Here is a 57671-nt window from a genome sequence, read left to right as displayed (position 1 = left end):
CGGTGTCGCGATCACTGCCGTATGACCTTGCAGCAGCGGCATCCACAGCTCCCAGACGACCATGTCCCAGGCGTACGGCGAATGCATCAGCATCCGTGCGTATTCCGGGCCGGCGGCGATCCGGTCGACGGCGCGGGTGACGATCGCGCGGTGAGTGACCTGCACGCCTTTCGGATCGCCGGTGGAGCCGGAGGTGAACATCAGCCAAGCGACGGCATCGGCGGGGACGGGCGCTCCAGCAGTCGGCCGGGTGGAATCCGCCGTCCGAACCGCCTCGATGTCGTCGAGGACCAGCTCGGTTCCGGTTAGCCGGAGCATCCATTCGACGCGTTCGTCCGGATCCTGTTCGTGCAGCGGGACGCAGATCGCGCCGAGCTGCATGAGCGCGAGCAGCGCGATGACCAGCTCCGGCGAGCGGGGCAGGCGCACGGCGACCGGCGTGCCCAGGTGGACGTTGTGGTGGTCGGCAAGGTGGCGCGCGTATCCGGATGCCCGGCTGTCGAGTTCGCGGTAGGTGAGGTGTTCGCCCTCGTACCAGAGGGCGGCGCGGTCGGGGAAGTCACGAGCGATGTCGGCGAAAGCTGCTGCGACACTGCGGTTGGTGACACCGTTCGGGTCTTCGTGGGGCGCACGGTCGACCGGCGGGGTGATCTCGGAGAGCTTGGCGATCGGAGTCGCGTCCGAGGCCGCGGCTACTTCGTTCATCGCGGCCAGGAACCGATCGTGCAGCCGGGCCAGCGATTCGGGATCACACCGCTCGGCGGAGGTGTCGAAGTCGATCCGCGGTGGGCCGCCATCGGCGTAGACGCCGATCCCGAAAGCCTCTGTGCCTCCAGTCGATACCGGTGTCAGGGTGGCGGGTACGTCACCGAATCCGAGCTCAGGAGGAATCGGCAAGATATTGAGCATCGGTCCGGTGACGCGGTGTTCGCCACCGGGGGAAGTGCCGTCGGCGAGCAGGTCGAATCGGCGGTAATGCTGGTGGCGCAACAGCTTCCGGAACTCGGACTGGGCTTGCCGGGCCAGCGCACCGATCGGGGCCGCGGGGTCGACGGTCAGGCGCAGGCCGACGACGTTCGAGGTCATGCCCAGGGCGCGCCAGGAGCGTTTGGCGGGTACCGAAACTCCGAGCACCACGGTGCGTGCGCCGGTGTCGGCGTGCAGCATCAGTGCGATCGTCGCGGCCAGCAGGGCAGGCCAGTCGACATCGAAAGACTGTGCGGTGAACTGGAATTCCGCCCAGCTCTCCGGTTCGGGCCGCCCGGAATGGCGGATCGGGCCCGCTGCGCCTTGCGGTACCGGTGGGTGCGCGAACATCGGGGCGTCGGGCAGGCCGGCCAGGCGTTCGGCCCAGAACGCACGGTCGTCGGTGAACCGGCGCGAGGCGCGGTACCGCTGGTCGGCTTCGAGGAAACCCCCGACGGTGTCGGTGATTTCGGTCGGTGCGGGTCGCCCGGCGAGCAGGTCGGTGTAGACGCGGGCCACCTGGCGAATCAGCGCCAGCGAGGTGCCGCCGTCGAAGATCAGATGGTGCGCTTTGATGCCCCACAGGTACCCGGCGGCGCCGAGGTCGATCAGATAGTGATCGAACAGTGGTGCCGTGGTCAGGTCGTAGGGTCGGGCGAATTCGGGATCCAGGTAGGTCAGGGCTGCGGCCAGCGGGTCGGGTTCGGTGCTGAAATCGTTTTTGTGCAGCGGGAACTCGGCGCAGTCGGTAAGTACCTGTCGCGGTTCGGGCCCGGTGTGATCCAGCCGCACCCGCAGGGTTTCGCTGCTCGCGGTCACGCTGCGCAATGCCCGCTCGAACAGCTCCGGATCGATGCGGCCGCGCAGCTGAACGTAGCCGCTGATGAGATATCGGCGGTCTGCGTCGAACAGCGTCGTGTAGGCCCAAATCTCCTGCTGGGCAACGGTGAGCGGCCAGCTGCGGTTATCCATCACAGTCCGTTCCGGGTCGAGAGGGCGTCGAGGAGTTCGGTGAGCCGCGCGATGATCTGTCGCATGTGGTTGTCGTCGAGCAGGTCTCGGTGCCAGTTCAACGCGATCTGCGTTTCGTCGCGTGGCCACACCGTGACGACAAGTGGGAAGAGAGTCATCTCCCGTGATTCGAGCTCGGTGAGGGTGAGCTCGCCGAGGGTGACCGGGATCGTCGCGCCGTCCACCGGGTAGGACTCGAAAACTAGGGCAGTATCGAAGAACTCGCGCACCGGCAGTTGCGCCGCCGCCGCGACCTCGTCGAGTCCGAGGTAGTGGTGATCCACCACCGCCGACTGGGCGGCCTGGACCGCGCGCAGGCGGACATCGATATCGCCGTCGAGGGCCAGGCGCACCCGGACCGGGACCGTGTTGATGAACGATCCGACCATCGACGCGATGCCGGGCAGCGCGGGCGGCCGACCGGAAACGACTGTGCCGAACAGGATGTCGCCCCGGCCGGTCACCGCGCCGAGGACGTGGGCCCAGGCGTATTGGAAGACGGTGTTGAGGGTGACACCGGCCGCGGCGGCCAGCTGCGACAAGCCGCTGGTCTGCGCCGCCGACAGCGTCAGCCGTCGCTCGGCGGCCGACCGCGCGGGGTCGCTAGGCACAGCTCCGGGCGCGGCGACCAGGGTGGGTCCGTCCAAATCGTGCAAGGCCGCGTGCCAGGCGGCCAGGGCGGAGCTGCGATCCTGCGCGGCGCGCCAGCGCAAGAAAGTGCCGAAGCCATCGTCGATTTCGGTTTGCTCCGGGATGCCGAGGGCGTAGACCGCCAGTAGTTCGCGCAGCAGGATGGGGGCGGACCAGCCGTCGAGCAGCAGGCGGTGGTTGGTCAGCGCCAGCATCCACCGATCGTCGGCGGTCCGGACCAGCAGGAACCGGATGAGTGGCGGCGCGGTGAGGTCGAAGGGCCGTAGTTGTTCCGCGACGAGCAGGTCCTCGAGTCCGGACGGGTCCGGCCGCAGATCGATTTCCCGGAAGGGTATCGGCCCACCCGCCGTGATGAGCTGACACCAGTGACTGCCCGAGGCGTCGCGGAGGAAGGCGGCGCGGAGTGCGGCATGCCGGTCGACGAGGTACTGGACGGCGGCGTGCAGCCGTGTTCGGTCCGGCGTGCCCGTGCAGGTCAGGATCACCTGCATGGTGTGCGCCTCGAGCGCCTCCGGGTCGGCGGGCGCCAAGGCGGCGAACTTCTCCTGGATCGGTGTGAGCGACCAGATGTCGTGCAGCCCGGGGTAGGTCTTTTCCCAGACGTCCACATCGGATTGCCGCAGTGGCACAGCGAAATCCGACGGCGTGCGACCGCCCGCGGCCGGATCCTCGGCATGGCGGGCCAGAGCCGCGAGCGCGTCCAGCCAGAGGTCCGCCAGTTCCCGCACCTGGTCGCGCTCCAGCAGCGTCTGCGGGTACGCGAAACCAGCGGTGAGTCTGCCGTCGGCCACCAGTGCGTCGATGGAGATGGCCGCGCCGGCGGGCAGACCCGAATCATGGAGCGGCTGCGGGGTTTCGGCGGACGCGAAGTCGGCGGCGGGCAGCCACGGGCCGCCTGCGGCAGGCGCGCCGGAGAACGCACCCAGATACGTGAATGCCAGTTGGGTGGTTTCGGCGGGCAGCTGCGGTGCGGTGTCGGCGTTGAGGTAGCGCAGCAACCCGTAGCCGATTCCGGATCCGGGCACCGAAAGCAATTGCTCTTTCACCGTTTTCACCGCTGCGGCGAGGTCGGTACCCACGGCGTCGGCATCGAGATCAGCGAGGTCGAGACGGCATGGGAACGCTGCCGTGAACCAGCCGACGGTGTGCGACAGATCGGCGCCGGGCGCCAGGTCCGGCTCCCTGCCGTGCCCTTCGAGCCGGATCGAGGTGGCGGCATGGTCCAGGCCGCGACGGCGGTGCCACGCGGCCACGGCCAAGGCGACGGCGGTGAGCAGCACGGTGTTCGCGTCGGTGCGGTAGAGCGACGGCAGCGTGGTCAGCACCGCGGTGGTGGCCGCTTCGTCGAGTCCCACCGGGATCCGCCGCACCGTGGCCGCGGTATCGATACGCGGGTCGAGCGGGCGGTCGGTGAACAGTGGATCCGGCCCCGCGAATTGCTGCCACCGGCCCACTTCGGCGACCCGCTCCGGGCGGTGCGCTTCCGCCCGCAGGCTGTGCGCCCAACGGCGCATCGAGGTGCCGCCACCGGGAAGCTCCGGCCGCCGGCCCGCGCTCACCTGCGCCCACGCGGCCAGGAGGTCGGGGATCAGAATGCGCCACGAGACGCCATCGATGGCGATGTGGTGGACCACCACGATCAGTCGGCCGGCGCGGTCGCCGCGTTCGAGCCAGACACACTGCACGACAGTGCCGTTCGCCGGATCGAGACGCCCGATGGCAGCCCCGACCGCCGCTCCGAGGGCGGCGGGGTCGTCGGTGCATTCGAGCCGGGTGAGGACGGTGTCGAGGTCGACGGAGTCGGCGGGATCGGCGAACATGCGCCAGCCGCCGCTGGCGTCGCGATAGAGGCGAGCGCGGAGCATGTCGTGGCGGGCGAGGACGGCGCCGAGGACGGTGCGCAGCGGGAGTTCGGTGATACCGGGCGGGAGCTCGAGGATCATGTGCTGGGCGTAGCGGTCGAACTGTGCGCCGCCGCCTTCGGCGAGCTCGAGGAGCGCGAGAACCGCGGGGGTGGGCGGCAATTCGCCGACGCCGCCGCCGGGGAGTTCGGCGAGGACGTCCGGTGTCTGGTTGCCGGTGCCGGCGATCGCGGCCAGACCCGCGACGGTGCGCTCTTCGAACACCTGCTGGGCGGTGAAGCGGATGCCGCGTGACTTGGCGCGGGAGACCAGCAGGATCGACATCACGCTGTCGCCGCCGAGGGCGAAGAAGGAGTCGTCCACGCTGACCCGATCGCGGCCGAGGACCTGGGCGAAGACCTCGGCCAGGGTGTGTTCGACCTCGGTGCGGGGCGCGCGGAAGGGGGCCTGCGGTGCGGCGGGAGCGGGCAGTGCCGCGCGGTCGAGCTTGCCCGCCGCGTTGTGCGGGAAGGCGTCGAGCACGAGGATCTCGTCGGGGACCAGCGCGGACGGCAGGGTGCGCGAAAGTTCTTTTCGCAGTGCGTCTTCGGTGCAGATCGCGCCGTTCACCGGAATCGCATAGCCGATCAGCCTGCCCTCGGGACGCAGGACGGCGGCGGCTTGGGCGACCGGTGCGCAGGCCGACAACGCGGCTTCGATCTCGCCGAGTTCGATGCGGACGCCGTGCCGTTTGACCTGAAGGTCGGCGCGGCCCTGGTAGTCGAGCAGGCCGGTGCCGCTGTTCCAGCGGACGATGTCGCCGGTGCGGTACAGTCTGCCCCCGAGTTCGAAGGGGTTGGCGACGAATCGTTCGGCGGTGCGTGCCGGGTCACCGAAGTAGCAGCGCGCCAGCTGGATTCCGGAGAGGTAGAGCTCGCCGGGGGTGTCGTCGGGGACGGGCCGGAGGCAGGAATCCAGCACGTAGGCGCCGATGTTCCAGCCGGGTGCGCCGATCGGAATTCGCTCCGAATCCCTGGTGCTGACCGGGTATCCGGTGACCGCGCCGGTCGCCTCGGTGGGTCCGTAGAGATTGTGCAGACGCGCCGGGGTGGCGGCGGCGAACCGGCGGGCCAGTGCCGGGCTGAGGGTTTCCCCGATCAGCAGGACGCGTCGCACACAGGCGGGGAAGTCCGGGGCCACGTTGAGTTGGCTGGTCAGCGTCGAGGGGACGAATTGGACGGTGGTGACGGAGTGCTGTGCGAGCAAGCGGGACAGCGCGGCGGGGTCGCTGTCGGCGGCGGGTGGCGCGATGGCCAGCCGGGCACCGATCTGCAACGGCCACAGCAATTCCCAGATAGCGACATCGAAGGTCACCGGCGTCTTCTGCAACACCGTGTCGGTGTGGTCGAGGCCGAGGTGAGCGGTCATCCAGTGCAGATGATTCACCACGGCGGCATGAGAGACCGCGACGCCCTTGGGCATTCCGGTCGAGCCGGAGGTGAACATCAGGTACGCCAGATGTTCCGGGCGCGGATTCACAGGATGTGCTGTCGCGGTGTGGGGTTGAGCGGGATCAATATCCTCGACGTGGCAGACGGGTACTGCCGCACCAGCGAATCCGGCACTGCGGGTGCTCAAAACGAGTAGGGGCTGGGCGATTCGGAGGATGCGGTCGAGTCGCTCGGCCGGATGCCCGGGATCCAGCGGCAGGAAGGCGCCACCGGCTCGCAGTACCGCGTACACCGCGACAGTGGCGTCGATCGAACGCGGGAGCGCGACCGCCACCACGGTATCCGGGCGCACTCCGCGGCCGATCAACCAGTCCGCCAGGCTGTTCACGCGTGCGTCGAGCTCGCGATAGGTGACTGTTTCGGTGTCGTACACCAACGCTGGGGCATCTGGTGTGCGGCGCACGGCGCGCGTGAAACCGGTCAGCGCGGTCTCGGCGGGGTCCCGGTCGCGCACGGTGCCGACACGTTGCGGGAGTTGCTCGAGCTCGATGTCCGAGGCCAGATCGAAGCGGCCGATCGGCGCGGTCGGTAATGCGACCAGATCGCTGAAAAAGGTTGTGAAGGTTAGTAGTTCAGTGCCGGGAAGTTCGATCTGCCATCCGTCGGCATGCTGAGCCGCCGTCGGAAGTCCGGCCTGGGCAGCGCCGGGGCGCGCTTGCCGTAGTCGCGCGCCGACCTGTGCGGTGACAGCTCGGAAATCCTGGTACGGCGTCACATCGACTTGAATCGTTGTCACGGACGCACCGGCCCTTTGTCCCACAACGACTTCCGTAGAACCGGACCGCCGATGGACATAAACCGCCAACCCGGCCAGCACCACCGCCGCCGCTCCGCCGCCACTGCGCCGGGCCAACCGGCCCAGCCCGGCGGTGTGTTCGAGCACCATGCTCGCCTCACGGATATTCATGAAAACCCTTGCCCGTCTTGCGACCCAGATGACCGGCCGCCACCAACTCCGCCAATGCCTCCGGTACCCGGTAGCGCCCGTCACCGGTGGTCTCCCGCAGCACCACGAGGGTGTCGGCCACGTTGTCGAGGCCGATCAGGTCGGCGGTGCGCAACGGGCCCATACGGTGGCCGAGGCAGCCCTCGAACAGGTCGTCGATGGTGGCGGCGTCAGTGCCGGTCTCGGTGATCGCGGCGGCCTCGGCGATACCCAGCATCAGGACGCGGTTGATCACGAAGCCGGGGCCGTCGCCGACCACGATGCCCTTCTTGCCCAGGGCGTCGAGCAGGGCGAGGGCCCGGTTCAGCGCATCGGGGGAGGTCCGGTCGGTGGTGATGACCTCCACCGTCTCGGTGAGCGGCGCCGGGTTCATGAAGTGCAGGCCGAGGACGCGTTCCGGACGCCCGGTGGCGGCGGCCAGGCCGGCGATGGGTATCGCGGAGGTGCCCGAGGCGAAGACCGCCGACGGCGGGCAATGCCGGTCCAGTTCGGCGAAGAGGGCCCGCTTGAGATCGATGCGCTCGGTGACGGACTCGATGACGAAGGTGGTGTCGCGGAGGTGTTCCACGCGGTCGGTCCAGGTGATGCGCGTGGTGATATCCGGGATGTCGGCCGCTTTGGGCCCGCGGCCCAGCAGCACGCTCAAACGCAATGCGGACTTCAGCTCCCGACGGGCGCGTTCGATTGCCGCGGCATCGGTTTCGACGACGGTCACCGGAATCCCGGCCTGGGCGACACATTGGGCGATCCCCGCGCCCATCACGCCCGCGCCGATGACGCCGACTCGGTGTTCGACGGTCATGGGTGTACCTCCGTTTCGTACTCGAAGTCCGCGCTCGCGGTGTCGTAGACGCACTCGTCCGGTCGGGTGAGGGCGGCTTCCAGGAGCCGGGACAGATCGGCGAGCAGGTCTTCGGCCGAGGCGCGATCGAAGAGCTCGGTTGCGTAATTCAGTTGCAGCGCAGGGGGTTGCGGGGTCCAGAAGAGTTCGAGCTCCGCGGTGGGGGTGGGCAGCGAGTCGGTGTCGGTGATCAAGCCGTGGTAGCGCACGGGGGAGTCACTGGTATCGCCGACAACGGGGCCGCGGTCGCGCAAGGTGCGCCACGTTGCGTCCTGGGGCAGCTCGGCGGTGGCGTAGCGAGGTTGTCCCGCAGGCGAATCCGGTAGCCGGATCGGTACTCGGCTCTGGCCGGAGTACCAGGCCAGCAGGACGGAGTATGCGTCGAACAGGGCGGCGTCGAATGTTGCCGGCGTGTCCAGTGCGTGGAATTCGAGGGGGTGTGAGGCGAGTTCGTGGTCGAATGTGCGCTCGCCGGTGCGGGGGCGGTCGGTGGGGATCAGGAGCGGGGATGCGGTGGGGGCGGGGCCTGCGATGAGTGTGTCGATGGTCGGGGGTGCGGGGGCGATGATGGCGGTGAGGATTTCCAGGAATTCGGCGGCGATGGCGGCGACTGTCTGGCGGGTGAACAATTCGGTGCTGAATTCCAGGCAGGCGCTGATGTCGCGAGGGATGGTGTCGGTGTATTCGAAGGTGACGAGGGTCAGGTCGAATTTGGCTGTGCCGGTGGGTAGTCCACCGAATTCGTTGCCCGCCGAGTGTTCGAGGTCGAACAGTTCCGCGCCTGCCTCGTCGCCGCGTTCCATGCGCGGGGTGACCTGGTGGATGTAGAGCACGTCGAAGAGCGGCGTGCGGGACAGATCGCGTTGTTCGACAAGGGCGTTCACGACCCGGTCGAAGGGGATCTCCTGGTGTTCGAGTGCGCCCAGGACGTTCGACCGGACCCGGGTCAGCAGTTCGGACAGGGCCCGGTCCGTGCCGAAGTCGGTGCGCAGGGCGACCGTGCTGTTGAAATAGCCGATCAGATCCTGGAATTCGCGCCGGCCACGTCCGGTGGTCGGGGTGCCGATGACGATGTCGCGCTGCCCGCTGCGCCGGGCCAGCGTGAGGTAGAACGCGCTGAGCAGCACCACGAACAGGGAAACCGATTCGCGTTGCGCCAGCGTGCGCAATTCGGTGATCAGATCCGCGGGGAGGGTGAACGGGTGCAGGTCGCCGACATATGTTTTGCGAGGCGGGCGGGGAAAATCGGTGGGCAGCGCCAGGATCGGCGCACCGGTCAGCTCGGTGCGCCAGTACTCGAGTTCGTGGTCGAGAGCCGAACTCTGGAGCAGCCTGCGATGCCAGGCGGCGTAGTCGCGATACCGGATGGGCAGCGGCGGCAGTCCGTGCGGACGCCCCTCCGCGCGAGCGGCATACAGTTCCGGCAGTTCCCGGGCCAGGATCACCGGCGTCGCGCCGTCGGTCACCGCGTGATGGCAGACCAATTGCAGGACATGGGCTTCCGGCTCCAGCGTGACGACCAGCACCCGCAGCAGTGGCTCCGCACCGAGATCGAAGGGCGTCTGCGCGGCGGTGTGTACCAGCGCACGCGCGGCGGCCGTGGGGTCGGCTTCGGCCGAGACGTCGACCACGCGGAAGTAGCCTTCGAGCCGGTCCCGGATCCGCAGCACCGGCAGGCCGTCGACCTCGGCGAAGTTGTAGCGCAGTGTCTCGTGGCGCTCGATCAGGTCATCGAATGTCCCCTGCAGGGCAACGGTATCGATTGGTCCCCGGAGCAACTGCACGACCGGGTAGTTGTACAGCGTGGTGTCGGGATCGAACTGGTGGTGGAACCACATCCGCTCCTGCCCGGACGACATGACCGGCTCGTCGTGCGCCACCAGCGCCGGAATCGGCGCGCGCTGAGGAGTTTTCGCTTCCGCGACAGTGAGGAGTCTCGCGAAGTCGGCCAGGCGCGGGCGCTCGTAGATGTCGAGCAGTTTCGGGCGGAATCCGAAGGTCTCCTCGATCCGGTCCACCAGTTGGATGGCGATCAGCGAATTGCCGCCGAGGGCGAAGTAGTTCGCGTCCTCGTCCATGTCCTCGTGGGTGCCGAGCAACTCGGCCAAGGTCTCCCGCAACCACAGCTGGGGATCGGCGACCGCGTGACCCCGGGTGGCCACGCGGGAGGACAGGACGTTCTGAGCGTGCGGTAGGTCGACCCAGCACCGTTCTTCCTGCATCGGGTGACCGGGCAGGCGCACCCGGTGCGCATCCGCGGGCGCCAGTGCATTCCAGTCCACGTCGACGCCGTACTCGTACAGTCGGCCGATCAATTCATCGAGATCGGTGGAATCCGCGGCAGCGGTGACGATCTCGGCGTCCGGATCCGACTCGGCGATCAGCGCGCCCAGGCGACCTCCGGGGCTCGGCTCGACGAATACCACCGGTCCGTCGGCGCGCAGCGCGTGCACGGCGGCCAGCAGCCGATCGGTGTCGACCGTGGGTGCGGCATCGGCGAGTTCTCGCGCGTCGACCGGGCCGCGGGAGCCGAGCAGATAGCGCGAGAGATAGCGCGAGGAACCGGCACTGAGCAGAGCGGCGAATTCGATTCCGCACTCTTGTAGTCGTGCGTGCACCGCGATCTGCCCGGCCAGGACACGCGCGGTGTCGCCGGTCGCCGGAAGGTGTTCCGGCAGTGAACTATCCGGCATGGCACCCGTCGGGACGGCATCCGGAGACAGCAGCAAGACCACCCGCGGCTTGCTCGGCTCCGGGTGCGTGATGACCGCCGCCTCGTCCAGCACATCGGCGAGTTCTGCTGTGCTCGAGGCGGTTACAGCGACCCGGAAATCGTAGTGTGCCCGTCCGAGTGCGAGTGTCGCGGCGACCTCGTCGAGGTCAGCGGAGGACTGGCGCAGTGCGCCCCCCAGCTGGATGCACAGTTCGGTGAGGGCCTGCGGGCTGCGCGCGGAGACGCCGATCAGGCGCATCCGTCCCGAGGACGGCGGGACCGAAACCGAAGGTGCTTGCGCCACCACGCAATGCGCGACACTCCCACCCAGGCTGAACGAGCTGACACCGGCGACCCGGGGTTTGTCATCCGCCCATGGCCGGGCCGCGGTGAGCACCTCGATACCCGCGCCCTCCAGGTCGAACCCGCCGGTGGCCCGGGTGAAGTGCAGCGACGGATACAACTCACCCTCGGAAACGCTCAGCACCGCCTTGACCAGCCCGGCGATCGCCGAAGCATGATCGAGATGCCCGATATTCGTCTTCACCGAACCGATCGGCAGCACCCGCCCGGAGCCCCCGAACACCGCACTGATGCCTTCCAACTCCACCGCGTCGCCCAGCCGGGTACCTGAGCCGTGCGTCTCCAAATAGCCGGCCGTCAGCGGATCGAGTCCCGCATCAGCCCAAGCTTTTTCGATCACCGTGGCCTGACCTGTCGCACTCGGCGTACTGATCGTCGCGGCCGCCGCCCCGTTGTGCCGCGTCGAACTCCCGCGTATCACCGCGTAGATCGGCACCCGATCCGCTTGCGCGCGCGCCACGGTGGTCAGCAGCAACACCGCGCCACCCTCGCCGTTCACCGTCCCATCGGCCTCGGCATCGAACGCCCGGCACACCCCGCTGGGCGACATGATTTCGCTGAAACCCCCACCGCCCCAGGAGGGTGTCCCATGCACCCGCACCGCGACACCACCGGCCAACGCGTAATCCGCATCCCCGCAAGCCAGCTCACGACACACTTGATGCACGGCAACCAGCGCGCTGTTGCAACCACTGTCCACCCCGAAGCAGGCCCCGGTCAGCCCGAACCGATGCGCGATCCGCGCCGGCCCCGCGAACGCCGCATTCCCGAGCAGACTCAACGGACCCGGATCCACCGCCAGAGAGTGATAACTGGACTGCCCCGCGCTCAGCGCCACAGCTGTGACAGACCGCGCCAACGACGCCGTCGCATACCCCGCATCTTCGATCGCCCGATGCGCCAGCAGCAGCGCCAGCCGCTGCTGCGGATCCATCACCGCCGCCTCCCGGCGCGACAACCCGAAGAACCGGTAATCGAACTGCTCGATATCGCTCAAATGCCCCATCGGCAGATACGTCACCGAGGGATTCAACCCGGTCGCCGCAATCCGCCCCGGCGGCATCGGCCCTACCGAATCTCGCCCAGCGGCCAGGTTTCTCCGGAACTCGGCCAGATCGGCCGCATGCGGAAAGCGCGCCCCGATACCGACGATCGCGATATCGGTCGGACGGGCGGTGTCACTGTCAGTCAAGGCTTGCTCCTGCGTATTCACAGTTCGAAGGCCATGGTCGGGGCCGCGGCGGGTTTCGCGCTCTCGTCTGTGCCGGGGGTTGTGGCTGCGGTCAGGGCGGTCTCCAGCGCTTCGGCATGGGCGCCGATGGTGCGTAGATCGAACAGCTGGCCCACCCGGATCGCGCCTGGCCAGCGTTGTTCCATTTGCAGGTGCAGGAAGACGACGCGGTGGGAGTTGCCGCCCACCTCGAAGAAGGAGTCCGCCAGATCGAAGTCGTCGTGTTCGAGGGCGACGGACCACAATTCGGCGATTTCGAGCTCCCGATCGGTCCAGCCGTGGCGCGCCGGTCCCGGGAGTGCCGGGCCGTCGGCGGCCGCGCGCAGGACAGCCTCGTCGAGTTTTCCGGCGGCTGCGATCGGGATGGTGTCGATCCGGACGAAACGGCTGGGCACCTCCATCGGCTGGAGCTGCTCCAGGCAGTGGCGGGCGAGGGCGCGGCGCTCCGGCGGAGTGGCGAGGTCGGCGGGAACGATGAAGGCCACCAATTCGGCTACCGCGTCCCGGTTTTCGAGCACGAGTGTGACCGCATGCGCGACGCCGGGATGGTTCTCCAGCACCGCCTCGACGGCATGCCGTTCCACGCGTGCACCTCGGACCTGCACCTGTCCGTCTCGACGGCCGAGGAACTCGATCGCGCCGGAGTCGTTGCGGCGGGCCAGATCTCCGGTGCGGTACATGCGGGCACCGGGGTCGGCGAGATCGGCGACGAACCTGGTCGCGGTGAGTCCGGCGCGACCGGCATAACCGAGGGCGATTTGGTCGCCGCCGAGATACAACTCGCCGGTTTCGCCGGTGGGCACGGATCGGAGATCCGGTCCGAGCACAGTCGCCGAGTTGCCCGGCATCGCGGTCCCGATCGGGATGATCGCCGGCGTCGGGTCGGCGGCGACGGTGTGCCACACGCAGGTCACCGTGGCTTCGGTGGGTCCATACTCGTTGAGTAACAACGTATTCGGCAGCAGCTGATGGTGCCGGACGGCGAGTGCGGAGGGGACTTGCTCACCTGCCAGTGCGACAACCTGCGGTGGGGTCTCGGCCAGTGCGTCGAGCAGGAGCCGGTAGTAGGACGGAGTCGCGATCAGGTGGCTGACGCCCACGCGGCGAGCGAGAGCGGCCACGGCCGCGCCGTCGGGCAGTTCGCGGTGCGTAGGAACCACGACCGTGCCGCCGACGGTGAATGCCCACGGCGCGAACAACAGTGACGCGTCGGCGGTGAGCGGACAGGTGGACAGGGTCACCAATTCCCCGTCGGTGTACGGGTAGGCGCGGCCCGCGATCATCGCGGCAAGATTGGCGCGGCTGACAAGCACCGCCTTGGGAATGCCGGTGGATCCTGAGGTGGTGATCACGTACGCGGGCGTGCTCGCCGAGGGGGGTGCGGGGAGCGGGCCCAGCATCGACGGTTCCCCGACCGGCAGTAATGCGAGGGGTCGCGGCGACGAGGCGAACAGTGCTGCCACCTCCGCTTCGCGGTCGGCCACCTCGTCCTGTCGGCGGACGCCGCGGTCCGAGTAGTCAGCCGGGTCGAATATGACGGCAGTGCAATAGATCTGGGACAGCAGTGTCGCGATCTGGGCGGCGGGCCGGTCGGGCTCCAGCAGGCACCAGGCCGCGCCGGCACGCAAGGCCGCGAGCATGGCGATCACGGCATCGGGGCCTTGGCGCAGGTGACACAGCACCACATCGCCCGGGCGGACGCCCGCGCCGACCAGTCGACCAGCGAGTTCAGCTGTGCGGGAGTCCAGTTCGCGATAGCTCAGGCGGTGGTCACCGGAGATCAGTGCGATGCGGTCGGGGACGCGCGCGACTTGACGCATCAGCCCGGTCACCAGGTCGCCCGGCGGCACTGGAGCGTCGGGTGCGCGCAGGAGTACGTGGCCGGTGTTGGGCACGGCGCCCGAGCCGTCGTGCCCAAGCAGCACCCGCTCCTCGTCCTGTTCCAGCACCGCGAACCCGGCGAAGCGCAGCGTCACCAACATCACTCGATTCACCGGTGTCGGAACGAATTCCGCGACAGCACGCTGTCCGCGCGCGGCGGCCCGGTCGATCAGATGCGCCAGCAGTGCACCGCCGACCCCGCGCGACATCACGCGGCACGACATGAGCAACAGCAGGATCGCCGCATCGCCGCCGCGAAACTCGGTGACCGCCAACCCGATTGCGCCGTACTCGCCGAACCGGTCGCGCAGCTCGGCGATCAGCACCTCGTGATCAGGTGACGCACTCAGCTCCCGCAGCTCGTCGATGTCGAAGGTGCGCCCGGTGGTGTTGAGCTGATTGGTGCGCACCGTGAGTTCGTGTGCCCGGCCGAGATCCGCTTCGCCGGCTCGGCGCACGGTCATCACCAGGCCGAGCCCGGCGAGGAATTCGGTGTCCGATCCTTCGAACGACGCGGCACTGTCGCGCCGGATCTGTTCGGCCCGATAGCGTTTCCTGCGGTCGCGGGCATCCGGGGTGATCACGGCGGGGTTGAATTCGGACAGCTCGGGCAGCCGCGCCAGATCCTCGGCGGCATAGCAGCGGACCTGGGGGAGCGCGGCTGCGACCTCGGCGCGTTCCACCGGATCGTTGTCCACGAACGCGATGGCGTCCAGCCCGATGTTCAGGTGTTCGGCGATCTGGCGTACCGCCGCGGACTTCGCTCCCCAGCCGATCTGCAACGAGCAGAACATCTCCGAGAGCCCGTGCGCATCGAGATGCGCTGTGGCGAGCGCTGGTTCGCTACGACTGGCGACCGCGTGCACGATGCCGCGTTCGTCGAGCAGCCGCAGTACCCGCCAGGCTTCCGGGTGCGGTGCGGCCGCGTCGCTTTCCAGCACGACCCCGTCCCACAGGGTGTCGTCGAGATCCCAGACCAGGCATTTCACGACGGCGTTCACAGCTCGATTCCTCCGTATTCCCGATCGGGTAGTCGCCGCAGCAGGGTGGAACTCCAGGCCGCGACGGGGCTGCTGTTGAGCAGCAGGGTGTAGTCACCCGGTGCGCGGGCCGGGGCCGCCGCCTCCAGGTTGACCAGTACATCCAGCGATCCGAGGTGCCCGTATGCGGCGAGGTTGTGGTGGCAGGCCTTGTCGATGCGGGTGTCCAGCGCTTCCTCCCAGAACGAGAACGCGCCGGTGGACAGGTTCTGCATCAGCACCGGACCTAGATCCTGGAGTCGTAAACCGTTGCGGCCCAGCACTTCCTCATTCATGGCGGCGAGGCGTTTGCGGCTCTCCACGGCCAAACGGAAGCTGTAGGTGGCCTCGTCGGCGCACACCTCCCGCCAATCCCGCTGCGGCAGATCGCGATAGTCGATCCGGAACAGGTCCGCGTACTTGCCGTCGCTGCGCACCATGTGGTCGACCAGCTGGTAGCGGCCGGTTTTCGCGGTGCTCAGCAGCACCGCCCCGGCGCCATCGCCCAGCAGCGTCATCGGCGCGCGATACCGGAACCGGGTCGGCGCGGTGGCCGCCGCCACGATCAGCACGGTGCCGCAGTGCGGGTCGCCGCGCAGCAGCCCGGCGGCCAGGGTGAACGCGGCGGAGATCGACGCGCAGCCGAGCTCGCCCACCCCGGCGACGAACGCCCGCTCCGCACCGAGCCGATGCTGCAGCCGGGTGGCCTCGGAGGCCATCAGATACCGCGGCGCCCGCCCGCCCACCACCAGCAGTGCGTCGAGCTGGTCCGCGGCGAGTCCCGCCCGGGCCAGCGCCTGCTCGGCAGCGGCGGCGGCGAGATCATCGGCACCGTCCTCAGCGCACCGCACGGTGTCGATGCCCAACGCCAGCGCATGCGCCCGTCGGCCGGCCGGCAATTCGGCCAGTTCGGCGAGTTCGGTTACCGCGAGGGAGGTTTCGGGGAAGACCGCCGACACGGGTCCGAGCGTGATCACTGCCCCACCAGCGCGGTCCGGAGCACGAATTCACCGATGTCCTGCTCGGCCACTTCGCGCGCGCCTTCGATGATCTGCATGATCTTCGCGTCGCGGAAGAAGCGCCCGGCCCGGCTGTCCGGCGCACACCCGGCGGCGCCGAGGATCTGCACCGCGCGCTCACTCACCGACCCGGCGGCTGCCGCGGCGGCGTACTTCGCGGCGATAGTCCCCAGCAGTGCACCGGGATCCCGGTCGATCCGCTGGTCGGCCGCTCGCGCGCACAGAGCCCGCGCGCTTTCGATCTCCACCCAGCTCCGTCCGAGCATGGCCCGCACCGCTTGGTGATCGCCCAGCCGCGCACCGCCCTGCACCCGGTCTCGTGCGTGCGCCGCGGCATCGGCCAGGCAGGCCCGCGCCATCCCTGCGCATCCCCACGCGATCGTGTAGCGCCCGTGGTCCAGCGCGGTCCCGACGACATGCGAAACACCGAATCCTGGTCGCGCCAGCACATTCTCGGCGGGCACCCGCGCCGCGTCGAAACTCACGTGCGCGATCCGCGCCCCGCGCATCCCGAGCTGATCGGTGACCGGTTCGGCGAGCACTCCGGGCTGATCGGTCGAAACCAGCGCGGCCACCGGACCGCCCTCGGACTGTCCTGCCACCAGCAGCACGTCCGCCAGCGCACCGAACGTCACCCACATTTTGCGCCCGGTCAACGACAACTCCGCCGACCCGGTGAACCGCGCCCGCATTCCCGACAAATCGCTTCCGGCATCGGCCTCGGTCACCGCCAGCCCGGCGATCAACGCACCGGAAGTCAAGGCGGGCAACCACTGTGCGCGCTGGTCGTCGGTACCCCACCGGTCGACGGTGGCGGCCACCATCCCCTGCACCGTGAACAGCGAGCGCAGCGACGTGCATACCGCGCCCAATTCATTTGCTACGAGTCCGATCTCGTGCGCGTCGGCCCCTTGCCCGCCGTAGCGCTTGGGCCGGTCGATCCCCAGCAGCGCGGCGCGCGCCAGGGTCAGCGCGGCGGTCCGCGGCAGCCCGGCCCGATCCCACCCGGCCGCCGCCACCGTGGCGTCGGCGAGCACCGATTCCAGGTCGCTCACCCGGCGGCACCCGTCCCCACCGCGGCCGCGCACTTGCGGGTGACGAAGGCGGCGGCGCGGTGCACGGTCCGGAAGTTGTCCAGGTCGAGATCGTCGATCTCCACCTCGAATTCGAAGGTGCGCTCCAGGTAGGCGACGATCTCCAGCGCCCGCAGCGAATTCACCAGGCCCATCGCGAAATAGTCGTCATCGGGCCCGAATTCGGCTCCCGTGATCACACTGAAGTCCCGCAGCAGCTGCTGCACCAACTCCGGCCGTTGTGTACCCGCGTCGCTCATCTATTGGAAATTACCGCGCGACAAGCGTGCGCGAATGCCCCCAATTCGTGTGCCCCCAAAAGGTTCTCAGACCAGGAACTGGGCGAGCTGCGGTACCGCTTCGACGGGGTGCTTGGCGGGCAGGTTCACGCCGATTTCCTGATACACCCAGCCCTGCACGGTGCGGACCAGCTTGCCCATCACGAAACCCGTTGCGCCGCGCCCGCCGTCGAGGTTGTAGCGGGCGAATTCGAGGTCGGCCATGCCGTCCACCAGGCGGCAGAACGCATTGTCGATCTGCCCGAAGGGCTGGCCCGAGTAGGAGGTGACGATGAAGAAGATCGTCGTCAGATGTTCGGGCAGCCGGGTCAGGTCGACGGTGATGACCTCGAGGTCGCCCTCGCCTTCGCCGGTGGTGTTGTCGCCCAGCAGCCGTACCGACCCGTCCTGCGACATCAACTGCTCGTGATAGACCACATCGGCGATCGCGTCCCCGGAGAACATCATCGCCGCCGCGTTCAAATCGATGTCGGGCCGTCCCCCTTCCAGCCAGCGCCCGTGCGCCGGATCCCAACCCAGCGCCATGGTGACGAAGCTGAGTCCTTGGCTGGTTTCCGCTGTGGACACTTGGGGCACCTCTTTCCGACCGGAACGGCGCAACCGAGCTCGCGCCGTCTCTTTCACCCTAGGTGCTAACCAGTTTCCGTACCTCGAAACGGCCTTGGGCACCTGCGGAAACACGAACGCCGGGTGCGAGCTCCGCTCCTGTTCAAGAGCGAATTCGCACCCGGCGCCCGGGTTTCAGCTATCGGCTAGCTGGTCGGCTCGAAGGCCTCGGCGATGATCTCCGCCTGCTCCACCGCGTGCACCTTCGACGAACCCGAGGACGGGGCCGACATGGCGCGACGCGAGATGCGGCGCAGCTTGCCCAGACGATCGGGCAGGATCTCCGGCAGGTTCAGGCCGAAGAACGGCCACGCACCCTGGTTGGCCGGCTCCTCCTGCACCCAGGCGATATCGGTCGCGTTCGGGTACCCGTCGAGCGCCTCGTTGAGCCGGAACTTCGGCAGCGGGTAGAGCTGCTCGATCCGCACGATGGCGACGTCTTCGCGCTTCTGCTTTGCCTTCTCCGCGGCCAGCTCGTAGTAGAGCTTGCCGGAGGTCATCAGCACCCGCTTGACCTTGCTGCGGTCGCCGACGCCCGTCTCGTAGGTCGGCTCGTCGAACACCGAGTGGAACTTCGACTCGGTGAAGTCCTTCAGATCCGAGACCACGGCCTTGTTGCGCAGCATCGACTTCGGGGTGAAGACGATCAACGGGCGGCGGATGCCGTCCAGGTTGTGCCGGCGCAGCAGGTGGAAGTAGTTCGCCGGGGTGGACGGCACGGACACCGTCATCGAGCCCTCGGCGCACAGCTGCAGGAAGCGCTCGATGCGGCCGGAGGTGTGGTCCGGGCCCTGGCCCTCGTGACCGTGCGGCAGCAGCAGCACGACATCGGAGAGCTGGCCCCACTTGGCCTCACCGGAGGAGATGAACTCGTCGATGATGGTCTGCGCGCCGTTGACGAAGTCACCGAACTGCGCTTCCCACAACACCAGTGCGTCCGGGTTGCCCAGCGAGTACCCGTATTCGAAACCGACCGCGGCGTACTCCGACAGCATCGAATCGTGCACCGCGAACCAGCCGGGGCTGTCGCTGCCGATGTTGTGCAGCGGGGTGTACTCGGCGCCGGTCTTGCGATCGATGATCACCGAGTGCCGCTGGGTGAAGGTGCCGCGGCGCGAGTCCTGACCGGTCAGGCGCACCGCGACGCCCTCATCGATCAGCGTGCCGAAGGCCAGCAGCTCGGCGAAGGCCCAGTCGACCTTGCCCTCGTAGGCCATCTCGCGGCGCTTCTCCAGCACCGGCTTGACGCGCGGATGCACGCTGAAGCCGTCCGGAACGTTCAGGAAGGCGTCGCCGATGCGCTGCAGCACCGACTTGTCCACCGCCGTCTGCACGGTGGAGGGCACCTTCTGCTCGTCCTCGACCGACTCCGAGGGCTCCGGCGGGTACTTCTCCAGTTCGCGGACCTCGTTGAACACGCGCTCCAGCTGGCCCTGGTAGTCGCGCAGCGCGTCCTCGGCCTCCTTCATGGAGATGTCACCACGGCCGATCAGCGATTCGGTGTAAGCCTTGCGGACCGAACGCTTGGTGTCGATGACGTCGTACATGTACGGCTGGGTCATCGACGGGTCGTCGCCCTCGTTGTGGCCGCGACGGCGGTAGCAGATCATGTCGATGACGACGTCCTTGCGGAACTTCTGCCGGAAGTCGACCGCGATCCGGGCCACCCAGTCGCAGGCTTCCGGGTCGTCACCGTTGACATGGAAGATCGGCGAGCCGATGAACTTCGCGATGTCGGTGGAGTATTCGGTGGAGCGGCTGTTCTCCGGCGCGGTGGTGAAGCCGATCTGGTTGTTCACCACGATGTGGATGGTGCCGCCGACCCGGTAACCGCGCAGCTCGGACAGGTTCAGCGTCTCCGCGACCACACCCTGACCCGCGAAGGCGGCGTCACCGTGCAGCATCAGCGGCACGACGGAGAAGCCCTCCGGGCCGTCGCCCTTGTCCAGCAGGTCCTGCTTGGCGCGCGCCAGACCCTCGAGCACCGGGTCGACCGCCTCCAGGTGCGAGGGGTTGGCGGTCAGCGAGACCTCGATCTCGTTGTCGCCGAACATCTGCAGGTAGGTGCCGCGCGCGCCGAGGTGGTACTTCACGTCGCCGGAGCCGTGCGTGGCCGCCGGGTTCATGTTGCCCTCGAACTCGGTGAAGATCCGCGAGTACGGCTTACCGACGATGTTGGCCAGCACGTTCAGCCGGCCGCGGTGCGGCATGCCGATGATGACCTCGTCGAGGCTGTACTCGGCGCACTGGTCGATGACCGCGTCCATCATCGGGATGACGGTCTCGGCGCCTTCCAGCGAGAAGCGCTTCTGGCCGACGTACTTGGTCTGCAGGAAGGTCTCGAAGGCCTCCGCCGCGTTCAGCCGGTTCAGGATGTACTTCTGCTGCGCGACAGTCGCTTTGACGTGCTTCTGCTCGACCCGCTCCTGGATCCACTGCCGCTGCTCGGCGTCGAGGATGTGGGTGTACTCGACACCGATGTGGCGGCAGTAGGCATCACGCAGGATGGACAGCACGTCGCGCAGCTTCATGCGCTCCTGGCCGTGGAAGCCCGCGACATTGAATTCGCGGTCCAGGTCCCACAGGGTCAGGCCGTGCTGGGTGACATCGAGGTCCGGGTGGCTGCGGAACTTGTCCTTGACCAGCCGCAGCGGATCGGTGTCGGCCATCAGGTGACCGCGGTCGCGGTAGGCCTGGATCAGCTCCATGACGCGCGAGCTCTTGTCGACGCCGCGTTCGCGGATGTCCTTGCGCCAGCGCACCGGCTCGTACGGCACACCCAGGCCGTGGAAGATCTCGTCGTAGAACTCGTCGGAGATCAGCAGGGTGTGGATGGTGCGCAGGAAATCACCGGACTCCGCGCCCTGGATGATGCGGTGATCGTAGGTGGAGGTGAGCGTCATCAACTTGCCGACACCGATGTCGTTGATGCGCTCGTCGCTCATGCCCTGGAACTCGGCCGGGTACTCCATGGCGCCCGCGCCGATGATCGCGCCCTGGCCCGGCATGAGGCGGGGCACCGAGTGCACGGTGCCGATGGTGCCGGGGTTGGTGAGCGAGATGGTGACGCCGCTGAAGTCGTCGGCGGTGAGCTTGCCCTCGCGGGCCCGGCGCACGATGTCCTCGTAGGCGCTGTGGAACTGCCCGAAGGTGAACGCCTCACAACCCTTGATGGCGGCGACGACGAGCGAACGGCTGCCGTCCTTGCCCGCCAGGTCGATAGCCAGACCCAGGTTGGTGTGCGCGGGGGTGACCGAGTGCGGCTTGCCGTCGATCTCGGCGAAGTGCCGGTTCAGGTTCGGGAACTTCTTGACCGCCTGCACGATGGCGTAGCCGAGCAGGTGGGTGAAGGAGATCTTGCCACCGCGGGTCCGGGCCAGGTGATTGTTGATGACGAGGCGATTGTCGATCATCAGCTTGGCCGGGATGGCGCGCACGCTGGTGGCGGTGGGGATGCTCAGCGAGGCGTTCATGTTCTTGGCGACCGCGGCGGCGGCGCCACGCAGCACCTTCGACTCTTCCTTGGCCTCGGCGACCGGGGCGCCGGAGGTGGGCGCCGCGTTGGAGGCCGGCGCCGGAGTGGTCTGCGGCTTGCGCGCGGCCGACGCCGGAGCGGGCGCGGGCGCCTTGGGCTGCGCGGCCGGCTTCGTCTCGGCGGGCTTCGCGGCTGCGGCGGGCTTGGCCGGTTCGGGCTTCGGCGCGGCAGTTTGCTTCGGGGCGGCCGGAGCTTGCTTCGGGGCAGGGGCCGGGGTGGACTCCTGCTCGGCGGGCTGGCCGTCGGCGGTGGCCTCAGGGTTGTAGTCGGCGAGGAACTCGTGCCAACTCTCATCGACCGAGGATGGATCCTGTTTGTACTTCTGATACATCTCGTCGACTAGCCACTGGTTCTGGCCGAACTGGGAAGTTGAGCTGCTCACAGCAGGTGTTCGCCTCATTTCGTTCTTCGCGCTGCGACGTTTGTGACGTGCCCGGCACGGGGATCGGGGTTGGTGCTCCGATGCGCCCCAATTGAGGATATGCCCAGCCGCAAAGGGGTGGTGTTACCCACCACCGGGACAGACCCAAACTCGAGTGTCGAACTCGTCTGATACCGACTTTATGCCTCTCTGTTATCCCAGTGTCGCCCAGCGCCCGGTTTACGCGCCGGTGAACATCGCGACCTGCGGTGGGATGCCGGATATTTGCCACATCTTGATAAAGCTGACGGGCCCGGAACCGCGGAGGTGAGCTCGCGGATCTACAGATCGCGGGTCCGCACTGCCCACCAACCGGCGCCCGCGACGCCGACCGTCCACAGCAGGAGCACGATCATCGCGGCGGGTGTCGGAGCCAGGAAATCGCTGTCCGGGAAGGATCCGGCGGCGACCGCGGCGATGGTGGCCGAGCCCGGAAGCAGGGTGACGAAGCCCTTCAACCCCAGTGCGCCGGCGACCAGCCAGACGAACGGTTCGGCCAGCACCAGCCAGCCCAGGACGACTGCGATCGCCACGGTCGACTTGCGCAGGATCAGCCCCAGCCCAGCGGCGATCAGCGACCAGCACACGACGGCCAGCAGGCCGCCGCCGAGCACGGTCACCAGGCGCAACCCGAATTCGGTCTTGCCCCGGCCGAACCCGAACAGCGCGGCGGTCGCGACCAGTTCCACCACGACCGCCGCCGCCAGCGCGAAAGCCCCGATGACCAGGAATTTCGCGGCGACCAGGCGGTCTCGGTCCATGGTGAACGACGCCGTCACCGGCATGGTCTGATAGCGGTATTCGGATCCGGTGGCCGTCGCGCCGAAGTAGGCGGCGCCGACGAGCGCGGCGATGATGCCGAGGTACAGCCCGACCGACGCGCCGCCGGTGACCGGGTTCGCCTTGGGGTTCGCGGGCCCGGCCACGAGCGCGGTGACCGTGCTCGCCACCAGCGCGACGGCGGGCAGCGCCGTCGCCAGCACGAGGTTGGGGCGCAGCGTAGTGGCCTTGCGGACCTCGGAGTTCAGCGGCGGGACGAGTTCGGCGGGGACGGTGATCATCGTGGAATCCCGGGATGCTGTTGGGGCGCCTGCATGCCGCCGGGCAACGGCGGCTGCACGCGGTTCGGCGGGGGCACGTACATGGTCGAGGAGGCGGGGCGGACCGGTCTGGTCAGCGAGGCGAGCACCCGGTCGGGGTGGATCAGGTCGGCGGTGATGCCGTCGATGCGCACCTTCGCGGCCTGCGCCGCGTCCCGGATCTGTCCTTCGGTCGCCTCGGCCACCGCGAGTTTGCCGTCGGGGCGCATCACGGCGTCGGTGTATCCGCGCGCGGCCAGCACGGTCGCGAGCGCGACCGGAGTCGAGGCGGCCACCACCAGCCGATCGGGATGGCTGCGGCGCAGTTTCGCGGGTGTGCCCTGATAGACGAGCGCGCCCTCGTTCAGCACGATCACGGTGTCGGCCATCGATACCACCGCGGCCAGGCTGCGGCTGGAGAGCAGGGCGGTGCCGCCGCGTTTGGTGTGCCGCTTCAGGAAGTCCTGCAGCCAGCCGCGTTCGGCCGGGTCGAGTCCTGCCACCGGGTCGTCCAGGATCAGCAGCGGCGGATCGCCGAGCAGTGCCGTCGCCAGCGCCAGCCTGGTCTGCTGGCCGGGGCTCGTCAGGCCCGCCTGGGTGTTCGCGAAATCGGCGAGGCCGACCAGCTCGAGCACCTCGTCGGCGCGCTCGTCGGAGACACCGGCGGCCGCCGCGTACACCCGTAGGTGGTCGCGGGCCGTGCGGGCCGGGTGCAGGCCGCGCGGGACGAGCACGCCGCCGACCGGGCCGCCCACCGACACGGTGCCGGAGGTCGGGGGCACCAGGCCGAGCAGGATGCGCAGGATGGTCGACTTGCCCGCGCCCGCGGGGCCGACCAGTGCCGCGGCGGTCCCGGCGGCGACGGTGAAGCTGACGTGCTCGACCGCGGCCCGCTCGCCCACCGCGCCCGGCTCGAAATGTTTGCTCAGCCCCCGTACAGCGAAAGCGGTTGTGGTTGTTGTCATTCCGGCTTCGCGGTGGTCTTGCGCGCGTCCAGCGCGGTCAGCGGATCGGCGTCGACGATCATGTGCCGATCCGGTGGCCAGGTGACCGGCGCCGCCCCGAACGCCTGGTGCGCGTTCTTGATCGTGGTCTTGCCGAGGGTCCGGTTGCCGAAGCCGCCGATGGCCGCGCCGATGCCCATCGGCAGGATCTTGCCCGCCATCAGCGCCATCCGCTTGGTCAGGAAGCGGATGATGAAGCGCTTCATCAGCGAGTCGTTCATGGCGGACAGGCCCGGAACCTTGTTGGCCAGCAGCGTGCCCCAGTTCTTGGCCGAATGCCCGACCGTCCGCTCCACGATGTCCATGCCCTCGCCGCCGAGCACCACGGCCAGTACCAGCGCGCGGCGCTGCTCCTTGGCTTCGGGGGCGACACCGTGCACCGCGGCGACGGCCAGCGCGTAGAGCGCGGAGGCCTCCAGGAAGAACGCGGTCTCCGCGGTGATGGTCGCCAGCGAGGCGATGGTGCCGACGCCGGGCACGGCCGCGGTCGCACCGGCCGCGGTGCCGCTGCCGGTCACCGCGAGCAGATACTGCTTCTCCAGCCGCGCGATGATCTGCGCGGGCGTCTCGGCGGGATGCGAACGGCGGACCCGGTCGACGTATTTGGCCACCGCGGGCGCCTGCAGCTTGGACCCGTTTTCGAGTAGGGACACCACGGTCTTCTCGAACGCGCCATGCCTCATGGCAACACCCCTTCAGTCATCGGCCAGTCGCAGCAATCCGCTGGCAGAACTCTATGGCACCGGCGCCGCGCCGGCCCAACACAGCAACGAACCGCAACGTTCCTACGGTTCCCCGTGCCCGGTCGGTATACCCGTCTCGACGCGGCTTATCGCTTGTCGATCTCGGGCACCCGTTCCAGCTTCGGTGGCGGCGGGGGTGGCGCGCCGTCGCCGAACGGTGTGCCACCCAGCGCTTCCCGGCCGTGCGGGGACAGCCAGTTCGACAGGTCCGGGCCTTTCGGCACGATCCGGGTCGGATTGATGTCGGTGTGCACGACGTAGTAGTGGGTCTTGATCTGCTCGAAATCGATGGTGTCGCCGAATCCGGGAGTCTGGAACAGATCTCGTGCGTAGGCCCACAGCACCGGCATCTCGCTGAGCTTGCTCCGATTGGTCTTGAAATGGCCGTGATAGACCGGATCGAAGCGGACCAGCGTGGTGAACAGGCGCACGTCGGCCTCGGTGATGGTGTCGCCGACCAGGAAGCGCTGCTTCTCGAGGCGTTGCGAGAGCCAGTCCAGGCGGGCGAAGAGCCGGTCGTAGGCGGCCTCGTAGGCGTCCTGGTCACCGGCGAAACCGCAGCGGTACACGCCGTTGTTGACGTCTTTGAACACCGCGAGATTGACCTCGTCGATCTCGGCGCGCAGGTCCTCCGGATACAGCTGCGGCGCGCCCGCGCGGTGGTAGGCGGTCCATTCGGTGGAGAAATCCAGGGTCATCTGCGCGTAGTCGTTGGTGACGACCTGTCCGGTCGGCACGTCCACGATCGCGGGCACGGTGATGCCGCGCGGATAGTCCGGGAACCGGGCCAGGTAGGCATCGCGCAGCCGGGGGATGCCGAGCACCGGGTCGACACCGCCCGGGTCGAGATCGAAGGTCCAGCTCAGCTTGTCGTGGGTGGGGCCGCAAAGGCCAAGGGAGAGCACCTTTTCCAGGCCGAGCAGGCGGCGCACGATGAGCGTGCGATTGGCCCACGGGCAGGCCCGGGCGGCGACCAGGCGATAGCGGCCCGGTGTCACCGGATAGCCGTCGTGGCCGTCCCGGGTGATGCGGGTGGTGATGTAGTTCGTATCCCGTTTGAACTCGCCGGGTTCTACGTAGGAACCGCTTTCGGAAGCTGTCTCGGTCACTTGGCCAGTCTTCCAGACGGAGGCTCTAGTCTGGCCGAATGAGTGATTTGAAGGCCACCCGGCTAGAGCGCGAGACCACCGGCAGCGGGGCGGAGATCGCCGTGCTCACCTTGGCCAATCCGCCGCTGAACCTCTTCGACCAGGCGATGCTGGACGCGCTGATCGCCGATCTGGCCGAGCTGACCGCCAACCCGCCGCGCGCGGTGCTGATCCGTGCGGAGGGCAAGCTCGTCTCCGGCGGAGTGGACGTGCACGTTTTCGACGGGTTGAGCGTCGAGCAGGGCGCCGAGCTGTGGCGCAGCCTGTTCGCTCGGATCATTCATCCGCTGGAGGCGCTGCCGTGCCCGGTGGTGTTCGCCGCGCACGGGCTCACCCTGACCGCGGCCTTCGAGATGGCGGTGGCGTGCGACATCATCCTGGCCGCGCCGAAGGCGAAGTTCGGTCTGGTGGAGACGGTGGTCGGCCTGACCCCGTCGATGGGCGGCCCGCAGCGGCTGGCCGAGCGCGCCGGCTCCGGCCGGGCCCGGGAATTCGTCATGACCGGCGACCTCTATGACGCTGCGACCATGGCGGATTGGGGTGTGGTCAACGCCGTGCACGACGACGTCGAAACCGCCGCAAGGCAACTGGTACACCGGCTGGCCCAGGGGCCGACCAAGGCGCACGTGGCGACCAAGGAGATCATCGGCGCTTGGCGTTCCGGCGGTGTGGCACATGCGGATTCGGTGACGCCCGAGGTCTCGGGCGCCTTGTTCGCCACCGAAGATCTGAAGGGCGCGGTGCGCAGCTTCCTCGAAGTCGGGCCGGGTAAGGCGACTTACACGGGTCGCTGACGTCAAATCCGCCCGCGGCTGTGATCGAAGTCATATAGTCGCCTTCGGGGCTGGCAGCCGGCGGCAGCCGGCGGGGCGGGTAGGGCATGCCTGCTGAACCGAGGCACCGCGGAGGACGAAATGTCGCAGCAGTTGTTGATCGAGTACCCACTGAAACCGCCTGCTGCCAGTGACAACCCGCTAGCGCGCGGCGCCGACGGCGTCCTGCGCTACGGGAACCTCACGCCCGCCCTCACCGAGCTGCTGGACCTGCAGGTCCACGCCTTCTCCAACCGGGAGGCGGTGGTCGAGATCGGCGGGCCCCGCCTCAGCTACCGGGAACTGTGGCATTCCGCGTCCCGGGTGGCGGGCGGCCTGCAGGAACACGGCATCGGTTACGGCGATCGCGTCGCGATCCACCTGCCCGCGGGCGCCCGCTGGGTGCAGGCGTTCCTGGGCGCGCTGCTCAGCGGCGCGGTCCCGGTGCTGGTCCCCGACGGCCTGCCGCCGGCCGCGGCGCAGCGCGTGATCGATGACAGCTGTGCGGATTTCGTGCTCCGCGGTGACCTGCCCGACGGCGCCGCGTTCATCGATGACGGTGCGGCGCTGAGTGATCTGGCGCTGCTGTGCTACCCCTCCGGCACCGCCCATCCCAGGGGCGTCGAGCTGACCAACGAAAACCTGCTGTCGGCAATACGTTCGGTGGTCGGTGCGCTGGATCTGCCCACCGACGGCCTGCGCAATCTGGTGCTGCTGCCGCTCGCGCACGCCAGCGGGTGCGTCGACCAGTTGCTGCCGACCTTCGCCGTCGGCGGCACCGTGGTGCTGGTCCCCGATACCGCCCGGCTCGCGCCGGAATCGTTTGCGGCCGAACGGATCGACATGGTCTCGGCCACCCCGCGCCTGTTCGCGCGGCTGCTGCCGGACCTGGCGCGACGGTCCGGAGATTTGCAGACCGGCGGGGTTTCCCGGGTCTGCAACGCCAGCCACCGCGCCGAACGCGCCGCCGCCGCACCCACCGATCTGGCCGACGCCCTGCGCGAGATGTTTCCCGCGGCCCGGCAGTGGTCGGTATGGGGCGCCACCGAAACCAGCGGCATCGGCCTGGCCGTCGACTCCGAGACCGCGGCCGATCCGCGCAGTGTGCTCGGATTCCCGTTCGGCGGAACCGAATTGGCGCTGTATGGCCCACGGGCGGGCAGCGGCCACGGGGAATTGCTCTGCCGCGGCCCCAATGTCACGCGCCGCTACTGGCGGGATCCGAACGCGACGGCCGCCCGGTTCACCGGCACCTGGTTCCACACCGGGGACCAGGTGACCATCGATCCGGACGGCCTGGTGCGCCGGGACTAGTCATTCGAGCATGCGCCGGCGCAGGCGAGCGCGCAGGGCGGGGGTGATGCCGATCTGGGTGAGGTAGTTGTCGAAGCCGCCGTAGCGCGTCTCGACCGATTCGATCGCCGCGGCCAGGTACTCCGCCCGCACGCCCAGCAGATCGTCGGAAAGTTCCTCGCCCGCAGCCAGTTTCGGGGCCAGCATGGCCCGCAGCATGGGGACGGCCCCGTTGCTCTGCAGGTAGTCGGCCAGGATGTCGGCCTCGGTCACCTGTGCCGCGCGCAGCAGCGCCGCGACCGCCCAGCCGGTGCGGTCCTTGCCCGCCGCGCAGTGCACCAGCGCCGCGCCTTCGTCGCGCAGGATGGACTCGGCGAGGGCGTGGATCGCGGTACCCGCTTCGGGGAGCGAGGGGAACTCCCGGTACACCTCGAGCATGTGCTCGAAGGCCGAGCTGGTCTGGGCGTCGTGCGGCGGCGCCTCACCCATCCGGGAGTCGAACGGGGTGACGTGCAGCCGCACCCCGTCGGGCAGATTGTCGTGGCCCATGTGCTCGATTTCGCGGAGTCCGCGCAGGTCGTGCACGGCACCGACGCCGAGTTGGCGCAGGCCGGCGTGGCCCTCGGCGTCGAGGCGGCTGAGCTGGGCCGAGCGCAGCAGGATGCCGGGGCGGACCTTGGCGCCGTCGACGGTGCGCAGGCCGGCGACGTCACGGAAGTTGAAGGTGCCGGGTATGAGGAACTGATCAGTGGGCGGGGATGTCACCGACTCAGGCTAGCGGGCTGCCGGGACCCGCGCGGGACAGCGTTGTGGCATCAGTCACACAGATCGGCGGGTGTTCCGAGTGGATTCTAAAGTGTCAGATGGTGCGTTTAGGACCCTGGATAACGGCGACAAGCAGCGGCTAAATACATACCAACTGGTCGCAACCCCGTCCCATTTAGGTAACAAAACATTCTTCCGGTCCGTAATTACCCATTGAACCCATTCTTAAAACCGGAAAACCCTTTACCATTGATCCATGTTGGACCGGGCAGCCCGGGGATCGCAGTGTGGAGATCCCAGCGCGGATGGCCCGCCAAGTTCAGCGAGTCGCGCCGACGAGGGTGCGCGAGATCTTTCGCCGAGGAGCCGTCGTTGAGCGTACGTGGAGAAATAGCGGAGAGCCGGGTTCGCCCGACCATCTGCGAGGCCGTGGAGAAGGCGGCCGCTTCGCTCGATTTCACGGGGGTGCGCGCCCTGCGGGTGCTGCTGCACGCGGGGGTGAGCGCCTACTGGCCGCTGGTCAAGGCCGCGCCGGGCAAGCAGATTCGGGCCTACGAGTCGACCGTGCAGACCCTGCGTCAGCGCTGGGATGTGCAGACCGATTGTGTGCCGGACCCGACCACCTCCGCCCGATTCCAGGAGATGGACTCCGAGGTGGTCGTCTTCCTGGAGTTGTGCGCGCAGCGGTCGGGCACGCAGTGGCTGGAGCCGGTCGAGTCCATCGCCTGCTATGTGGTGTCGGTTTTGCACGGCACGGTGCTGCGCTGGCTGGCCGACTGCAACGACGAGACCACCCTCGTAGTCCTGGATGACCTGGTCAGCGGCCTGACCACCCGGGCCGTCGACGCCTGAGCCCCCCGCTCCGTCAGCCCGGCGAACGCCGGGCTGGACGAGTGACCAGTTTGGTGGTTGCATGGTTGTTGTGACTTCGCCTGTAGCCGGCCTGCACGCCGCGACCGCCGAGCTCGACCCGCCGCTGGCCGCCCTCGACCTGGCCGTGCTGCGGGCCAATGCCGCCGACCTGGTGCGCCGGGCCAACGGCGTTCCGGTCCGCGTGGCCAGCAAATCCGTGCGCTGCCGCGCGATCCTCGAAGAAGTTCTCGGCTCCGGCCTCACCGCCGACGGTGGTTTCGCGGGCATCATGGGCTACTCGCTGCGAGAAGCCCTGTGGCTGGCCCGCTTGGGCGCACGCGACATCCTGCTCGGCTATCCGACGGTGGACCGCGCCGCGCTCGCCGAACTTGCCGCCGACGAGACGCTGCTCGAGTCGATCACCCTCATGGTCGACGACGTCGCCCAGCTCGACCTGATTCGCGCCGCCGTCGGTAGCGACAAGGTGCACCCGCGGGTGTGCCTGGATGTCGACGCTTCCCTGCGCATCGGCCCGATCCACCTGGGCGTGCGTCGTTCCCCGATCCGCACGCCGGAACAGGCTGCGGCACTTGCCCGTCAGGCGCTCGAGCGCGGTTTCCGGGTGGTCGGCGTGATGACCTACGAAGCCCAGATCGCGGGTCTGCCCGACTCGAATATCGCTGTGCGCCTGGTGAAACGGGCGTCGGCGGCCGAAATCACCAAGCGCCGCAAGCAGGTTCTGGACGCGGTGCGCTCGGTGACCGGCAAGCTGGAGATCGTCAACAGCGGCGGCACCGGCTCGATCGAGGTCAGCATCGCCGACCCGGATGTCACCGAGGTCACCGCGGGTTCCGGGCTCTACGTGCCGACCCTGTTCGACAACTACCGCGCCTTCACCCCGCGCCCGGCGCTGTACTTCGCTACGCCGGTGCTGCGCAAGCCCACGCCGTCGATCGCGACGGTCTTCGCCGGCGGCTACATCGCGTCCGGGCCCACCGGTCCGACGCGTGTGCCGAAGCCGGTGTGGCCCAGTGGGTTAGGCCTTATCGGCACCGAGGGCGCGGGCGAGGTGCAAACCCCGCTCACCGCTGCTTCGGGCTTGCGGATCGGTGACCGCGTCTGGTTCCGGCATGCCAAAGCGGGCGAATTGTGCGAGCGTTTCGACCAGCTCCACCTCGTCGACGGCCAGACCCGCACCACGGTTGCGACCTATCGTGGCGAAGGAAAGTGCTTCGGCTGACCGGGATTCCGGCCCGGCGCGCACCCAGAGCATGGTGGACGCGGCATCGAGCAGTTCGCTCGGACCGATGCCGGTCATCTCCCGGCACACCCGATTGGCGTGTGCCAGGTCGGTGAAGCCGGCCGCGTGCGCGCCGTCGGTGAGCGAGCGGCCCTCGAAAACCGCGGCCGCCCAGTGCACCAGGCGAGTCCAGCGCACTACGGCCGGGAACGTGCCCCCGGCCTGCGCGCGAAACAGTTTGCCGAGCCGCCCCGGCGAAAGGAACACCGCCGCAGCGAGATCGGGCAGGCGGACGCGTCCGGGCAGCCGCCCGACCAGCAGGCTCATGGCATCGCGCAATTGCGGATGGGTCGCCGCGGGAACGTAACCGCTCGAGTCGCTCAGGTAGTCGAGGACGGCGTCGGCGCGTGCGCTCAGTGGTTGCGCGTCGTCGGCGACGAGGGCCGGGAGATCGGTTGCGGCCGTGGCCCATTCGGCCGGATCAGCGCCGAGCCGGTAACGCGTTTCCACAGCCCTGGCCATCCGGCTGCCGGGAAACAGGTGGATGGATATCGCCCGCGTGCCGGGGACCGCGCGCGCCGTGTGCTGCGCGCCGCTGGGGACCACCGCACCCCGGCAGCGGACCCAGCGTCCGCTGCCGTCGCCGATCTCGAATTCACCGGTCGTGGCCACGGTGATCTGCAGGATCGGGTGGCGGTGCGGTTGGGCGAGGACGTCACCGAACTCCACATCGAAAACCAGCCGGTCCGCCCGGATGTTCCAGTCGTGGACCAGCAACCAGCCGTGCATGTACCAAGGCTAGCTGCTTTCGCGACGGGTCTGCCGAACACGACCGATCCATACAAGCCGTCGTCCTCGGGCCGTGTTGATACTCCTTTCAGGTGCGCACAGCCGTACCGGAAGGGAGGGTTGCCATGAAGTCGGTCATCGAGGTCGAAGCCCTGGTCAAGAGTTACGGGAAGGTTCATGCCCTACGGGGATTGGATCTCGACGTGCGGGCAGGCGAGGTGCACGGCTTTCTCGGGCCCAACGGCGCGGGTAAGACCACCACGATCCGGATCCTGCTCGGCTTGCTGCGGATACGCAGCGGGCGGGTCACCGTGTTCGGCAGAGATCCCTATCGCGATGCGATGGACATCCATGGGCGGCTGTCCTATGTGCCCGGTGATGTCAACCTGTGGCCGTCGCTGACCGGGGGCGAAGTGATCGACATTCTCACCGCGCTGCGCGGCGGCGCCGAGCCACGGCGGCGCGCGGAATTGATCGAACGGTTCGAATTGGATCCGGCGCGCAAATGCGGCACCTACTCCAAAGGCAACCGGCAAAAGGTGGCGTTGATCGCGGCCTTCGCCGCCGACGTCGAGCTGTTCATTTTCGACGAACCGACCAGTGGTCTCGACCCGCTGATGGACCGCCAGTTCAAACTGTGTGTCGAAGAGGTCAAACAGCAGGGGCGCACTGTGCTGCTGTCCAGCCACATTCTGGGCGAGGTCGAAAAACTGTGCGACCGGGCGACTATCGTGCGGCAGGGCAAGTCCGTGCGGACCCTGGGAATGGATGAACTACGGGCACCGGCCGGGGCGCAGGCGATCGAGCTGGAGGAGCTGTTCCTCAGCCACTACGCGTCCGAGGATGCGGCGTCATGACGTCACGGTTAGCGCCGCGGGTGGTGCCGCCGCCGTCGGCGGCTGTCGGCGCGTCCCGAAGAGGGAGCGGACGACTGACGAATCTGCGTGTAGCGCTGCGCCTTTCGCTGGGCACCAACTGGCGCGGACTGGCGGCGGCCGTACTCGCGGTCGTCGGGTGCATGTATCTGGGGACGCTCGGTGTCGACGGGTTGTATCCCGCGGGTGTGGAGCGGACCGCCTATGCCTCGATCGCCGGGCAGTTGACCGCGCAAATCGCGCTCCAGGGCCCGGCGGACGCGCTGACCACGCTCGGTGGGATCGCGGTCTTCGAGCTGGGCTGGTTTCTGGTGATCGCCGTCGCGCTGATCAATATCGTGGTGGTCGTACGGAATACGCGTGCGCAGGAAGCGTTCGGCCGCCTGGAACTGTTGCGGGCGGGCCGGTTCGGCGTGCATTCGAATTCGGTCGCGGTGCTGGTGCTGGCGGTCGCCACGAACACGCTGATCGCGGGCGGGGTAGCGGCCGCGATGGTGCTCGCCGGTGCCGCGGTGCGCGGTGCGGTCGCGTTCGGAATCGCGATGGGCAGCACCGGCATCGTGTTTGCCGCCGTTGCCGTTCTCGCAGCGCAGATCACGGCCCAAGCGCGGGGCGCCTACGGCATCGCCTGCACCGTTCTCGGTCTGTCATACCTGTCGCGCGCCTTGGGCGATGCGTCGGAAGTTCCCGCCTTGCGGCTCGCCTCGCCGCTGGGATGGGCGCAGCATATGCACCCGTTCGGGGAGACCCGCTGGTGGCCGGTTCCGCTCTGCGCGGTGGGCGCGGCGCTGCTTGTCCTGATCGCGCTGCGACTCGAGTCGGTACGGGATCTCGGCGCGGGTCTGGCCGCACCACGACCGGGTGCGCCCGCAGCCGGTGCGCTGATGAAAAGACCGCTGGGACTTGCCTTTCGGATCCATCGCGGTGCGCTCACCGGCTGGCTGGCGGCATTGCTGGTGCTCGGTGCGGGTTTCGGGGCCGCCGGCGCCGACGTGGCCGAGATCTCCGACGGGGTGCAGGGCATGCTGAAACTGCTGACCGGCTTCAACGTCGATGTGGTCGACGGCTTTCTGGCCATGGTGACGCTGCTGTGCGCGATGGCGGCGGCGGGCGCGGCGGTCTCGACGGTGCTGCGGATCCGGCAGGAGGAACTCGCCGGCCGCGCCGACCTGCTGCTCGCCGGGCGGCTGCCGCGGTGGCGACTGGCCGCCACCCATATCGCCACCGCGATCGCGGCTTCCGTTGTGCTGCTGGGGATTACCGGCTGCGCGATCGGGCTGGTGCACGGCGTGCGGACCGGGGATCTCACCCAGGCCGGGCGGGTCGCCGTCGCCGCGCTGGCGCAGCTGCCGGCGATCCTGTTCCTGGTCGGTTGCGCCGTCCTGCTGCTCGGGGTGCGCCCGGCGCTGACCTGGTTGGTGTGGGTCGTGCTCGCCGAATCCGCGATCGTCTCGATCCTCGGGCCGTCCATGCGGCTGCCCACGCCGATCATGAATTTGTCGGTGTTCCACCATGTTCCGCATTTGCCGGGCGTTGCGGTGAACCCGATTCCGCTGACCGTGCTGTGCCTGGCGGGTCTCGCCGCAACGGGATCGGGAGTTTTCGCCTTCACCCGTCGCGACCTCGGATGACCGGCTCAATCCACGCGGCGGCGACGTCGTTCGGCGAGCTCGTCGAGGCGGCGGTCGGCCGCGCTGCCGGTCCACACCTCGAAACCCGGTGTGATCTCACCGTTCTGGTGCCGCCGCGCCCGCTCCCGGTGCGCCGCCAGATAGGCGGGATCGTGCATCCGCCGGTCGGACCCTTTGATCAGCAAGCTGACCGCCTCCGCGTGATCCTTGCCGCAGACCGACCAATCCTCACCGGGGTAGTACGCGTGCACGGAGCCGTCGGACAGCGGGACGAACTGTGGCCGCTGCACCACATGTGCACTGTTGTCCTGAGTTGACCGCGGGCGCTGGGACATCAAGACCTCCCTTCTCGACCGAATGCGGACCCCCTCCGCGCTGTGACCGCACCAATCTTTGCGCGCGGGCAGGGGGCTGGACAATCCCCGGCACGCGGAGGTCCGGAAGTGTCCGCCCCTTACCCGAGCAGCGCGGTGACCTCGTCGTCGGCGAGCTGGTGAAAGTCCTGGTAGGCGGTGCCGACGCCGCCGAGCGCTGCGGGGACCGAGGGACAGATCAGTTCGTCGCATTCGGCGGCGACCCGGTCCATGGCTTCGCTGGAGGACACCGGGACGGCGACGACGATCCGTTCCGGATCGCGCATCCGCGCTACCCGGCAGGCGACGACAACCGTTGCGCCAGTTGCCATTCCGTCGTCGACGATCACCACCGTGCGGCCCGCGAGCGGGATCGGGGCGCGGTCGCCGCGCCAGACCGCGCGCCGCCGCTCCAGCTCCACCCGCTCGGCATGCTCGATGTCGGCGAACTCGGCGGGCGCTACCGAGATGTGCCCCAGGACATCCCGGTTCAGTACGCGCGCGCCGTCCTCACCGATCGCGCCCATCGCCAGCTCCGGCTGCCACGGCACACCGAGCTTGCGGACCAGCAGAATGTCGAGATCCCCGCCGATGATCTCCCGGACGCCGGCCGCCACCGGCACGCCGCCGCGCGGCAGTCCGAGCATCAGGGGGTCCGACGCGCGCAGGTGTTCCAGTTCGGCACCCAGTGCGCGACCGGCAGCTGCCCGATCGGTGTAGATCATCGTGGCAAAAACGCTACTCCGCGTCTTTATCTGTGATCGCGAATCGGCGCAAAGCCAAGCTCGGATTGGTTTTGCGCACCGCCGCCAGCTGAGCCAGGTTCACCTCAGCGGTGATGACGCCCGATTCGTCGCCGAGCTCGGCGAGCACCTTGCCGGTCGGATCGATGATCATCGAAGACCCCGCACCGCGAGATCCGCACTGGTCGGCGCCCAGCACGTAGACCGTGTTCTCGATGGCGCGCGCCCGCAGCAGCGTCGTCCACTGGTCGACCTTGCCGGGGCCGGGGATCCACTGGGCGGGGAGCACCAGCACCTGCGCGCCCGCGGCGGCGAGGCGGCGGAACCCCTCGGGGAAGCGCAGATCGAAACAGGTCTGCAGACCGAAGCTCACCCCGTCGACGGTGAAGATCGCGGGCTCCTTGATCGCGCCCGCGTGCACCACATCCGATTCCAGGTGCCCGAACGCGTCGTAGAGGTGCACCTTCCGATAACGCGTGACGAGCTCCCCGGCCGGATCCAGTACCACCAGCGTGTTCCGGATCCGCCCGGGATCCGCGTCCTGCTCGACCATCCCGGCCACCAGATGCACGCCGAATTCGCGGGCGATCGCACCAAGCCCGGTGACGAACTTCCCGGTCAACGGCTCGGCGACCGCGACCACCCGCTCGTCCAGCCGGGAGACGGCAAACATCGAGTACTCGGGCGCCACGACCACCCGTGCGCCACGCCCGGCAGCGGACTCGACATGGTCACGCAGTGCCGCCAGGTTGGCGGCCGGATCGGTGCCCGGCGCGAACTGGATCACCGCGACCGCGACGGGGGTGTCGGCTATGGCCGGGTCCTGATGTGCGGGCGAAGCATTCGGAGCCATAGGTCACACCGTATTGGGCCGGTGGCCGGGACATCTACCCGAAGCTAGTAAACTCCTGGTCAATGAGCACCAATGAGGTCGACAGCGTTCTGGAAGATGTTCCTGGCGACAACGACAGGAACATCAGTGACGGCCCGACCTTCGCCGATCTCGGAATCGATGACCGCCTGCTGGCGGCCATCGCCGACGTCGGCTATGAGACGCCCTCGCCCATCCAGGCCGCGACGATCCCGCCGCTGCTCGCCGGCGCCGATGTAGTCGGTCTCGCGCAGACCGGCACCGGTAAGACCGCCGCTTTCGCGATCCCGATCCTGATGGGTCTGCAGATCGCCGGCAAGTCCCCGAAGGCGCTGGTCCTCGCGCCCACCCGCGAGCTCGCGATCCAGGTCGCCGAGGCGTTCGGGCGCTACGCCACGCACATCCCCGGCTTGAACGTGCTGCCCATCTACGGTGGCCAGGCCTACGGCGTGCAGCTGGCCGGCCTGCGCCGCGGCGCGCACGTCGTGGTCGGCACGCCGGGCCGCGTCATCGACCACTTGGAGAAGGGCACGCTCGACCTCTCCGAGCTGCAGTACCTGGTGCTCGACGAGGCCGACGAGATGCTCAAGATGGGCTTCCAGGAAGACGTGGAGCGCATCCTCGCCGACACCCCGCGCACCAAGCAGGTGGCGCTGTTCTCGGCGACCATGCCCTCGGCGATCCGCAAGATCTCCAAGCAGTACCTGAACGATCCGGTCGAGATCACGGTCAAGACCAAGACCACGACCAACGTCAATATCAACCAGCGCTGGGTGCAGGTCTCGCATCAGCGCAAGCTGGACGCCCTGACCCGGATCCTCGAGGTCGAGACGTTCGAGGCGATGATCATCTTCGTGCGCACCAAGCAGGGCACCGAGGAGCTGGCCGAGCGGCTGCGCGCCCGCGGGTTCTCCGCCGCCGCCATCAACGGTGACATCGCGCAGAACCAGCGTGAGCGCACCATCGGGCACCTGAAGTCCGGCGCGCTCGACATCCTGGTCGCCACCGACGTGGCCGCGCGCGGCCTGGACGTGGACCGCATCTCGCACGTGGTCAACTACGACATCCCGCACGACACCGAGTCCTACGTGCACCGCATCGGCCGCACCGGCCGCGCGGGCCGCAGCGGTGAGGCGCTGCTGTTCGTCGCGCCGCGGGAACGGCATCTGCTCAAGGCGATCGAGCGCGCCACCCGGCATCCGCTGGCGGAGATGCAGCTGCCCAGCGTCGACGACGTGAACGCGCAGCGCGTGGCCAAGTTCGGCGACGCCATCACCGAGAACCTGTCCTCGGACAATGTCGCGCTGTTCCGCCGCCTCATCGAGGATTACGAGCGCGAGCACAACACCCCGCTGGTCGATATTGCCGCGGCGCTCGCGGTCGGCGCCTACGACGGCAAGAACTTCCTGATGGAGCCCGAGCCGGAGCCGGTCGAGCGGCCGCGCCGCGATCGGGAGCCGCGCGCTGATCGTCCGCCGCGCAGCTTCGAGGACGAGCGCGCCGGCTCCAGCTTCTCCCGTACCTCCGGCGCCGAGCTGGCGACCTACCGGATCAGTGTCGGCAAGCGGCATCGCGTGGTGCCCGGCGCCATCGTCGGCGCCATCGCCAACGAGGGTGGACTGCGCCGCAGTGACTTCGGGCACATCAGCATCCGCCCGGATCACAGCCTGGTGGAGCTGCCCGCCAATATGCCCGCGGAGACCTTGGAGGCGTTGCGCCGCACCCGGATCAGCGGTCAGCTGATCCAGCTGACGCTGGACGACGGTGGTCCGCAGCGTTCGTACAGCCGCGGCCCGCGCCCGGATCGGGCTCCGGCCAAGCGCACCGAACGGCGCAAACCGCGCTTCTGATCAGGGGCGGAGTTCCGCGAGGTCACTGGGGCTGGCTAAAGTGTTGCGGTCCGTGTCCGGCGAAGACACAGGAGGCCGCGTTTGTTCGTGTTCGGTGATCGTGTCGTCTGCAACGCCGTGGATCTCGTACGCGCGGCGCGCTGTGAGTTCGAGCTGCTGCGGCGGCTCGACGCCCAACTCGGTTACCTGAGTGGTTCGGCGGCACCGGATTCCGAGCCGCAGGTGCTGGGGGGCGTCGCCGCCGATTTCGACGAGGCCGCGCTGCTGCGGCTCGCGGATTTCCGAGATCGGTTCGGCGCCACCATGGTCGAGGCGCCCTCGGCGCGCACCGATTCCGCCGATCCCGCGGTCCGGGTCGCCGCGCTGCGGGCCGCGCACACGGAAACCGTTGCGGCGCTGCGGTCGGGCGTGCACGTCATCGCCGGCGCCACCTTCTTCGACGGTTCGTTCGCCTGCTCCTGCGATTTCCTGGTGCGGGCGGGTCATCGGGTGCGCTACACGGTGCAGGGGACGGCGCCGGGCCAGGCCGAATTGGTCGGCGCCGCACTCGAACTCGCGGCCTGCGCGGACGCGCTGGACAGCAGCGGGGCGCTGACCGCGCCCACCATCCGGCTGTATCTGGATACAGCGGCAACGGATTTCCCGCTGACCGACCTGGTACCGGTGTATCAGGCGCGGCGGCGCAGACTAGCCCGGATTCTGGACGAAAAACTGAGCGAGCTGCTGCCCGTGCAGTGGGGCGATCCGCGCTATCTCGCCTGCGGGCACTGCGAAACCTGCACGACCGCGCTCACCGCCGCCCGGGATCTGATGCTGGTGGCGGGCATGCCGAGCCCGGCCCGGGCCCGGCTGCGCGAGGCCGGTGTCGCCACCATCGACCGGCTGGCGGGCCTGGACGCGACCGTCACCGGGGTGCCGCCGCGTACTTTCGCGACGCTGCGCAGGCAAGCCCGAATCCAGTTGCAGCCCGGGGATTCCGGACGGCCCGCGCACACGCTGCTCGACGCGCTCGCACTCGGCGCCTTGCCGCCGGTGTCACCCGGTGATCTGGCGCTGACCGTCGCGGACGTGCCCGGGCCGGCGTGCATTGTCGAGGTGGGCGGGGCGGACGCGGTGCGGCTGTCGTTCCGGGTACCGGCCGGGCCGGACGCGGTGGCCGAGCAGCGGCGAGTGCTGGCGGAGGTGGTCGAATATCTCGCGCGGCAACGGCAGCAGTATCCGGCGATGCGGGTCTATCACCATGGCCGCGCGGTGCGCGACGCGCTGCTGCGCTGCGCCGGAAGCCTGGGCGCCGGTGAGGAACTCGTCGAGGAGCTGCTGAACGCGGGCGTGCTGGTCGACCTGTATCCGATCGTGCGCGGCGCCGTGGTCGTCGGGACGCAGTCCTATCGGCTCGACTCCCTACGGCACCTGCTGGGCGCGGCGAGTGCCGGCGAGCCGGACTGCGTGACCGTGCTGCGCCTGCGGGATTGGCTGCTCGAACGCGCCGCCGAGACGCCGCCGGAGGCTGCCGCACTGCCGGTGGGCCCGGTGAGTCCGGTGCCGCGTCACGATGACAAGGCGGCGGGTGCACGACCGTCCTCGCTGGAGGCGGCGCTCACGGAATTCGCGGCGACGCACCGTGATTTGCGGCCGACCGTCCGCGGCGAACGCAAAGACGCTGGGGCGACACCGCATCCGGCCGCCCTGATGGCGGCGGTGCTGGGCTACCACCGGCGCGAACGCCAGCCGCTGCGCCTGGCGCATGCCGACCGGCTCGACCATCCGGTGGACGAATGGGCCGAAGCGCCGGGGGTTCTCGTCGCCGACTGGGGCACTGTCGACACCAAATGGCATCACAGCCTGAACCGTCCGACCATGCGCCGCTACCTCACCCTCACCGGGCGGATCGGCACCGGCTGGGCGCACGGGGTCGCGCTGACTCCGGGCACCACCGTCTACACCCTCTACGACCAGCCGATGGCCACGGGCGCCGGCACCGCAGTCGGCAAGCGCGCCACCGCGACGGCCACCGTGCTCGGCTGTTCGGTGGACGCGAACTTCGACGACACGGTCCGGCTGGAGGAACTGCTGCCCGAGGGCTGCGAACCCTACGACGACCTGCCCACCGCGATCGCACCCGGGCTGCCCGCCTGGGACGCGAACGTCGAGGGCACAGTCGAACTCGCCGCCCAGCAACTGCTGGTGACGCTGCCCGAGATCCCGTGCGAGGCGGTGTTCGACATCCTGGCGCGGCGGGCGCCGCGGCTGCGCGGTGGCGGTGGATTGCCGGAGGTGCACGGCGACCACGCGGCCGCGATCACCACCGCCATGCGCTATCTGGACCATTCCTACATCGCGGTGCAGGGACCGTCCGGCACCGGCAAGACCTCCACCGCCGCCCGCGTCATCGAACGCCTGGTGACCCGGCAGAAATGGCGCATCGGCGTGGTCGCGCACGCGCATTCGACGGTGGAGAACATGCTCGACGCGGTCGTGGAGATCGGCGTGCTGCCCGAACTGGTCGGCAAGAAAGACGTCGAGGCGGTGAAACCGGAGTGGGCCGTGATCGACGCGGGCAAGTACCGCCGGTTCCTCGACAACGCCGTCAACGGTTGTGTAATCGGCGGCACGCCAGCCGATTTCGCCGATGAGACCCTGATCCCGCACGACGGGCTCGACCTGCTGGTGATCGCCGACGCCGGGAGTTTCGCGCTCGCCGAGACCGTCGCGGTCGGGCTGAGTGCGCGAAACCTGTTGCTACTCGGCGATCCCGTGCCCACCCCGGCCCATGGCGCGCATCCGGAACCGGTCGGGGAATCGGTGCTCGGCTGGCTCGCCGAAGGCCGCGCCGTGCTGCCCGCTGAGCGCGGTTACTTCCTGGACCGGACCTGGCGGTTGCATCCGCGGGTGTGCGAGCCGATTTCGCGGGTCTGCTACGACAATCGACTGCGGTCCAACGAAACCGTCACGCTGGCAAGACAACTCGATGGTGTGCCGCCGGGCGTGGAAACCGTGCTGGTCGAGCACTACGGCAACACCACCGAATCGGTCGCCGAGGCAAAGGAAGTGGTGCGCCGGATCCGGGCGCTGCTCGGCACGTCATGGACGGTCGGAGCGGTGACGCGGCGGTTGCATCCGCACGACATCTTCGTCGTCGCGCCCTACAGTGCGCAGGTCGGGCGGATCCGAACGCTGTTGGCGCGCGCCAAGATCGAGGATGTGCTGGTCGGCACGCCGGATCGATTCCGGGGCCGGGAAGCGGCCGTGGTCCTGCTGTCCATGACCACCTCCACGCCCGCCGACGCGCCCTTCGGGATGCCGTTCCTGTTGTCGCGCGGCCTCATGCACTCGGCGTTGTGCCGCGCCATGTGGAAGGCGGTCATCATCCGCTCGCCGCTGCTGACCGAATACCTACCCACCACCCCGGACGACCTCCCCGACCTGGCCGGGTTCCTCCGCCTGAGCTGAGCTCCGCGCTCAGGTCGGCAGGGGGCGGCGCGCCGCGCGGTAGGTGGAGGGCGACTGGCCGAACTGGGTGGTGAAAGCTTGGCGGAGCGTCTCGGCGGAGCGGTAACCGCAGCGCTGGGCGATCTCGTCGAGGCGCAGGCCGGTGGAGGTGAGCAGGCGGGCGGCGGTGTCGGCACGTGTACGGCGCACGTATTTGCCGGGGGTTTCGCCGAGCTCCTGGACGAACAGCCGGGTCAGGTGGCGTTCGCTGGTGCCGGCGACGACGCTCAGTGACGGGCTGTCGAGATCGCCGTCGAGGTGCGCGCCGATGTGTTCGACGACCCGGCGGACCAGCGGGTGTTCCGGCGGCGGGCTCGCCACGAAAGTGCTGACCTGGGACTGGCTTCCGGGGCGGCGCAGATAGGTGACCAGGCCCATCGCCACCCGCCGCGCGACCTCCGCGCCGTGGTCCTCCTCGATGAACGCCAGGGTCAGATCGAGAGCGCTGGTGACGCCGCCGGAGGTGGCCACGTTCCCGTCCCGCACGAAGATCGGATTCGGGTCGACCTGCGCTTTCGGGTAGCTCTTGGCCAGCTGATCGGCGTAGAACCAGTGCGTGGTCACGCTTTTCCCGTCCAGCAGCCCGGTGGCGGCGAGCACCGTGGCGCCCGTGCAGATCGAGGCGACGCGGCGGGACTGGCGGGCGAGCCTGCGGACGTGGCCGACGATCTTCGCGTCGGCCGCCGCGTCACAGTGACCGAGGCCGCCGGAAACGATGAGGGTGTCGATGGATTCGTTGAACTGCTCCAGCGCTTCCTGACCCGGCAGGCTGAGCCCGGAATTGCATTCCACCGCCGCACCGCCCGGCGTCGCGACCAGCATCCGATAGCGCGGCGCGGCGCCCATCCGGTTGGCCATGTCCAGGCTCGAGGTCACGCACGCGATGTCGAGCAGTTCGACGCCGTGGTAGCCGACCACCACGACGAGCGATTCGTTCACCCTCCCGATCCTAGTCGCGCGGACACGAATCCCAGGGTTACCGACATCTCTGGCCGCCGCCCTGGAGCCGGGTCGGCCGCGGCCGGACCGTGGACCCATGACAACTCTCACCCGCCAGTGGGCCCCGGCCCGCCGCTGGCCCACCCTGGCCGCCATCGCCTTCGCCGCCCTCACCGCCCACGACCTGGCCACCGGCGTCGACCTCGCCCAGATCATCGCGGCCTCGGCGATGATCTACCTGGGGGCCGCCGCCCTCGGCCGGCAGTCCGTCGCCTGGCCGCTGTTCTTCGGCACCTTCATCATCATCACCGTCGCGAAGATCGCCGGATTGGACAGCACCGCAGTGCTTCTCGTGCTGGCTGTCCCGGTCGCGGTTTACGCCGTGATCAAGCATCGCGACATCACGGTGCAGGGCCTGGCCATGCTCGCTTTCGGCGCGGTCGCGCTCACCGCCCTGGTCGTGAACGAGCAGCTCGGCGCCTACCTCGTCGCGGCCGGACTGCTGGGCCACACTGCCTGGGACATCTATCACCTCCGTGCCAATCGCGTTGTGTCCCAATCGCTCGCGGAATTCTGCGCGGTCCTGGACACCCTGCTCGCGCTCGCCGTGATCGTCACCGAACTCACCTGAGTACGGCCGGTATTCTCGATCAGGTGATGTGTCCGCGCCACTGGGCCCGAACTCGTTGACGTGGAAGCATTTCGGCGACATCCGGTCGATGCTCATCCTCGGCCGCGCGGGCACCCTGCAGAACATGCATCCGGTGCTGGACCTGGCGCTACCCGCGGAGGCCGCTCGGATCAGGCGGGAGCCGAGGTTGTCAGTCCTGCGGCGGTAGCCGCCTCCGCCAACCGCTTGTCGTAGGTGACGAACGCAGTTAGCTCGTTGGCAATCGTCAACGCAGTGCCCAAGTGAAGGGCGTCCAGCGATCGCACGGTGGCCGGCAGGACCGCGCGCGCGAGGCTGCGTACGCGCGCGTCCATTTCACCCCTGCCGCGGAATCGAGGTAGATCACAGTTCGCCGCTTCGCTCACGTGCGATCTCGTCACCGAGGTTGATTCCGTCCAGCTCGCCCAGGGGGATGTTCAGTACTTCCCACTGCATATCGGCGAGCCGTTCCCGCCGACGAGCTTCGCCCAAGACAGCCGCGCGAATAGCAGCCGACCGCGTTTGCCCATCGGCCGTCAGCACTTCCAGGGCGTGTTCCGTCTCCGCATCCGTCCGAATGGTGATTGTGTCCGCCATGCCTCCATCGTAAGACGGAGCGTCTTACGATGGAGGCTAGCGCAGGGTGAACTGGGTTTCGGCTTCGACGTGGGTCAGCTTCTCCGGGTTGCGGACGAAGTAGAGGCCGGTGATGTTGCCGTCCTCGACGCGCATGGTCATGATGCCGTCGAACTCGCCGTCCAGATGTATCGCGAGTGCCGGTTGGCCGTTGACCACGGTGCTGACGAAGACGTATCGGCCCTTGACCTTGCCCGCGCCGCCGATGAGGTAGCGGGCCACCTTGTCGGCGCCGAGGATCGGCCGTGCGGCCGCGCGCTTGATGCCGCCGCCGTCGGCCAGCAGGACGACGTCGGGGGCGAGGATGTCGAGCAGGTTTTGCGGGTCGCCGGTTTCGAGGGCGCGCTGGAAGGATTCCAGGGCCGCCTTGGTCTGGCTCCGGGTGACCGTGGAGCGGGGGCGGCGGGCGTCGACGTGCTGGCGGGCGCGGTGCGCGATCTGGCGGACCGCGGCGGGGGTTTTGTCGACCGAGGCCGCGATCTCGTCGTAACTCACGTCGAAGACCTCGCGCAGCACGAAGACCGCCCGCTCGGTGGGGGAGAGGGTTTCCAGCACGAGCATCAGCGCGGTCGAGAGGCTCTCGGCGAGCTCGACATCCTCGGCCACGTCCGGCGCGGTGAGCAGCGGCTCGGGTAGCCACGGGCCCACGTAGGACTCCTTGCGGCGCTTCAGGCTGCGTAACCGGTTGAGCGCTTGGCGGGAGGTGATGCGGACCAGGTAGGCGCGCTCGTCGAGGACCGTGCTCAGGTCGACCTCGGCCCAGCGCAGCCAGGTTTCCTGCAGCACGTCTTCGGCGTCGGCGGCCGACCCGAGCATCTCGTAGGCGACGGTGAAGAGCAGGTTGCGGTGCGCGACGAAACTGTCGGTCGCCGGGTTGCTGGCGTGGTCGCTCATCTGTCGATCCTTCTCCGTCGCTGCCCGGCACTGCTTGCCGGCGGCCTCAATGATCTCAGTCGCCGATCAGGCGAAGGGCTCCAGGACGAATCGGCCCCAGGCGATGAAGGCCGCGAGCAGGAGATAGACCGCGTTCGCCACCGCGAACTTGTAGCCACCCTCGTACCGGAGATGGGTGATCATCGCGCCGATCATCAGCAGGATCCAGGCGACAGCGGTCACCGGCACCAGGACGGGCGCGATATCGAGCACAGCAGGCAGGATCAGGCCCACCGCGGCCAGGACTTCCAGGACGCCAAGGGTCTTGATGAAGCTGTCGCTGGAGTCCGCGGCCCACTCTCCGCCGGGCTTGCCGCTCAGCTTTTCCTTGGGCAGCAACACTTTGGCGCCGCCGCTGGCCAGAGCTGCCGCAGCGAGCAGTCCGGCGGTGATCCACAGTGCGATGTTCATGATGTTCTCCTCTGTTTCCAGGTTCGACATCAAGACACCGCAGCCGAGATCGTTGTGACAGCACGTGAGTCAGGTCACTTCGCGGGGCGTCACCAGGCCTGCGCGTAGGCGGTGGTCTTCTTCTCCGCCGCGGTGAGCATGGGCCGCAGCGCATCCCGGAAACCTTCCGCGTCGACCGGCGTGATGTCGACGTCGGTGCCGGTGCGGACGGTGTAGCGGCCGTCGGCGCGGACATCGATCCAGCACAGCACCCCGAAGGGGCGCAGGTCGCCGTCGGGACGGCGGATGGAGACGACGATCTGGCCGATCCCGTCGCGCGGATGGTTGAGGAGCTTGCGGATACGCGCCGGGGTGGCGGGACCCGCGACCTGCATGGTGACCATGTCGCGGCTGTCCTCGGTGACCTTCGACAGCGGAGCCGTCAACCGGGACAGGGTGCCGGGGGAGTTCTTGGGCAGCATCGAAACCATGCGGGAGGCAAGGCTTTTCGGAGTGGTGACGAAGAGGCGGAGGTCGCCGCCGCGGTCGGGTGTGGCACCGGGGCGCTGCGCGGCGACCACGGCGATATTGCCGGAGACGGCGCCGAGAATCCGGACAGGGCGGGCGGATTCGTCGTCGAAGTCGTCCGGCTCGGCAACGGGAACCGGGGGGCCGACCGTGCCGGGTAGCGCCTCCTGACGCACCTGCCGGGACTGGACAGCCGGATCACCGGCCTGGCGCTCGCCGAAAATCTCCACGCGCACAGCGGGATCGGCCAGCGCCCGCAGCGCCGCCGCCAATTCGGCGTCGAGCACCTGGTCACACCATTCGTCGAGCGCGGGCAGCTGAGCCGCGCGCTCGGCGGTGTCGCGGGCCGAGAGCCGGACCGCGAGCGGATAGGGAATGCGGTCGCCGTCGGTACGGGACCAGGCCAGAGCGAACTGGTCGGGAGTCAAAGTCCAGTTCATGGCCGAACTCGCGGGTGACACAGGGGCGTTCACTCCAGTTCGGTCCATTCGCCGACCACCGGGGGCGTGGTCGGATCCATCGAGCCGATCAGTTCCCGGGGTTCATCGGCGGGTTCGAGGAAGGTGAGTTCGTCGTCGGCCCAATGCAATTCGTCGTCCTCGTCCTCGTCGTCCTGCGACGAAGCGGGGGCCGGGCGGGATCCGACGCTGCCACCCTGCCGAGGCGTGTCACCGCCCGCGGCCATGGCGCCGCCCATCAGGCCGCCCATGGCGCCGACACCCGCACCCGTGACCGCGTCGGTGCTGGTGTCGCGTTTGCGTTCCTCGCGTTTGCGTTCCTCGTCGGCGCTGGCAGCGGAGGTGGCGAAGCCGCTGGGCAGGGTCGGCGCCGCCGCGGCGGGGGCGACCGGCGCGGCGGCCGGGGTGGGAGCGAGGCGTTCCGGCGTGGCCGCCGCGACCGGAGTGGTCGGTGCGGTGGCGGTGGTGGACGGAATGGTGGACGTGGAAGCGGGCGCGGTGTCGCCCGGGACCACCGCGCTCGGCAGGCTCGCGACCGGCAGCACCGATGCGGGCGTGGTCTCGGCTGGTTCCGGCTCGGGTGTCGTCGGCTCCGCCGGTGTCGCCGCCGCGGGCTGTGTGGTCGCCGGAATGGTCGAAACCGGCTGCACCGCAGGGCTTCCCGTGTCGAGCGCCGGAGTTTGCAGGGCCGGGGCGGACGAACTCGGGTTAGTGGTCGCCACCGGCGCGCCGACCGCCGTCGTGTCGGGGAACGCGGGTACTGCGGCTCCGCTCTGAATGAAGGCGTTGGTGTAGATGCTCTCCATTGCCGCCACCACATCCTGGCGATCGTGCTCGGAGGCCTTCTGCAGGGCGGTATTACCGGTGGCCTGATTCGGATCCAGCAGCGCCGCGGACAGATCCGGTTGCTCGTCCGACGGAATGCCGACCGCCGAACGCAAGCTCTCGGCGGCATCCCCGGCCTGGCCGAGCCGCTGGGCCACCGTCGACATCACGTCGGCCAGTTGGCTGCCCTGCTGTTCGAAGGCGCGCACCGCGTCGGCGGCGGTCTGCGCCGCCGCGCCGCGCCAGCCGTCGGCGATGGTGGCGCGAATCTCGGTGTGTGCCACGGTGACCGCGTCGGCCAGCCCGGTCGCGGTCTGCTGCCAGGCCTGTTGCCCGGCGCTGAGCACGGTCGGATCCATCAGCTGGACCTTGTCGTGGATCTCCTTGTGCGTGATGTTGTCGAAGATTTCCACGCTGGGCACATAGTCGGGGTCGGTGCGGGTGTGTGGCCAGCGCTCGGTGGTGACCTGGATTTCACGCATTGGGCACTCCCGCTTCTTCCAACCGGCCGACGGCGACCGCCAGTTCCTCGTCGCCGCGCTGGTAGGCCGCGGCGGCGGCGCGGAAGGTCTGCGCCAGTTCCCGGGCGGCGGTGGCGTAATCCTGCAACTTGGTCAGCGCCTCGGCGGCCTTGCTCTCGAAGCCGCCACGCAGCGCGGCGCCGGAGTCGAACCCGCCGAAGCCGGGCAGCGTGGTCGCCGCGCGCAGCACCTCGATCTGGCCTTCGACTTGTTCGGCGAGCAGTTCGTAGCGTTGCGCGCACTTCTCGTGCGCGCCGTCGGCGACCAGCACACCGTCGATCCAGAGCTCACCCTCCTGGACGGCCTGGTTCAAGGTTGTCGTATTCGGCTGCACCACATCCCCCTTACGTTGTCACCTCGCCGCCGCGCGAGCCGGCCACACCCGCCGGCTCCACGACTTCCCGCATCCACTCCGCGATGTCGGCGGCGACCCGCGCGTGCACCGGTTCGTGCAGCAGGTCGTGCCCGGCATCGTCGTACTCGACCAAACTTACCCAGTTGTGGCGGCCAGTCCAGTCCCGTATCGCATCGATCGGCGCCCGGCGGTCCTCCACGCCGTGCACCGCGAGGATCGGAAGGCTGCGCGGCAGCGGCGTACCCAGCGCGCCGGGGGAGCCGCCGCCGAGCGCGCGCTTGGGTACGCCGCAGAGCACCAACCCCGCCAGCGCCGTCGGTTCGACGCTCGGGAGCAGCGGGCGATTCGCCGCCACCGCGCCCGGATCCGCGGCCGAGCCGGGGTCCGGCACCGCCGCCCCGAGCAGGCCGAGCACGGTGACCGCGCCCAGTGAATGCCCCATCAGCAGCAGCGGGGCCGCGGGTAGCTCGGCGCGCACCAGTTCGATCAGGCGCAGCGCGTCGGCGACCAATTCCGCCAGCGTGCCGGGGTTTTCCGGATCGCCCTCGCTGAGCCCGTGACCGGCGGTGTCGAGTGCCCACATCTCGATTCCGGCGGCCCGCACCGTCTTGGCGAAACGGTGGTAGTGGCCGGAATGCTGGCCGATACCGGGCAGTAGCAGCAGCGCGGCGGTGTGGTTCTCCGCGGGCCAGCGCCGATAGTGCATCCGGCCACGTGCTCCGTCGAAGAATGGCATGCATCGATACTGTCAAACCCGCTGCGTGTCAGGGGAGTTCATCGGGGAATACCGGCCGGTCATTTGCGGCCTGCTCGACCGGAGGGCACCGGGGCGACGGGGCCATTAGACTTCGGCGCGTTCGCGGTATCGGGAGGAATCGGAATGTTTGTGCGCCAGCTCGCCGCCATCGTCGCTCTGAGCTGCGCGGGAGCCGGTCTGGCGCTGCCCGCCGCGGCCGCCGATCCGATCTCGACCTGCGCCCCCGCCCGAGTGACCACCGCGCTGCCCGCCGGTACGCCGGTACTGGACTGGGCGGAGAACGTGGGCTACGACCGCCGGGGGAACCTGTGGGTCTCGCGGCTGTACCGCAACGAGGTGCAGCGCTATGACAACACCGGCAAGCTGACCGCCACGGTGCCGGTGGCGTTCCCCGGCGCGGTCCGGCTCGGACCGGACGGGTTGCTCTACGTGGTCTACGGCGACGCGCCGAGCAGTGCCGTGATTCCGGGCGGTGTGCTCCGCTTCGATCCGGATGCCGCCGATCCGCGTCCGGAGGTGTTCGCGTCCGGCTTCACCATGCCCAACGGCGCGGCCTTCGACAGCGCGGGCAACCTCTATGTGGCGGCCACCGGGTCCGGTGTCATCCGGATCGGCCGGGATGGCGTGCTGGACAAGGACTGGACCGCGCGGGCCGCGGGGACCGGGGCCAACGGCATCGTGGTGCGGGGCGAGATGATCTACCTGACCTCGAACGGGAATCCGCTGGGCCGGGTGCTGAGCTTCTCGATCGCCGCTCCGGAGCACCGGACCGTGCTCGCGGATCTGTCCACTTCTCTGGGTATTCCGGATTTCGCCGATGACCTGCACGTCGACGGCGACGGCGTGCTCTACGTCACCACCGTGTCGGGTCAGCTGGTGCGGATCGACCCCGCGTCCGGCGGCGTGTGCACGGTGCTCAGCACGGAGCCGATGACGGCGGTGGTCGCGGTGCCGGGGCGGACCGATGAATTGCTCGCGGGCACCGAGGCCGGCGGAGTGCTGCGAATTCGCCTGGCGCGCTGACTCGCTCGCCGTCTCTGTTGCTCGGCCAACTGACTGAGACGTTCTGAGCGCACCAATCCTCCTTAATAGCACAGTATTCCGGCTAATTCACTAGCCCGTAGCTGCCCTTTGCGGCGTTCTGACCCCATTTACGCGCTCGATCAAGGTCATTGATGAATTCTGTCCCAGACGATCTATTGACAGACTGGCGCGCCAGTCGCTTAAATCGACTGTGGCGTGAGACACACCAGGCACGGGGGCTTCATGATCGAACTGCAAGAGCGCGCACTGAAGCGACTACCGGAGCCGGCGGCCCGCTTGGCGCGCTGGGGGATCGATACGACGAGTAGCGCGCTGCGCACCTTCGGTCGCGCACTCACCTTGGCGGAAGAGGCTTTTCGCTGGCTGTTCCGCGACCTCATCGCCCTGCGTCATCCGTGGCGCGACAGCGTCCTGCAGTCCTGGTTCATCGTCAGCGTGACCGCGATTCCCGCTGTGCTGGTGGCGATTCCGTTCGGCGTCATCGTCGCGGTGCAGGTCGGGACGCTCACCCAGGAGGTCGGCGCCACCTCGGTCACCGGCGCGGCGGGCGGGCTCGGCGTGATTCGGCAAGGGGCGCCGATGGTTTCGGCACTGCTGCTCGGCGGTGCGGCCGGTGCGGCCATCGCCTCCGACCTCGGAGCGCGCACCATCCGGGACGAGATCGACGCACTGCGCACCATGGGCATCGACCCGGTGCGCCGGCTGGTGGTGCCCCGGCTGGCGGCGATGATGCTGGTCGCGCCGCTGCTGTGCATCCTGATCATCTTCATGGGCATCGGGACCGGCTACGTCATCAATGTCGGCTTCCAGAGCGGTACCGCGGGCAGTTACATGTCCTCGCTGAGCGCGTTCGCCTCGCTCGCCGATCTCGCGGTGGCGCTGCTGAAATCGGTGGTCTTCGGGATCGTCGTGCTGGTGGTGGCCTGCCAGCGCGGCCTGGAAACCGAGCTCGGCCCCAAAGGGGTTGCCAATGCCGTGAATTCGGCGGTGGTGATCGGCGTCATCGCCACCTTCTGCCTGAATCTGGTGATCACCCAGCTGCTCACGATGTTCCTACCGCAGAGGATCGGCTGATGGCGATATCGACGCAGTATCGTCCGCCGCTGGTGCGGGCCTGGCGGCAGGTGAACGCGCCGGCCCGGATGCTGCTCGACGGACTCGAGCACGCCGGTCACCAGCTCACCTTCTGTTTTCTGGTGCTGCGGGCGATTCCGCATACGCTGCGGACCTATCGCCGCCAGACCATGCTGATTCTCACCGACATCACCTGGGGCAGCGGCAAACTCATCGTCGGCGGCGGCACCGTGATGGTGCTGGTGTTCCTCGGTATCGCGGTCGGCGGCTCGATCGGAGTCGAGGGCTTCTCGGCGCTGAACATGGTCGGGATGGGCCCGCTCACCGGATTCGTCTCCGCCTACGCCAACACCCGGGAGATGGCGCCGATGGTGGCGGCCATCGGCTTCGCCGCCCAGGCCGGGTGCCGGATGACGGCCGAGATCGGCGCCATGCGCATCTCGGAGGAGATCGACGCGCTGGAAGCCACTGCGGTGGAGCCGATTCCGTTCGTGGTGACCACCCGGGTGATCGCGGGTGTCATCACCGTCATCCCGCTGTATCTGCTGACACTGATCCTGAGCTATCTGTCCTGCGCGGTCGTGGTGAACGTGCTGCACGGACAGGCGTCGGGCACCTACTACCACTACTTCGGGATGTTCGTGCAGCCCGCTGACATGCTCGCCTCGGTGCTCAAAGCGACCATCTTCGTGGTGCTGATCGTGCTCATCCACGGCTACCAGGGCTTCTACGCCAGCGGCGGGCCGGAGGGCGTGGGCCGGGCCAGCGGGCGGGCGATCCGCGCCAGCCTGGTCGCGGTCGTGGTGGCCGACATGGTGCTGACCATCGCGTTCTGGGGCCTGGACTCCGGCGTACGGATCTCGGGGTAGCGCGACGATGGCTGTGTTCAAAGATCATTCGGGGCGTTCGGTGGGCCGGCTCGGGCTGCGACTACGCGGCGCGGTGGTCGCCGTCGTCGGCGTGCTGGCCACCGTGGCGATAACGCAGTACGCGCAAGGCGGTTTCGAGGACAGCTTCGAGCTGACGATCGACGCCGCGACCATCGGCGAGGGGCTCGCGCCGGGTGCGCAGGTGAAGTTCCGCGGGCTGGAAATCGGCACGGTATCCGGGGTGGAGATCGGGGCGCCGGGTCGCCAGCGGATCGGTCTGCGGCTGGATCCGGAGCAGGCGCGGGTGCTCACCGACAATGTCTCCGCCCGTTTCGCGTCGTCGAATGTGTTCGGCTCCACCGCGATCGAGCTGGTCACCGCGGGCGCGGGTGACCCGCTGCGCTCCGGTACGACGCTGACCATCGGGGCCGACAGCGCCAACGCGACCGTCACCGGCGTACTGCGCCGGGCCGGACAGCTGCTGGCCCTCGTCGATTCGGAACAGCTGGAACGCATTTCGGACTTCCTCGCCGAAAGCTCGGACTCCATCGGGCCGGTCACGGCACAACTGCTGGAGTTCGCGCGCATGCTCGCCGACCGGCAGCGCAGCCCGATCAGCCGCTACCTGCACATCGGCGCCGAAAACTCCGACGGGCTGCGGCAATCCGCGCCCGCGCTGGTCGCGCTGCTCGGCGACATCTTCGACAACAGCACCTACTACGCCGATCCGGTGAATCGGGCACACACCCGGCTTGCCATCGGGGGATTGCAGCACGTGGTGATCGAAGGGGTGACCGACATTCTGGGCAAACACAATCCGAACCTGGCGACCGTGATCGACGGTGTGCTCGACCTGCTCATTCCGCTGGCCGCCTCGATCGGCAGTATCGCGCCCGCCTACAACCGGATCGACGAGTTGATCCTGAATATCGGCAGCGCGTTTCCGATCGTCGACGGAAAGCCGCAGCTGCAGGTCGAATTGAGCGGCGGTGGCACGAAATGATCAGTGTGCGCGGCGCTCTCGTGCGCCTGATCATCTTCGGGATGATCATCGCGGCGTTCGCCTCGATCATCGTCGCGGCGCTGCGGCCGACGGTACCCGGCGACAAAGTCGCCTATGCGGCGACTTTCACCGATGTCTCGGGGCTCTACGCCGGAGACGACGTGCGCATGGCCGGTGTCGCGGTCGGCACGGTGCTGTCGGTGGACCTGGACAACGGTGCCGCCAAGGTGCGCTTCACGGTGCTCGGTGACCGGCCGATCTTCGGCGACACCACCGCCGCGGTGCGCTACCAGAACCTGCTCGGACAACGGTATGTCGAACTGGAGCAGCAGGATTCGGCAGGCATCCGACTCCCCGCCGGTTCGATGATTCCGCTGGAGCGCACCCTTCCCAGCTTCGATGTCTCGGACCTGTTCAACGGGTTCCAGCCGATGTTCCAGACATTGGACGCGGACGCGCTGAACCGGTTGGGCGAGAACATGCTCCGGGTGCTGAACGGGGACGGCGCGGGAATCGCGCCGGTACTCGCCGATCTCGACACCCTCACTCGCTACGCCCGCAATCGGGAATCGGTGATCATCCTGCTGATCCACAACCTCGGCCAGATCTCCGATCAGATCGGCGGGAAATCCGGGCAGGTGGGCGAGCTGGTCAAGCAGCTCACCGGTCTGGTCTCCCAATTCAGTGGCAAGGCAGACCAATTGGTAGATACCGCGATCACCACCAACAAGACCCTGCGCCCGCTGGTCTCGCTACTGGAACAGGGGCAAGCGGCGTATGACGACAGCTACCTGCCGCTGGACGCGATGCTGCGCAGGCTGACTCCGCACACCGACCAGCTGACCGACATCCTCGCGCTGATGCCCGGACTGCTCACCGGCCTCAACAACAATCTGCCCGGCCAGCAGCGCGCCTATGACTGTTCGCGAGGGCAGGCGGAGCTCCCGGGGATCGGCGCGGTCGTCCTCGGCAACCAAGCGCTGGTGATCTGCCGATGACGAAACTATTCAGCGCGATCAGCCGAGACGCCAAGATCGGTATCGCGGGGGCGGCATTGACCGTCCTCGCACTGGTGGGATCCGCGGTGGCGTACCTCGTCCCCTTCGGCGAGCAGACCTATATCGCGGAATTCCGCCATACCGGTGGCGCGCGCAGCGGTGACGAGGTACGCATCGCGGGCATCAAGGTCGGCAAGGTGCAGACCGTCGACCTGGTCGGCGATCACGTCGAAGTGGTGTTCGGCGTCGACCGCTCAGTGCGGCTCGGCGACCTGAGCACCGCCGAGGTGAAGCTGCTGACGCCGATCGGCGGGCACTACCTGGCGTTGGAGTCCAAGGGCGCGAATGACCTGGGCGACAAACACATTCCGGCGGAACGTACCCGCACGCCGTTCGAGCTGACCGACATCTTCGAGGCGGTCACTCCGGGCTTGCGGAAAGCCAACGGTAAAACCCTGCGCGACACCATGCTCGAGATCGACCGTGGCTTGGCGGGGCAGCCGGAGGCGGTGCGTCAGATCCTCGGCGCTGTCAACGATCTCGCGGGCGTGCTGGCGCAGCGGTCCGGCCAGCTGGACAAGGCGGTGCAGGTGTCCGGCGAATATGTCGGTGCGACCGCCCGGGACAAGGCGGTGCTCGCCGAGTTCGTGGGCCAGCTGGGGCTGATCGCCGACAAGCTCGACCGCAACCAGGGCGAACTGGTAGCCGCATTCGACCTGCTGACCCGTGCCCTCGCGGTGTTGCACCGGCCCCTGGTCGCCTACGGCGACGGCGTGGAACCCGCGGTCACCCAGCTGGAGCAGGCTTTCCAGAAGGTGTGGGCCGACCCGAACCAGCTGCGCACGGTGATCGAAACCTTGCGCGGATTCATCACCACAGTCACACCGATGCTCGGGATTGCCGATGCGCAGCCCGTGGTGGCGGAACCCGGCCTGTGCGTGCCGACACCGATCCGGGGGTGCTGATGCTCAGGCGAATGCTGATGAGCGGCACGGCAATCATCGCGACGGCTGCCGTGAGCGGCTGCGCGCTCGTCACCGACGTGACCGAACGTGTTGTGCCGCACCGCATGACCGCGCTGTGTGCCGAATTCACCGACACCGCAGGGCTGTATCCGGGCAATCACGTGACCCTGCTCGGCGTCGACATCGGCGAGATCGAGGCCATCGAACCGCGAGGCGACCGAATGCTGGTGCGGATGGAAGTCCGCGCCGACATCGCCCTGCCCGCCGATGTGGGCGCCGCCACCATGTCCAGTTCGATCGTCACCGATCGGCGCGTGGAGCTCAGCAAGGCGTACTCGGGCGGGCCGAAATTCACCGGCTCCGAATGCATTCCGCTGTCCCGGACCCGAACTCCGCTGGGTGTGAGCGCCGCCTTCGACGCCATCGGCGCGCTGTCCAACGACATCCTCGCGGGCAGCGAGAGCGACCAGGGGCTGGCGAATCTGGTCGCGCACGCGGACCAGGCGATGGCGGGCACCGGGCCGCAGTTCAACCAGCTGCTGGAACGCATGTCGACGGTGCTGGCCGACCCGGTCGGCAAGGACGCCCAGGTTCGCGACCTGATCGACAACCTGGACGCGCTGACCACCATGTTCGTCACGAACTGGCCGGATATGGCCAAGGTGCTCGACCACCTGCGGGGCGGGCTGCTCGCCCTCGCCGGAATGGCGGAGGGCCTGGCGAATTCGGTGGATCTGGCCCGGGAGTTCCTGCCGGTGCTGGTGCGCAACGTCGCCAAGTACGACGAGCAGTCCTACCGGTTCCTGGACGAGCAGTTCGTGCCGTTCAGCCACAACACCCTGCCGCCGCTGGCCGGCGGCATCGGTGACCTGCTCGCGGCACTGCCGCCGCTGGCCGCGAAATTGCCCAGCCAGGAGGCCCCGCGATGAGACGACTACGGATCATCCTGCTGGGTGTGCTGCTGGTCCTGGCCGGTTGCGGGTTCGATCCCACCGATATTCCGATCCGCGGCACCTACGTCGAGGGCGAAAAGTATTCCATCCGAATCGAATTCGCGAGTGTGCTGAATCTGCCCGCGAAAGCCAAGGTGGTCGCGGACGGCATCGACGTCGGCGTGCTCACCGACGTGGCGCTGCACGGCGACCTCGCCATCGCGACCGTCGACCTGAAAGCCGGTGTGCGGCTGCCGAAGTCGACTACCGCAGAACTGCGGCAGAGCACGATCCTGGGCGACATCTTCGTCGCATTGCAGCCCCCACGCGGATCCGGCGGCCCGTATCTGGCCGGCGGCGACACCATCCCCGTCGGTCAGACCTTGCCCGCGACCAATGTCGAGGCCCTGGTGCGCGGGCTGTCCACGGTCGTCACCGGCGGCACCATCACCGATGTCGCCGAGCTGGTGAACAAGGTGAACGCGGCCTTCCCGGAGGACCCGGCCGAGATCGAGCGCATTACCCGGGCCGGGCGGCTGGCACTGGATGACCTGGCGGCCAACACCGCCGACCTGGACCGCATTCTCGCCGCGGCCGCCGAGGTGTCGATCACGCTGGAGTCGCGTAAGAACGATGTCGACCGGGTGCTGACCGAGGGACCCGCCCGCATCGCCGGGCTCGGTGAGCTGGTGTTCAGCGTCGTCGCGCTGATTCTGACCATCAAACCGTTCGCGGTGCAGCTGGGGACGCTGCTGTTCCCGGTCGAGGAAGACGTGCGCGGCATCATCTCGGTGATCACGCCCAGCTTGCTCACCATCGCCAACGCCGACACCAGTGTCCCGGCGAACCTGGACGCCTTCCGCAAGCTGTTGCGCGACAAGCTCGTTCCGTTCTTCAGCGCGCCGCCGAACATCCGGGTGGTAGACGGTGGTTCCCCGGAAGCGCGGGCCGACGAATTGGTCACCGTGCTGCGATCGATCGGACTGGTGCCATGAAGATTCCCGCCTCTGTATCCCTGGCCATGCTGCTGGTGCTGACCTTGGTCGGTGCCGCCTACCTGACTCTCGGTGTGCTGGAACTGGATCCGCGCCGGGAGACCTATGTGGTGCGGGTAGAGATCGCGACCTCCGGCGGGCTGATGAAGACCTCGCAGGCGAATCTGCGCGGCATGCCGATCGGGCGGGTGCGCGGAATCGATACCACCGCAACCGGTCTCGCGGTTCGGGTGGAACTCGATGCGCGCTACAAGATTCCGGTGAACAGCGAGGTGCGCATCGCGAACCTGTCCGCGGCGGGGGAGCAGTACCTCGACTTCCGGCCCGCCGACACCGTCGGGCCGTACCTGCGCGACGGCAGTGTGATTCCGGAAGGTCAGGTCTGGGTCAGCGAATCCGTCGGCGAGGCGCTGGGCAAGATGAACGGGATTGTGGCCCAGTTGGATCCGGTGAAACTGGCCTCCATTCAGAACACCCTCGAAGCGGGCTGGAGTGGCCGCGATGCCGAGGTCCGCAACATGTGGCGGGCGCTGGAGCTGATGGCGAACACGCTGCGCGACAAGCAAGCTGCCCTGGGACGGCTCTACGACAACACCCAAACCCTGGGCGACAACTTCGAGGGGCGCGGCGGCCAGCTCGGCGGTCTGGAATCGGCCGTGAGCAGTGCCGACCCCGCTGTTGTCCACCTGCTGCACAGCATCGCCGCCATTTCGCCCGAGGCCTACGACATCTGGGACGAACCGCTGCGGCCCCTGGTGCAGCGCGTCGACCACTACTTCACCGAACTGCTCCCGGACTTCGCGCTGCTGGCGACGGTCCTGAAACCCGCTACCTCGCAGGTGCGCCCGATCCGGGTGGACGCCGGATCCATCGTGGACCTGCTGTCGGCGGCCTTCCCCGAAGGCGGCGCGGCCCGGGTGAGCATCGCGCCGCAGCCGCGATGACACGAACTATCGAGAGTGAGGACCCAGCTATGAAAACCGAAGAAGCGCAATCGGACTCCGTGAACGCCGTAGAACCGGAGGACAGCAAGCCGGAAGCCGCTCCGTCGCGCGCGCTCGCGCTCGACGCGGACCGCGTCGATTCGGGCCGGCGGTCCTCGATCCTGGTCGCCGTAGCCGCGATCCTCGCGGTGGTCGCGGTCTTCTGCGGTGCGCAATGGCGTTCCGCCGCAAACGAAACCGCCGACCTCCGGGCCGCCGCAGCGGATGAACAGCGGGCCACCGAGATCGCCCGCGATTACGTAAAGCGGTCGCTCACCTACGATTATCGCAACCTCGACGCCTTCTTCGGCGCAGTCACCGACGGCACCGGCGATACCCTGCGGGAGCGCTAT

Annotated in this window: 45 protein-coding genes and 2 pseudogenes (2 of these 47 cut by a window edge); 20 read left to right on the top strand and 27 right to left on the bottom strand. The window is 68.5% G+C overall.

The features are described 5' to 3' along the window. The 14 genes from IBX22_RS11570 to IBX22_RS11505 form a co-directional block, all read right to left on the bottom strand. On the bottom strand, positions 1-1938 hold the start of the coding sequence (locus IBX22_RS11570; RefSeq protein WP_194815276.1) for a non-ribosomal peptide synthetase. Its footprint begins 2463 nt before the window's first position; the window shows 1938 of its 4401 coding nt (coding positions 1-1938); its start codon is at positions 1936-1938; its stop codon lies beyond the left edge, outside the window. Beyond that, positions 1938-6887, bottom strand: coding sequence for a non-ribosomal peptide synthetase (locus IBX22_RS11565; RefSeq protein WP_194815275.1), 4950 nt, complete (start codon positions 6885-6887; stop codon positions 1938-1940). The genes IBX22_RS11570 and IBX22_RS11565 overlap by 1 nt, the downstream gene beginning before the upstream one ends. Beyond that, a complete protein-coding gene (locus tag IBX22_RS11560) occupies positions 6874-7728 on the bottom strand; it encodes a 3-hydroxyacyl-CoA dehydrogenase family protein (RefSeq protein WP_194815274.1) in 855 nt (284 codons plus the stop codon). The genes IBX22_RS11565 and IBX22_RS11560 overlap by 14 nt, the downstream gene beginning before the upstream one ends. Beyond that, entirely contained in the window at positions 7725-12035 is a 4311-nt protein-coding gene (locus IBX22_RS11555) for a condensation domain-containing protein (RefSeq protein ID WP_194815273.1), read from the bottom strand. The genes IBX22_RS11560 and IBX22_RS11555 overlap by 4 nt, the downstream gene beginning before the upstream one ends. Before the next feature lie 17 nt (positions 12036-12052). Beyond that, entirely contained in the window at positions 12053-14956 is a 2904-nt protein-coding gene (locus tag IBX22_RS11550; protein ID WP_194815272.1) for an amino acid adenylation domain-containing protein, read from the bottom strand. Continuing rightward, positions 14953-15933 carry a 3-oxoacyl-ACP synthase gene (locus tag IBX22_RS11545; RefSeq protein WP_194815757.1) on the bottom strand — a complete coding sequence of 327 codons (981 nt, stop codon included), beginning with the start codon at positions 15931-15933 and terminating at the stop codon, positions 14953-14955. The genes IBX22_RS11550 and IBX22_RS11545 overlap by 4 nt, the downstream gene beginning before the upstream one ends. Positions 15934-15947: 14 nt before the next feature. After that, entirely contained in the window at positions 15948-17048 is a 1101-nt protein-coding gene (locus IBX22_RS11540; RefSeq protein ID WP_194815271.1) for an acyl-CoA dehydrogenase family protein, read from the bottom strand. Further along, positions 17045-17326: an acyl carrier protein gene (locus tag IBX22_RS11535; protein ID WP_194815270.1), complete on the bottom strand. Its 282-nt coding sequence runs from the start codon at positions 17324-17326 to the stop codon at positions 17045-17047. The genes IBX22_RS11540 and IBX22_RS11535 overlap by 4 nt, the downstream gene beginning before the upstream one ends. A 66-nt stretch (positions 17327-17392) precedes the next feature. Next, on the bottom strand, positions 17393-17932 hold the full coding sequence (locus IBX22_RS11530) for a TerD family protein (protein WP_309234542.1): 540 nt from the start codon (positions 17930-17932) through the stop codon (positions 17393-17395). 185 nt (positions 17933-18117) lie between these two features. Continuing rightward, entirely contained in the window at positions 18118-21906 is a 3789-nt protein-coding gene (locus tag IBX22_RS11525; protein ID WP_194815269.1) for a multifunctional oxoglutarate decarboxylase/oxoglutarate dehydrogenase thiamine pyrophosphate-binding subunit/dihydrolipoyllysine-residue succinyltransferase subunit, read from the bottom strand. 302 nt (positions 21907-22208) lie between these two features. After that, positions 22209-22988 carry an ABC transporter permease subunit gene (locus tag IBX22_RS11520; protein ID WP_194815268.1) on the bottom strand — a complete coding sequence of 260 codons (780 nt, stop codon included), beginning with the start codon at positions 22986-22988 and terminating at the stop codon, positions 22209-22211. Beyond that, positions 22985-23971 (bottom strand): ABC transporter ATP-binding protein, encoded by a 987-nt coding sequence (locus IBX22_RS11515; protein ID WP_194815267.1) that lies wholly within the window; start codon positions 23969-23971, stop codon positions 22985-22987. Before IBX22_RS11515 ends, IBX22_RS11520 begins: the two co-directional genes overlap by 4 nt. Then, complete coding sequence (locus tag IBX22_RS11510) at positions 23968-24693, bottom strand: hypothetical protein (protein ID WP_194815266.1); 726 nt, start codon at positions 24691-24693, stop codon at positions 23968-23970. The genes IBX22_RS11515 and IBX22_RS11510 overlap by 4 nt, the downstream gene beginning before the upstream one ends. Positions 24694-24839: 146 nt before the next feature. Then, positions 24840-25862: a glutathione S-transferase family protein gene (locus IBX22_RS11505; protein ID WP_194815265.1), complete on the bottom strand. Its 1023-nt coding sequence runs from the start codon at positions 25860-25862 to the stop codon at positions 24840-24842. 38 nt (positions 25863-25900) lie between these two features. Between IBX22_RS11505 and IBX22_RS11500 the strand changes: the two genes are divergently transcribed. Further along, complete coding sequence (locus tag IBX22_RS11500) at positions 25901-26695, top strand: enoyl-CoA hydratase/isomerase family protein (RefSeq protein ID WP_194815264.1); 795 nt, start codon at positions 25901-25903, stop codon at positions 26693-26695. Positions 26696-26815: 120 nt separating this feature from the next. Then, positions 26816-28027 carry a class I adenylate-forming enzyme family protein gene (locus IBX22_RS11495; protein WP_194815263.1) on the top strand — a complete coding sequence of 404 codons (1212 nt, stop codon included), beginning with the start codon at positions 26816-26818 and terminating at the stop codon, positions 28025-28027. Here the strand turns inward: IBX22_RS11495 and IBX22_RS11490 are convergent, their stop codons facing one another. Continuing rightward, positions 28028-28771 carry a tyrosine-protein phosphatase gene (locus IBX22_RS11490; RefSeq protein WP_194815262.1) on the bottom strand — a complete coding sequence of 248 codons (744 nt, stop codon included), beginning with the start codon at positions 28769-28771 and terminating at the stop codon, positions 28028-28030. It lies immediately after the preceding gene. Between the two features lie 372 nt (positions 28772-29143). Here IBX22_RS11490 and IBX22_RS11485 point away from each other — a divergent pair, with 372 nt between their 5' ends. Together IBX22_RS11485 and IBX22_RS11480 are read left to right on the top strand one after the other, a co-directional pair. Continuing rightward, the gene (locus tag IBX22_RS11485; protein ID WP_228538300.1) at positions 29144-29623 is read left to right on the top strand and encodes a TetR family transcriptional regulator; all 480 of its coding nucleotides are present in this window, start codon (positions 29144-29146) and stop codon (positions 29621-29623) included. Between the two features lie 61 nt (positions 29624-29684). Next, on the top strand, positions 29685-30863 hold the full coding sequence (locus IBX22_RS11480) for an alanine racemase (RefSeq protein ID WP_194815261.1): 1179 nt from the start codon (positions 29685-29687) through the stop codon (positions 30861-30863). Positions 30864-30923: 60 nt separating this feature from the next. On the opposite strand, the pseudogene IBX22_RS37425 reads toward IBX22_RS11480, so the two are convergent. Next, positions 30924-31190, bottom strand: a pseudogene (locus tag IBX22_RS37425) (helix-turn-helix domain-containing protein); the annotation flags it as partial. Between the two features lie 587 nt (positions 31191-31777). Between IBX22_RS37425 and IBX22_RS11475 the strand changes: the two are divergent. Together IBX22_RS11475 and IBX22_RS11470 are read left to right on the top strand one after the other, a co-directional pair. Then, a pseudogene (locus IBX22_RS11475) lies at positions 31778-32431 on the top strand (ABC transporter ATP-binding protein); the annotation flags it as partial. 74 nt (positions 32432-32505) lie between these two features. Beyond that, complete coding sequence (locus IBX22_RS11470) at positions 32506-34158, top strand: ABC transporter permease (RefSeq protein WP_194815259.1); 1653 nt, start codon at positions 32506-32508, stop codon at positions 34156-34158. A gap of 5 nt (positions 34159-34163) precedes the next feature. Here IBX22_RS11470 and IBX22_RS11465 read toward each other — a convergent pair whose 3' ends face one another. The 3 genes from IBX22_RS11465 to IBX22_RS11455 all read right to left on the bottom strand — a co-directional run bounded on the left by IBX22_RS11465 (position 34164) and on the right by IBX22_RS11455 (position 36107). Next, on the bottom strand, positions 34164-34493 hold the full coding sequence (locus IBX22_RS11465) for a hypothetical protein (protein ID WP_194815258.1): 330 nt from the start codon (positions 34491-34493) through the stop codon (positions 34164-34166). 119 nt (positions 34494-34612) lie between these two features. Further along, entirely contained in the window at positions 34613-35236 is a 624-nt protein-coding gene (locus tag IBX22_RS11460; RefSeq protein ID WP_194815257.1) for a phosphoribosyltransferase, read from the bottom strand. 13 nt (positions 35237-35249) lie between these two features. After that, a complete protein-coding gene (locus IBX22_RS11455; protein WP_194815256.1) occupies positions 35250-36107 on the bottom strand; it encodes a carbon-nitrogen hydrolase family protein in 858 nt (285 codons plus the stop codon). A 62-nt stretch (positions 36108-36169) separates the two neighbouring features. On the opposite strand from IBX22_RS11455, the gene IBX22_RS11450 reads away from it, so the two are divergent. Beyond that, on the top strand, positions 36170-37975 hold the full coding sequence (locus IBX22_RS11450; protein WP_194815255.1) for a DEAD/DEAH box helicase: 1806 nt from the start codon (positions 36170-36172) through the stop codon (positions 37973-37975). Between the two features lie 87 nt (positions 37976-38062). Continuing rightward, positions 38063-41425: an AAA domain-containing protein gene (locus tag IBX22_RS11445; RefSeq protein WP_309234541.1), complete on the top strand. Its 3363-nt coding sequence runs from the start codon at positions 38063-38065 to the stop codon at positions 41423-41425. 9 nt (positions 41426-41434) lie between these two features. Here IBX22_RS11445 and IBX22_RS11440 read toward each other — a convergent pair whose 3' ends face one another. After that, a complete protein-coding gene (locus IBX22_RS11440) occupies positions 41435-42403 on the bottom strand; it encodes a GlxA family transcriptional regulator (protein WP_309234540.1) in 969 nt (322 codons plus the stop codon). Positions 42404-42500: 97 nt separating this feature from the next. On the opposite strand from IBX22_RS11440, the gene IBX22_RS11435 reads away from it, so the two are divergent. Further along, a complete protein-coding gene (locus tag IBX22_RS11435; RefSeq protein ID WP_194815252.1) occupies positions 42501-43034 on the top strand; it encodes a hypothetical protein in 534 nt (177 codons plus the stop codon). A gap of 28 nt (positions 43035-43062) precedes the next feature. Further along, positions 43063-43242: a hypothetical protein gene (locus tag IBX22_RS11430; RefSeq protein WP_375540217.1), complete on the top strand. Its 180-nt coding sequence runs from the start codon at positions 43063-43065 to the stop codon at positions 43240-43242. Between the two features lie 173 nt (positions 43243-43415). Here IBX22_RS11430 and IBX22_RS11425 read toward each other — a convergent pair whose 3' ends face one another. The 7 genes from IBX22_RS11425 to IBX22_RS11395 all read right to left on the bottom strand — a co-directional run bounded on the left by IBX22_RS11425 (position 43416) and on the right by IBX22_RS11395 (position 48434). After that, positions 43416-43649, bottom strand: coding sequence for a hypothetical protein (locus tag IBX22_RS11425; protein ID WP_194815251.1), 234 nt, complete (start codon positions 43647-43649; stop codon positions 43416-43418). A gap of 36 nt (positions 43650-43685) precedes the next feature. Then, entirely contained in the window at positions 43686-44582 is an 897-nt protein-coding gene (locus IBX22_RS11420) for an RNA polymerase sigma-70 factor (protein WP_194815250.1), read from the bottom strand. Positions 44583-44648: 66 nt separating this feature from the next. Then, entirely contained in the window at positions 44649-45032 is a 384-nt protein-coding gene (locus IBX22_RS11415) for a DoxX family protein (protein ID WP_194815249.1), read from the bottom strand. Between the two features lie 89 nt (positions 45033-45121). Beyond that, positions 45122-45979 carry an ESX secretion-associated protein EspG gene (locus tag IBX22_RS11410; protein WP_194815248.1) on the bottom strand — a complete coding sequence of 286 codons (858 nt, stop codon included), beginning with the start codon at positions 45977-45979 and terminating at the stop codon, positions 45122-45124. 29 nt (positions 45980-46008) lie between these two features. Continuing rightward, positions 46009-47304, bottom strand: a complete 1296-nt coding sequence (locus tag IBX22_RS11405; protein ID WP_194815247.1) for a hypothetical protein — start codon at positions 47302-47304, stop codon at positions 46009-46011. Next, entirely contained in the window at positions 47297-47677 is a 381-nt protein-coding gene (locus tag IBX22_RS11400) for a hypothetical protein (RefSeq protein WP_194815246.1), read from the bottom strand. The genes IBX22_RS11405 and IBX22_RS11400 overlap by 8 nt, the downstream gene beginning before the upstream one ends. A gap of 10 nt (positions 47678-47687) precedes the next feature. Beyond that, positions 47688-48434, bottom strand: coding sequence for an alpha/beta hydrolase (locus IBX22_RS11395; protein ID WP_194815245.1), 747 nt, complete (start codon positions 48432-48434; stop codon positions 47688-47690). 144 nt (positions 48435-48578) lie between these two features. Between IBX22_RS11395 and IBX22_RS11390 the strand changes: the two genes are divergently transcribed. The 10 genes from IBX22_RS11390 to IBX22_RS11345 form a co-directional block, all read left to right on the top strand. Beyond that, complete coding sequence (locus tag IBX22_RS11390) at positions 48579-49478, top strand: SMP-30/gluconolactonase/LRE family protein (RefSeq protein ID WP_194815244.1); 900 nt, start codon at positions 48579-48581, stop codon at positions 49476-49478. A 243-nt stretch (positions 49479-49721) separates the two neighbouring features. Then, entirely contained in the window at positions 49722-50573 is an 852-nt protein-coding gene (locus IBX22_RS11385) for an ABC transporter permease (RefSeq protein ID WP_194815243.1), read from the top strand. A gap of 68 nt (positions 50574-50641) precedes the next feature. Then, complete coding sequence (locus IBX22_RS11380; protein ID WP_375540232.1) at positions 50642-51442, top strand: MlaE family ABC transporter permease; 801 nt, start codon at positions 50642-50644, stop codon at positions 51440-51442. A gap of 7 nt (positions 51443-51449) precedes the next feature. Then, a complete protein-coding gene (locus IBX22_RS11375; protein WP_194815241.1) occupies positions 51450-52445 on the top strand; it encodes an MlaD family protein in 996 nt (331 codons plus the stop codon). After that, a complete protein-coding gene (locus IBX22_RS11370) occupies positions 52442-53443 on the top strand; it encodes an MlaD family protein (RefSeq protein ID WP_194815240.1) in 1002 nt (333 codons plus the stop codon). The genes IBX22_RS11375 and IBX22_RS11370 overlap by 4 nt, the downstream gene beginning before the upstream one ends. Next, positions 53440-54408 carry an MlaD family protein gene (locus tag IBX22_RS11365; RefSeq protein WP_194815239.1) on the top strand — a complete coding sequence of 323 codons (969 nt, stop codon included), beginning with the start codon at positions 53440-53442 and terminating at the stop codon, positions 54406-54408. Before IBX22_RS11370 ends, IBX22_RS11365 begins: the two co-directional genes overlap by 4 nt. A 17-nt stretch (positions 54409-54425) precedes the next feature. Then, the gene (locus IBX22_RS11360; RefSeq protein WP_194815238.1) at positions 54426-55337 is read left to right on the top strand and encodes an MlaD family protein; all 912 of its coding nucleotides are present in this window, start codon (positions 54426-54428) and stop codon (positions 55335-55337) included. After that, positions 55334-56335: an MlaD family protein gene (locus IBX22_RS11355; protein ID WP_194815237.1), complete on the top strand. Its 1002-nt coding sequence runs from the start codon at positions 55334-55336 to the stop codon at positions 56333-56335. Before IBX22_RS11360 ends, IBX22_RS11355 begins: the two co-directional genes overlap by 4 nt. After that, on the top strand, positions 56332-57279 hold the full coding sequence (locus IBX22_RS11350) for an MlaD family protein (protein ID WP_194815236.1): 948 nt from the start codon (positions 56332-56334) through the stop codon (positions 57277-57279). The genes IBX22_RS11355 and IBX22_RS11350 overlap by 4 nt, the downstream gene beginning before the upstream one ends. Before the next feature lie 29 nt (positions 57280-57308). After that, positions 57309-57671, top strand: the 5' portion of a protein-coding gene (locus IBX22_RS11345; protein WP_194815235.1) for a hypothetical protein. It continues 252 nt past the right edge of the window; only the first 363 of its 615 coding nucleotides appear in the window; the start codon lies at positions 57309-57311; its stop codon lies off the right edge, out of view.

The sequence above is a fragment of the Nocardia sp. XZ_19_385 genome, assembly GCF_015355755.1.
Taxonomy (GTDB): Bacteria; Actinomycetota; Actinomycetes; order Mycobacteriales; family Mycobacteriaceae; genus Nocardia.
This window is presented reverse-complemented; position numbering and strand designations above follow the sequence as displayed.

Excerpts from the sequence above, each read along its gene's own strand:
- IBX22_RS11565 (WP_194815275.1), bottom strand. The coding sequence starts at position 6,887 with ATGAATATCCGTGAGGCGAGCATGGTGCTCGAACACACCGCCGGGCTG.
- IBX22_RS11560 (WP_194815274.1), bottom strand. The coding sequence starts at position 7,728 with ATGACCGTCGAACACCGAGTCGGCGTCATCGGCGCGGGCGTGATGGGC.
- IBX22_RS11535 (WP_194815270.1), bottom strand. The coding sequence starts at position 17,326 with ATGAGCGACGCGGGTACACAACGGCCGGAGTTGGTGCAGCAGCTGCTG.
- IBX22_RS11525 (WP_194815269.1), bottom strand. The coding sequence starts at position 21,906 with ATGAGGCGAACACCTGCTGTGAGCAGCTCAACTTCCCAGTTCGGCCAG.
- IBX22_RS11520 (WP_194815268.1), bottom strand. The coding sequence starts at position 22,988 with ATGATCACCGTCCCCGCCGAACTCGTCCCGCCGCTGAACTCCGAGGTC.
- IBX22_RS11515 (WP_194815267.1), bottom strand. The coding sequence starts at position 23,971 with ATGACAACAACCACAACCGCTTTCGCTGTACGGGGGCTGAGCAAACAT.
- IBX22_RS11510 (WP_194815266.1), bottom strand. The coding sequence starts at position 24,693 with ATGAGGCATGGCGCGTTCGAGAAGACCGTGGTGTCCCTACTCGAAAAC.
- IBX22_RS11500 (WP_194815264.1), top strand. The coding sequence starts at position 25,901 with ATGAGTGATTTGAAGGCCACCCGGCTAGAGCGCGAGACCACCGGCAGC.
- IBX22_RS11495 (WP_194815263.1), top strand. The coding sequence starts at position 26,816 with ATGTCGCAGCAGTTGTTGATCGAGTACCCACTGAAACCGCCTGCTGCC.
- IBX22_RS11480 (WP_194815261.1), top strand. The coding sequence starts at position 29,685 with ATGGTTGTTGTGACTTCGCCTGTAGCCGGCCTGCACGCCGCGACCGCC.
- IBX22_RS11470 (WP_194815259.1), top strand. The coding sequence starts at position 32,506 with ATGACGTCACGGTTAGCGCCGCGGGTGGTGCCGCCGCCGTCGGCGGCT.
- IBX22_RS11465 (WP_194815258.1), bottom strand. The coding sequence starts at position 34,493 with ATGTCCCAGCGCCCGCGGTCAACTCAGGACAACAGTGCACATGTGGTG.
- IBX22_RS11460 (WP_194815257.1), bottom strand. The coding sequence starts at position 35,236 with ATGATCTACACCGATCGGGCAGCTGCCGGTCGCGCACTGGGTGCCGAA.
- IBX22_RS11455 (WP_194815256.1), bottom strand. The coding sequence starts at position 36,107 with ATGGCTCCGAATGCTTCGCCCGCACATCAGGACCCGGCCATAGCCGAC.
- IBX22_RS11450 (WP_194815255.1), top strand. The coding sequence starts at position 36,170 with ATGAGCACCAATGAGGTCGACAGCGTTCTGGAAGATGTTCCTGGCGAC.
- IBX22_RS11435 (WP_194815252.1), top strand. The coding sequence starts at position 42,501 with ATGACAACTCTCACCCGCCAGTGGGCCCCGGCCCGCCGCTGGCCCACC.
- IBX22_RS11425 (WP_194815251.1), bottom strand. The coding sequence starts at position 43,649 with ATGGCGGACACAATCACCATTCGGACGGATGCGGAGACGGAACACGCC.
- IBX22_RS11420 (WP_194815250.1), bottom strand. The coding sequence starts at position 44,582 with ATGAGCGACCACGCCAGCAACCCGGCGACCGACAGTTTCGTCGCGCAC.
- IBX22_RS11415 (WP_194815249.1), bottom strand. The coding sequence starts at position 45,032 with ATGAACATCGCACTGTGGATCACCGCCGGACTGCTCGCTGCGGCAGCT.
- IBX22_RS11410 (WP_194815248.1), bottom strand. The coding sequence starts at position 45,979 with ATGAACTGGACTTTGACTCCCGACCAGTTCGCTCTGGCCTGGTCCCGT.
- IBX22_RS11405 (WP_194815247.1), bottom strand. The coding sequence starts at position 47,304 with ATGCGTGAAATCCAGGTCACCACCGAGCGCTGGCCACACACCCGCACC.
- IBX22_RS11395 (WP_194815245.1), bottom strand. The coding sequence starts at position 48,434 with ATGCCATTCTTCGACGGAGCACGTGGCCGGATGCACTATCGGCGCTGG.
- IBX22_RS11390 (WP_194815244.1), top strand. The coding sequence starts at position 48,579 with ATGTTTGTGCGCCAGCTCGCCGCCATCGTCGCTCTGAGCTGCGCGGGA.
- IBX22_RS11385 (WP_194815243.1), top strand. The coding sequence starts at position 49,722 with ATGATCGAACTGCAAGAGCGCGCACTGAAGCGACTACCGGAGCCGGCG.
- IBX22_RS11380 (WP_375540232.1), top strand. The coding sequence starts at position 50,642 with ATGCTGCTCGACGGACTCGAGCACGCCGGTCACCAGCTCACCTTCTGT.
- IBX22_RS11375 (WP_194815241.1), top strand. The coding sequence starts at position 51,450 with ATGGCTGTGTTCAAAGATCATTCGGGGCGTTCGGTGGGCCGGCTCGGG.
- IBX22_RS11370 (WP_194815240.1), top strand. The coding sequence starts at position 52,442 with ATGATCAGTGTGCGCGGCGCTCTCGTGCGCCTGATCATCTTCGGGATG.
- IBX22_RS11365 (WP_194815239.1), top strand. The coding sequence starts at position 53,440 with ATGACGAAACTATTCAGCGCGATCAGCCGAGACGCCAAGATCGGTATC.
- IBX22_RS11360 (WP_194815238.1), top strand. The coding sequence starts at position 54,426 with ATGAGCGGCACGGCAATCATCGCGACGGCTGCCGTGAGCGGCTGCGCG.
- IBX22_RS11355 (WP_194815237.1), top strand. The coding sequence starts at position 55,334 with ATGAGACGACTACGGATCATCCTGCTGGGTGTGCTGCTGGTCCTGGCC.
- IBX22_RS11350 (WP_194815236.1), top strand. The coding sequence starts at position 56,332 with ATGAAGATTCCCGCCTCTGTATCCCTGGCCATGCTGCTGGTGCTGACC.